Here is a 54,580-nt window from a genome sequence, read left to right as displayed (position 1 = left end):
CCGGGGCGAAGCCCCGGGACTTCGACTGCGGGCGCGTCGTGGTTGCTCGCGCAGTTCCCCGCGCCCCTGACGAGGCGCACCGTCACACCGGCTGGCCGACCGGGCGCACCAACACCTGGTTCACGTCCGTGCCTTCGGGCTGTGCCAGCACCCACGCGATGCACTCGGCGATCGCGTCGGCCGTGAGTGCGGGCCCGGCCGGCCGGGCCCCGCTGGGGTGGCCGTCCCAGAACGGCGTCTCGACCCGCCCGGGCGCGATCAGGCTCACCCCGACCCCGTCCGCGGTGACCTGCATCCGGGTGTTCTCGGCCAGCGCGTGCACGGCCCACTTGGTGACGGAGTACATGTTGCCGGGTGTGTTCTTCACCCCGGCCACGCTGCCGAGGAGCACGATCCGGCCGCGGCTCTCCCGCAGCGCGGGCAGGGCGGCGTGCACCAGCAGGGCGGGGCCGAGGACGTTGGTGAGGACCATGTCGCGCCAGCCCTCGGGGTCGCCGTCGGCGATGCTGTCGTGTGTGGAGAAGCCGGCGTTGGCGACGGCGTGGTCGAGCCGGCCGAACCGCTCGACCGTGCCCGCCACGGCCGCGGCGACGGCCGCCGGGTCGGTGGCGTCGCCGGGCAGGGTGAGCAACTGTCCGGGCGCGGCGGCCTGTTCGGCGAGGGCGGCGAGCCTGTCGGCGCTGCGGCCGGTGGCGGCGACGCGGTGGCCCGCCTTGAGCAGCCGGTGCACGGTGGCGGCCCCGATGCCGGTGGAGCCGCCGGTGATCAGTGTGACGGGACTGTGGGCGCGGTCGTGGTCGGGCACTGGACGTCTCCCCGTGGTGTCGGCGGATATGTCGGGCACCGCGCGATTCTCCCGCAACCCGGGCCTCAGCGCGCCGCGTTGTTGCGGAACCGCGGGCCGTAGAAGACCGGCCGGCCGAGGTCGGTGTACTCGGCCAGCAGTTTGTACTCCTCGGGGTAGAGGACGTCCAGGCGTTCCACGGTCTCTGCCGGGATCTGCCGGCGCATGATGGTGAAGCAGGACAGGACGCGCATGTCGTTCATGCGCTCCACCGCCGCGCCGAGCGACGGCCAGGAGGTCTCCTCGGGGCCGTTCCAGGCCAGGTCCAGGGCGGTCATCATCGCGGTGCAGGCGGCGTCGAAGGCGTCCAGCTCCTTGCGGGCGGCCGGGGCGTCCGGGTCTGCCGCCAGCACGGCGGCGTAGCCGTCGGACGGCACGGCGAGGGTGTTGATGACCACGGGCCAGGGGATCTCCTGGCCCTGGAAGAAGGCCGGTTCGGTCTCCCGGGTGAACGGGATGCCGGGCTCGGGCGGCAGATAGCGCCGCTGGTGGCGGAGTTCGGCGAAGCGCGCGTAGTGCGAGCCCTCGTGCTGGTAGGCGCCGCCCGCCTCGACGGTGGCGGAGTGCGCGCCCTCGCCCTGGTCGGTGATGAGGTCGAGCGTATCCAGGAACTGCTCGACGGGGTCGGCGGCTTCGGCGTCCCGGCCGAAGACCGGGTAGCCCAGGTTGCCGCCGACTTGGTTGGCCGGGCCCCCGGCCCGTACCGCGCGGCGCACGGCGTCCGCGTTGGCGGCGAGGGCCTCGCGCAGGGCGTCGTAGAAGTGGCCGATGGTGGGGTAGGCCGGGCGCCGTTCCCGTTCGGTGAGCAGGAAGGCGGGGGCCTCGATGCGCATGAAGTCGGCCAGGTGGCGCGGGGAGAGCGGGGCGAGGACCGCCGTGAGGTCCGGCATCACGCCGCCCGGCAGCCCGGCGGCCGGCCAGTCGGGGGCCAGGCCGCCGATGGCGGGCGAACCACCCAGTGCCGCCAGCATGTTGGCGGCGGCGGCCATGTGGACCATCTCCTCCATCAGCACGCTGCGGATGATGTTGTAGGAGGGGTAGTTCTGCACTTCGAGCGAGTACATCGCGGCGGAGTACAGCGGCATGGTGGCGTGCTCCAGTGCGATCGCGGTCTGCAGGGCGCCGCGGATCCAGTCCAGGTCGCGCATGCCGGTGGGCGTCGTGCGGATCGGCGGACCCGGCCGCCCCGCGGCGGCCGGCGGGGTGACGGCCGTGACGACGGAGCGCGGGCTCACCGGCGGGCCTCCGCGGCGGCCGGCGCGTCCGCGGTCACGCGGGGCAGCAGCATGTCCTGGAAGTAGTCCTGGAAGGATTCCTCCAGTTCGGGGTGGTGGTAGAACTCCGGCCCCACTTCCTCGAAGATCACGTCGCCCAGGCCGCTGAGCGTGTCGAACATCATCGACACGATCGTCCCGGTCTCCCGCCCGAGGTAGTGCGCCACCAGGGCGACGGCGCCGCCGTGCACCCCGTAGGAGCCGGTGGAGGTCCAGATGCCGGTGGCGGGGTTGCCGATCCACATCCTGCGGCCCACCGGCACGTTGAACCCCTCGGCGCGCAGCCCGCGGGCGACGGCCGCGACGCAGGTGACGGGGGAGTCGTCCAGGACGCCCGCGCGGGCGAGCACGCCGACGCCGGAGCAGTTGGCGGCGACGACCCTGCCCGCCTCGTGGTGCCTGCGGATCGCGCCCAGCACCCGCTCGTCGGAGGTGAGTTCGCCGGAGCCGACGCCGCCGGGCACGTAGAGGACGTCGAAGAGCTCGTCCTCCTTCAGGGTCGAGTCGGCGATCACCTGGGTGCCCATCTGCATCGTGACGACGCCGGGGTTCAGCCCCACCAGCCGCACGTCCAGCTCCCGCGGCTGCACCTCCCGCTGCCACGGCGCGATGCCGCCGGAGGTCACCATGGCGGCGCCCTTGAAGATCTCCAGCGGGGTGATCGTGTCCTGCTCGCTGCACTTCTCATAGCCCAGTACCGCAATGGAATCGACGGTGCCGGTCGCTCCGGTCTGCACGGTGGCTCCCCCCTCGGACTCGCTGACGCAGCAGAGTGAATCAGCGGGGCGGCCGGGGCGGCAAATAAGGGAACCTGTGCGGGACATAAGCAGCACGGTGCGGAGATCCGGAATTCAACTTCGCATGATTCGCATGCAGTGCTGCACATTCCATGGACGGTTGCCGCACGGTTCATTATGGGGGGTGCCGGAAGAACTATTTGGAGGTCGATTCCCGCCGGGTATAGCGTCGGTCATGTCGGCCCGCGGAGCGAGGGGTTGGGGACGGTTTCGCCGGGGCGGGTGAAGAGAGCACGCAACAGGGGGGAACCGTGACCGAGCTCGCCGACGACCATGTGCCCGTGGCCGTGCGGGGCAATCCCGTCGTACGCATCGACCCGGGGCCGGGCGACTTCGCCGCGCTCCGGGACGCGGTGCGCAGGGGCAACCGGGTGGGGAACGAACAGCACGACGCCGACGCGCACCTCGACGAGGTGATCCCCAAGCCGTGGGGGCTGGAGTACCGGGTCTTCGCCGACGACTTCCTCGACGTGTGGCACCTGACGATCGAGGCGGGGCACGCCACGTCGCTGCACGTCCACCCGCGCAAACTCACCTATCTGCTCTGCCTCGCGGGGCAGGGCGTGACCAGGACCCTGTCCGGCGAGCACCCGGTGGGCGCCGGGACGGTGCTGCGGATCGGCGGCGGGGCGTTCCACTCCACCGTCTCCCTGGGCCCCGGGCCCCTCGCGCTGGTCGAGGTCGAGGCGCCGCGCAACAAGTTCGACCTCATCCGGCTGCGCGACGGCTACCGGCGGGAGAACACCGCGTACGAGTCCGAGCACCGGAAACTCGACGAACTCCCGGTCCGCCCGGTGCCGTATCTGCCCGAGGCGAGGATGCGGGACCGCTCGCCCTGCGCGGAATTCCGCTTCGACATCCGTGCCGGGATGGACATCTTCTACCGGCGGCGCCGGGAGGACCTCTTCCACATTCCGCTCGGGCCCACCGGAGTGGTCACCGGCGAACTGGACATCCTCGCACCGGCGCAGGGCGACATCCGGCGGCCGGCCGTCGACGAGTACTACCTCAGCCTTTCCATCGCCTGAAAAGAAAAGAAAGGAACGCCATGAACCGTCGCGCAGTGATCATCACCGGTCCGGGATTCCAGGACCACGACGTCGTCTACACCTACTACCGGCTGCTGGAAGAGGGCTGGCAGGCGGACGTCGCCACGAAGGACGGCGGCGAGGTCACCGGAAAGTACGGCATTCCGCTGCCCATGGACAAGACGGCCAAGCCGCTCGTCTCCTTCGACCAGCTGGACGTCGCCGCCTACGACGCCGTCATCCTCACCGGCGGTCACGAGGCCCCGGACCGGGTGCGCCAGGACGCGCGGGTGCTGGACTTCGTGCGCGGGATGGACGCCGCCGGAAAGGTCGTCGCGGGGCTCTGCCACGGCCCGTGGATCATGGTCAGCGCGGGGGTGCTCAAGGGCCGCACCGCGTGCGCCTACGTGGGCCTGCGGGACGACGTGATCAACGCGGGGGCGCACGTCGTCGACAGTGACGTGACCGTCGACGGGCACATCGTCACCTGCTCCTACTACGGCTACGTCGGCCGGTTCATGCAGGCCGTCTTCGAGACCGTCCGGACGCGGACGGGCGACCGGGAGCCGGTGGCCGCCTGAGCGTGCGGGCGGGCCACCCGAGCGCGGGGACGGGCGAGCCGTTCCGTCCCGAGAACCCCCGCCCGTCCCCGCGCACCCGGCCCTGCCCGGTCCCGGCCGAGGGAGGAACTTTCGATGCTCATACTCGACTTCGACGGCGTCGTCTGTGACGCTTTCGAGGAATGCGCGGTCGTCACCCGCCACGCCGGGGCCGATCCCCGGGCGACCGCCGCCGCACCGCCCGCCGAGCTGGCCGCCGCGCTCCCCCCGGCCTTCCTCGACCGGTTCCGCACCGTACGGAAGCACTCCCGGCTGCTGGAGCACTTCATGGTGGCGAACGACCCGCGCAGCGAATCCGTCCGCACCCAGGCCGAGTTCGACGCGCTGTACGCCGCACTGCCCGCGGACCGGTGCACCCGGCAGGCCGCGGGCGCCGCCGCGCTGCGTGCCGAACTCCGCCGCCGGCACCGCGGCCAGTGGCTGGCCATGCACCGGCTCTACCCCGGCATCCGCACCCTGATGGAACGGCACGAGCGGCGGACCAGCATCGTCACCGCGAAGGACGAGGCGTCCGTGTGGGAGATCCTCGCCCACCACGGCCTCGACCGGACGGTGGCGTCCGTCGTCGGCGAGTGCGCCGACAAGCGCACCGCGGTCCTGGAGCTCGTCGAGGGCGACGGACTGCGGCCCGAGCACGCCACGTTCGTCGACGACAACCTGCGCAACGCCCTCCAGGTGCGGGACACCGGCGCCCGCACGCTGTGGGCCTACTGGGGCTACCACACCGACGACCACGTACGCACAGCACTGCAGCGCCGCATGCGCCGGGTGTACCTGCCGGAACTGGCCCGGCTGACGGCCTGACCCACGACCGAAGAGAGGACTCGTCATGACGGTGAAAGTACGATTCGCCCTGACCAGCCACGGAGAGCTGGGCGACACCGGCCGGAGAACCGGCTTCTACGTACCCGAAGTCGCCCACCCAGCCCGGGTGTTCAGGGCTGCAGGCTGCGAGATCGGCTTCGTCTCGGTCCTGGGCGGGAACCCGCCGCAGGACGGCGTCAAGCCCGGCGACACCGTCGTCGCGGACTTCCTCCGGGACCACCGGGAGGCCCTGGCCGCCACGCCCGCAGCCGGGCAGGTGGCCGCCGAGGACGTGGACATCCTCTTCTACGCCGGCGGGCACGGCACCATGTGGGACTTCCCCGACGCCACCGCCCTGGCCGGACTGGCGGCCGGGGTGTACGAGCGCGGGGGAGTGGTGGCCGCCGTCTGCCACGGCCCGGCCGGGCTGGTGAACGTGCGCCTCTCCGACGGCAGTCACCTCGTCGAGGGCAAGCAGGTCTCGTCCTTCACCGACGCGGAGGAGGCCGCCGTCGGCCTCACCGGCGTCGTGCCCTTCCTGCTGGAGAGCACGCTCGTGCGGCGCGGCGCGAAGTTCACCAAGGCGGCCGACTTCACCGAGCACGCCGTGGCCGACGGCCGCCTCGTGACCGGGCAGAACCCGGCCTCCGCGCACCGCGTGGCCCAACTGGCCCTGGAGGCGCTGCGGCACTGACCGCGGCAGCAGGCGACACCGCAGCGACGAAGCACCGGCTTCCCGGGGAGGAGCTGGTGCTTCCGCACGATCCGGCGGCCCGGGGTCCGCAAAGACCGGTGCCGTCACCGGTGCCGTACTGCAACGGCTCGGCAACGCCGAGCGTCCGAGCGAATGAACAGCGAACACACAGATGATGGTGCAAACGGGGGGAAGCCACCATGCAGGAACTGCGGTTGAGCTGGTTGCGCACATTCGTCTCCGTCTACCGGCGCGGCTCGTTCACCCGCGCGGCGCGGGAGCTGGGACTCTCCCAGCCCGCGGTCACCCAGCAGATCCGGGGTCTGGAGAAGAAGCTCGGCAGACCGCTGTTCGAGCGGCTCCCGGAAGGGGTCCGCCCCACGGAGACTGCAGAAACGCTCATGCGCGACGTCCAGGCGCCCATCGACGCCCTGGGCGCGGTCGTCGACCGACTCGTGGCCTGCCCGAAGTCGATGAGCAGCAGACCCGTCCGCCTCGGCGGCCCCAACGAACTCCTCACCACCCGCGTCCTGCCCGCCCTCGGCGAACTCGTCCAGCAGGGCCTGCAGTTGCGGCTCGGCTTCGGACCCTCCGAAGAGCTGCTGCAGGAACTCGCGGACGGCCGCTACGACCTGGTGCTCACCACCAGGCGGCCGCGCGCCCGGGCCTTCTCCGCCCACCCGCTCTTCGACGAGGAGTACGTGCTGCTCGCCTCGCGCCGGCTGCGCGACGAGATCCCCGTGGACCGGCTGCCGGAGGAGGGCCCCGCGGTCCTGGAGAAGTACCCCGTCGTCGCCTACGCCGAGTCCCTGCCCTACCTGCGCTGCTACTGGCGCAGCGTCTTCGAGGACGTCCCCGGGACCGTGCCCGCCGTGGTGGTGCCCGACCTGCGCGGCGTGCTGGCGGCCGTACGCGCCTCGGCCGGCATCTCCGTCCTGCCGACGTACTTGTGCAGGGAGGAGCTTGTGCGCGGTGAAGTGGTGCCGCTGCTGGAGCCGGAGGTGCCGCCGATCAATACGGTGTACCTGACCACTCGGGCCGGGGGGTTGCCGCAGCCGCATGTGCAGCTGGTGCACGGGGTGTTGCTGCTGCAGGCGCAGATGTGGGGCTAGCGCCCCGCTGGGTGCGCAGATTTTCGGCTGCGGGTCGGTTTGGGTTGCTCGCGCAGTTCCCCGCGCCCCTTTGGGGCACGGGGTGCGGGGAACAGGATTACTTGGCGGCCGGCCGCGCCGCCGCCACCAGGCCCAGTGCCACGACGGCGCCCACGGCCAGCACCACCCCCGAGGCGTGCAGCGTGGCCTGCGTGCCCAGCACCGCGACACCCAGCGCGGCACCCGCCTGCCGGCAGGCGTTGAGCGCACCCTGGCCCGTTGCCGCCAACTCGGTCGGAGCCGCGGCCGACATGTCCGCGGTGGCACCGGGGATCGCCAGCGTGGAGCCGAAGGCCAGCAGCACCTGCGCCACGGTGATCAGTGCGAAGGGCGAGTTCTGCGAGCAGAACGCGAGCACCGCACCCGACGCCGCGTCCAGTGCCAGCCCCGCGTACAGCACGTGCCGGGCACCCCAGCGCGCCACGATCCGGCCGGTGAAGTACGGCATGAAGCACATCGGCAGCGTCATCGGCAGGAACGACAACCCGGTGTGCAGCGGGGACAGCCCGCGCTCGTTCACCAGCCACTGGGTCAGCGCGAACAGCAGCCCGTAGAAGAGGAACGAGGCCATTCCGCCTGCGATCAGGTCCGCCCGTACCCGCGGCAGCCGCGTCAGCGCGGGCGGCAGGGCGGGCGACTCGGCACGCCGTTCGGCCACGGCCAGCAGGACGAACGCCCCGGCCGCCACCGCCAGTGCGACGAGCGGCAACGGCCGTCCCCAGCCGTCCGTGTTGGCGGCGATCAGCCCGTAGGTCAGCGTGCCCAGCGCGAGGACCGACAGCAGCATCCCGGTGCGGTCGGCGCGGGCGGAGGACTCGGGCCGGTGCCCGCTCAGCCCCCGGGCCGCCAGCAGGGCGAGCAGCGCGATCGGCGGGTTCACCAGGAACACCAGCCGCCAGCCGCCCGCATCCACCAGTGCACCGCCCAGCACCGGCCCCGCGATCAGGCCGATGCTGCTGAGCGCCGCCCACGAACCCACCGCGCGCATCCGCTCCTTGGGCTCCGGGAAGAGCCGGGCCAGCAGGGCCAGCGAGGCGGGCACCAGCCCGGCGGCCGTCACCCCCAGCAGCGCCCGGCCCCCGATGAGCGAGCCGATGTCCGGCGCGGCGGCACACGCCAGCGACACCGCACCGAAGGCCACCAGCGCCGACCGGTACACGCGCCGCGGCCCGAACCGGTCCGCGATCACCCCAGCGACCAGCAGCAGACCCGCGAAGACCACGGTGTAGGCGTCGGCGGCCCACGGCAGGGCGGAGGCCGGAGTACCCAGGTCGTCCCGGACGTCCGGCAGCGCCACGTTCAGGATCGAAGTGTCGAGCAGCACCAGGAAGTTGCCCGCGACCACTCCCGCGAAGAGCAGCCCCGGCCTGCTGCTGCGAGGGGCCGCCCGATCCCCTGCGCCGGGCGGGACGGTACGCGCGGCAGGCGTCTGCGCCGCTCTGTCATTCGTAGTGGACATGCGCACAGGGTCGCGGTGCGGAAGGCATCGGGCCAGACCGGCTCTCCGATGGCCCCATCGGACTTCCCGATGGCACCCCGGAACGGCAGACTGAAGCCATGGATTCGCGCTACCTCAGGGCCTTCGTCTCGGTCGTCGACTCCGGCGGTATCTCGGCCGCCGCCGAACGGCTCGGCTGTGCCCAGTCCACCCTCAGCGTCCAACTGCGCCGCCTGGAGCAGGAGCTGGACGCCGAGGTGCTGCACCGCGGCCCCACGGGCACCACGCTCAGCGAGGCCGGCCGGCTGCTCCTGCCGTACGCGCGCGAGGCGCTGGCCCTGGACGAGCGCATGCGGCGCGCGGTCGGCGGCCGGGTGCCCCGGCTGCGGATCGGGGCGCTGGAGTCCCTCGCCGCCGCATGGCTTCCGGACATCCTCGCTGCCTTCGAACGCGGCGCGGCCGGCCCGGGCACGGGTGCCGAGGTGACGCTGCGGGTGGCGGGCCGGGGCCCGCTCCAGGAGGAACTGGCGGGCGGCGAACTCGATCTGGTCTTCCTGTTCGACAACGGGACGGGCGCGGTGGGCCCGTCCTCGGTCGTCGGCCACGACCGCACGGTGGCGGTCGCGGGCCCCGGGCATCCGCTGGCCGGAGTGTCGGAGCTGTCCGCGGAGAAGCTGCTGGACGAGCAGTTCCTGATCGCGGAGGCGGGCTGCACCTCGCAGATGCTCGTCGACCGCTTCGGCCGCGACCTGGCCCCGCACCTGCGGCTCGGCATGGTCACCGGCTCGCTGGCCGCACTGCGCCGGCTCGCCGCGCACGGGTGCGGGCTGGCACTGCTGCCGAGCCTTGCGGTCCAGCAGGACCTGGACGCGGGCGAGCTGGTCGAACTGGACGTGCGCGACGGCCTCGCCCCGGTCAGCATCGAGGCCCGCTGGCGCACGGGCCTGGGCACGGCGGAGCGGCCGGTGCAGGCACTGGTGGAACTGGCACGGCGGAACCGGCCGTGGGTGCCGGAGATGGCTCATACGGCGTGAGGCCTAGCGCCCCGAAGGGGCGCGGGGAACTGCGCGACAAGCCACGACGCGCCCGCAGTCGAGGTCCCCGGGGCTTCGCCCCGGACCCCTGGGGCAGTGCGTCGGCAGCAGGCCGTCGGTGGCTGATCGCGCAGTTCCCCGCGCCCCTTCGGGGCGCAGTGGCCTCCGGCCATTACACGGCCAATGCCCGCCCGATTCCCGCTTATTTGCCGCCCCGTCGGCCCCCTGCTTCACTCGGTGCTGCCGAAATCCGAGGGATCAGGGGGCGTGCAGCACATGATCACCGTGACCGCGAAGCAACAGGTCAAACCCGGCCGCGAAGAGGAACTCGACGCACTGATGGCCGCACTGCGCAACGACATCCTGGCCAACGAACCGGGCTGCTTGCGCTTCGACTACGTCCGCGACCAGGACACCCCGCTGCGCCGCCTCGTCATCGAGGAGTACCGCGACGAGGCGGCCCTGGAGTTCCATCGCGGCACCACCTACCTGCGGGAGTTCCTGCCCAGGCTGCTGCCGTGCCTGGAGGAGTTCCCCGAGGTGACCACGTACCGCACGGTGGCACCGGTGCCGGACTCGGTGCCGGACGGTCTGTTCCACGTCGGCATGGTGGTCCCGGACCTGGAGAAGGCGGTGGCGCTCCACTCCGACGTCCTCGGCGTCGAGTTCACCGAGCCGCACGTCTTCCGCATCCCGCTGCTGGAGGACCCGGACCCGCACCCCGCCGAGCTGACCGCGGTGTTCTCCCGCACGGGAGCCCCGTACTACGAGCTCATCCAGGCCGCAGGGGACGGCATCATCTCCGCCGAACACTGCGGCAGGATCCTCTACTACGGGGTGTGGGAGCCGGACATGGCGGCGCGGCTGGAGCAGTTGGAGCGGCAGGGCGTGGGGATCGACGCGTACTTCCGCCCGGCCCCGGGAGAAACTCCGTTCGCGGTCATCACCGCGCCGGACCTGCTGGGGGCGCGGATCGAGTACGTGGGCCTGGCGGACCGGGCACCGATCGAGGAGTGGGTGCGGACGGGGCGGTACCCGGAGTGAACGGCGCGCTCAGCCTGTGCCGTTGACCAGCAGGACCACGCCGTCGGTGCCCGCGTGCCGGTCCTCGGCGATCTCGCGGTACTCGGGCGAGTCGGCCCAGCGGGCGAACGCGTCCCGGTCGGGGAAGGCCACGACGATCACCTTGTCGCGGTTCCACTCGCCCTCGACCACTTCCACCCGCTCGTCCGCGGCCAGCAACCGGCCGCCGTACCGGTTGAGTACGGGCATGAAGGCGGCCACGTAGCGCTCGTAGCGGGGGCGGTCGTGGATCGATATCTGGGCTATCGCGTAGACAGTCATGGGGTGGTTTCTACCCGTCCCCGCACAGGTCGTCGAGATGGGCGCGCAGCACACCGGCGCAGGTCTGCACGTCGAGAACGTCCGGGTGCAGCACAGCGCTGAGGCCGAGGCCGTCCAGGAGGGAGGCCAGGCGCTCGGTCTCGAACGCCAGGTCGCGGCCGGGGCGCAGGGTTCCGGTCTCGTCGAGCCGGGTCAGGACGCGGTGGGTGAGCCGTCGGGTGTCCGTGGCGGTCCGGCGGGAGAGGGCGGCGAAGGCGGGGTCGGTGCGGGCCGCGGCGTTGAAGTCGAGGAAGACGGTGACTTCGGCGCGGCGGCGCCCGTCGAGGGGGAGCAACTCGGCCAGGAAGTCCGCGGCGAGGCGGAGTCGGTCCTCGCGGGGGTGGTCGCCCAGGTTCCCGATGCGCTCGATGTGCTGCTGGAGCCGCTCGTCGAGGCGGTCGAGCATCGCCTGCATGGCGAAGTCCATCAGTTCTTGCTGGTTGGCGAAGTAGTGCCGCACGGACCCGATGTTGAGCCCGGCCTCGTCGGCCACGGCGCGCAGCGAGGCCCGTTGGAGGCCGTCCCGTACGACGACGCGGAAGAGGGCGTCGACGACGTCGCGGCGGCGGGCGTCGGGGTCCACGAGCTTGGGCATGCTCTCTTTTTATCACGGCCGTGATAACTTCCTTGGTATCACGACCGTGATAAAAAAATGCCCGGGAGGACGTCCGTGCAGAGGTACCTCGACTTCATGCTCATCAGGTTCGGCGTGCTGGCCGGCGGCATCGTCGTGCTGGCCCTGGTGATCTTCGCCGTGGCGCTGTCGCTGAAGCGGAGGGGCAGGCTCGACGAGGCGCGCCGGTATGCGGAGCCGGCGGCACGGGCGGTGCTGCGGGCGGCAGCGCGGCGACGGGACGCCCGACGGTGATCGTCATCGCCATCACCATGGAACCGTCCTCATTCCTCCATGAGTTGATCGTGGACCGTCTGATCAAAGGCATGATCGTGGTGGCCGCCCTGGCCGTTCTCGCACTGGGGACGGCAGTGATCCGATGGTGGGTGGGCCGCAGACGACGGTGATGGCGGGGGTGGGCAGATGAAGCGGGGGCGTTTTCCTGCGGCGTACTGGTGGGTGTGGGCCGGCAGTCTGGTCAACTACGCGGGCTCCTTCGTGGTCCCGTTCTTCGCCTACTACCTCACCGGCCGGCAGGGGTTCGGCCCCGCACAGGTCGGCCTGGTCGCCACCCTCTACGGGGCCGGCGGCGTGGCCTCGACCGTGGCGGCCGGAGTCGCCGCCGACCGCTTCGGCCGGCGCCCGACCCTGCTGGTGGCACAACTGGCGGCCGCGGCCGCGACGTTGGCGGTCGGCTTCGCGGACGGGCTGCCCCTGATCGCGGTGCTCGCCTTCGTCCTGGGCTTTACGGCCTTCGGGGCGGCGCCGGTGCTGTCTGCGCTCGTCGCCGATGTGGTGCCGGAGCAGGACCGGAAGCGCGCGTACGCCCTCCACTACTGGGCCGTGAACCTCGGCTTCGCCGCGGCCCCGGTCCTGGCGGGCCTGCTGGCCGGGCACGACTACCGGTGGCTGTTCGCCGGGGACGCGCTGACGACGGCGCTGTGCGCGGTCCTGATCGCCTGGCGCGTCCCGGAGGTACGGGCCACCAACGCCGAGGAGAAGGAGGCCGCTTCCGGACCGGGCCTGCTGCACGCCGTCCGTGACCGCGCACTGATCACCCTCCTGCTGACCGTCTTCGGCATCGTCGTGGTCTACACCCAGTACCAGGTGACCCAGCCCATCGCCATGCGGGAGGCCGGGCTGTCGCCCGCGGTGTACGGGCTGGTGAGCGCCGTCAACGGGGCGGTCATCGTGGTGTTCCAGCCGCTGGTGGCACGGCTGGCCGAGCGCTGCGACGACAGTCGCCTGCTGGCGGCCGGCGCGTTGCTGCTCGGCGTGGGCATGGCGTCGACCGCGTTCGCGCACAGCGCCGCGGGGTTCGCCGCGTGCGTCGCCGTGTGGACGCTGGGCGAGGCGATCGCGATGCCGACGAGCAACGCCGTCGTCGCGCGGCTCGCCCCGCCGGGTCTTCAGGGCCGGTACCAGGGGCTGTACGCAATGACCTGGGCCCTGGCCGCAGTTGCCGCCCCGCTGGCGGGCGGCTGGACCTTCGGCTGCTTCGGGGGCGCGCCGGTGTGGGCGGGATGCCTGGTGCTGGGCACGCTGGCGGCGGGCGGTGCGGTGGTGTTGGGGCGCGGTGCGGAGCGTCCCGTTCCGACAGCAGAAACCCTCACTCTGGGCGCTCGAAACTGAGGGTTTCTGCTGTCGGAAGGTCTTGCTGGGCGCCGGTCCGGTACGTGTGGGCCTGCGGCCTCGTCGGTCCGTAGGTGGTGCGGGGAACCGCGCGATCAGCCACGATGAGCCCGCAGTTGACACCCTGCACGTCCCGCGGAGCGCTTGGCCGTCACTGGCCCCGCCAGATGTTGTCGAAGGCCGCCTGCTCGATGTCCCGTCGCTGCCGGGCGGCTTCCAGTTCCAGCAGGGCGTCGTTGACCGCGGCCAGTACGGTCGCGGTCACGTCGTCGGCCGGGACCGGGATGTCCTCCGGCCCCTCGTCGCGGATCCCGACAGCCGTGGCGAGCGCGGTGAGGACGGGTTCGTCCGCGGCCCAACGGTCCTCCGCCAGGCGGCGGTCGAGCGAGTCGGTCAGGGTCGCCCGGCCGGCACCGAAGGGCTTCCAGTGTGGGCGCTGCCGCGTGAGCTGCCCGTCCGCCTCCAGGGCGGCCGTATAGGCCGCGGCGAGCCCGCGGCCTCTGCGCCACAGCCAGTCGTCGACGGACTCGTACGGCGCCTCGCGGGTGAGCGCCGCCGCGGCCTCGTCCAGCAGGCGGTCGGCCGTGACCGCCGCGCGGCCGGGCACGATCCGGTCGTCGTCCAGCGTGACGGCCTCCGCGGCCAGGAGGTCGATCAACTCCGCTCCCGCGAGCGCGAGCGACAGCCGGCCCTGTTCCACGGGGTGGCCTGGGGTCGTGCCCATGGCGATGATGGCCAGGTCCCGGGGAGTGGTCATGGGAGCTCCACGTGCCGTGATCGGCGGGTACGTCCGTACTACGAGCCTAAAGAGTACGGACGGCGCCTGCACCCCGTACCCACGCGTCGGCCTTGACGGCCGCCACGAACAACGACCAGGCCCCGGCCGGGACCGCTAGCGCGGGGCCTGCCGGGGCCGTCTTGCTGTCGCGTATGGGGACTGTGCCGGGGAGGGCGTCGGATATCTCCAGGCAGCTACCGCCGGCTCCGTCGCTGTGTGCGCTCTTGCGCCAAGCTGCTCGGACGGTCGCTTCCCGAAGCCCTACTTCCACGCAGCTTCCGCCTTCGCCGTCGCTGTACGTGCTCTTGCGCCACGTTTGCCAGGTGCTCATCTTGCGTAGTCCTCTGCTGCTGAACGGATCAGGGTTAGGGACGCCTCCGGGGACAACGCAGCGGCCCTGACGTGATCGTAAGTCAGCTCGCAGTGCGTGACTGCAGCCGGATCATCCAGGAGATTGCCCGTCTTCGGCCCCTCGTGGTAGGCCACGGGAGGTGCGTCCTCGAAGGTCATGAGCGTGAGCATCCCCGAGAGGGCCGGGGCGCCCGCTCCGAAGGGCAGCACCTGAAGGATGATGCGGCGCCTCTGCACCAGTTCCACAAGGTGACGGAGCTGTTCGTGCATGACGGCGGCTCCGCCCACCACACGCCTGAGGACGCTCTCGTCGAGAACTGCCCAGAAGGCGGGCTTGGTCGGATGGTCCAGAAGGCGCCCACGGTCGAGTCGCGCGGCGACCTTGTTCTCGATCCATTCTTCGGGTGCTACGGGACGACTGGCCAGGCAGACGGCCCGGGCGTAGGCCGCCGTCTGAAGCAGACCCGGGACGAACATCGTTGCGAACTCCCGGATGGTGACGGCGATGCCTTCGAGGTATACCGCCTCCGCGAAGTAGCCGACATAGGGCGAGCTTTCGACCAGCTTCTTGCACAGGCGGCCGAGCAAGCCGTCCGTTCCGAGCACGATGTCCATCTGCTCGGCCAGATACAGCTGCGGCTTGCGGATCGCCGTCTCGAACTGGCCGATGTACGCAGCGGAGCAGAAGATGCGGCTCCCCAACTGCTGCTGGGTGAGCCCTGCCGCTTCCCGGAGCCGCTTCAACTCGGTGCCGAAGAACTCCCAGCCGGTTTTCGGGTTGCCGTACCGTACACCGGCCATGGCTCAACTCCCCCTGGACCACAGGTCTGTTGTCAAGCCATGCTAGCGCCGATCGGCCACTCCGCGTGCCCCCGTGCTCACTCCCCGACGTCACGCCCCCGCAAATCCTCCAGCGTCTCCCGGCGCACCAGGAGCCGGGCCCGGCCGTCCGCGACCGCGACCACCGGCGGTCGGCCCACCAGGTTGTAGGCCGAGGCCATTGACACGTGATACGCACCCGACGCCGGGACCGCCAGGACGTCCCCGGGCCGGATGTCGCCCGGGAGCGGGACGTCCTCGGCGAGGACGTCGCCGGCCTCGCAGTGGCGGCCGACCACGGTCATGGTGCGGACCGGCACCGGTGAGGTGCGTCCCACCAGGCGGACCGTGTAGCGGACGCCGTAGAGGGCCGGGCGGGGGTTGTCGCTCATGCCGCCGTCGACGGCGACGAAGGTGTGGCTGCCCGTGGTCTTGACGGCCAGGACGCGGTAGAGGGCGACACCCGCCGGGCCCGCGATCCAGCGGCCGGGCTCGACCGTGAGGCGGGGGACCGGAAGGTCGGCGTGGGCGCAGCGGAGGGAGAGCTCGGCCGTCACCCGTTCGGCGTATGCGCGCGGGTCGATGGCGTGGTCGCCGTCGCGGTAGGCGATGGCGAAGCCGCCGCCGAGGTCGAGTTCGGGGAAGGTCACGCCGTGCACGTCGCGCAGGCGTTCCAGCAGGGTCACCAGGCGGCGCACGGCCGTGACGTACGGGTTCACGGAGGCGATCTGGGAGCCCAGGTGGCAGTGCAGGCCGACCAGTTCGAGGCGGGGCTGGCCCAGGATCCGGGCCACCGCCTCCTCCGCCTCGCCGCCGGCGACGGGCAGGCCGAACTTCTGGCCCTCCATCCCGGTCTGCACGGCCACGTGCGCACCGGCCGTCACGCCCGGCACCACGCGGACCAGCACGCGCTGCCGTGCGCCCGCGGGCACCAGGGAGGCGATGCGGGCGATCTCGCAGGTGCTGTCGATGACGATGCGGCCCACGCCCAGGCGCAGGGCGGTGCGCAGGTCGTCGGGGCTCTTGGCGTTGCCGTGCAGGATGATGCGCTCGGCGGGGAAGCCCGCGTGGGCGGCGAGTTCGAGCTCGCCGGCCGAGCAGACGTCCAGGTGGAGGCCCTCCTCGGCGATCCAGCGGATCATGGCGCGGGTGAGGAAGGCCTTGCCGGCGTAGGCGACGTCGGCGTCGGGCAGGGCCGCCTTCCAGGCGCGGGCGCGGGCCCGGATCTCGCCCTCGTCGATGACGTAGGCGGGGGTGCCGAAGCGGTCGGCGAGTTCGGCGAGCGGGACGCCTCCGACGGCCGGGACGCCGCCCGGGAACGGCTCGGCGAAGGACGCGGGCCAGAGGGGAGCGGTGGGGGGAGGGGACGGGTGCGGCAGCCGGGGTGCGGCGGCGGAGGCAAGGGGAAGGGACACGAAGGGCCTCCTTCGGGTGGTGCGGCGGGCAGTGGTGCGGTGCGGGGGCCGGACGGCGGAGGTCAGGCGGGGGTGACCGGAAGGAGCTCGGGGCCCTCGGGGAGGGACGTCACGGCGGGGGCCGTCAGCTGCGGGTCCACGGAGACCAGGGCGACGCCGAGGGGCTCGGCCAGGGCCCGTACCGCGGGGAGGGAGAGGCGCACGGAGTCCGCTCCGGGGCCCAGACAGTCGAGGAGCCGCCGCCCGGAGGTGAAGGCGACGGCCGTGCGGGAGCCGAGGGGGGTGCGGAAGACGCGGAGCGCGTAGCCGCCGCGGCAGCGCCGTACGGGCACGTACAGGGGCTCGGTGGCGCGCGGGGCGGTCACGGGATGGGAGGGTTCCCCGTCGTCGGCGCGGGAGGAGTCGCCCGTGATGTCGCTGATGACGGCGGCGACTGCGGCCGCCTCGGAGGGGGTACGGCTGAGATGCATGACGGTCCTCGGGAGGAGTGGGAGCTGCGTCGCTCACGCTATGCCCGGACCTGTGCCGGACGAGCGCCTCCTTGACAGCCTGTTGACCCTGCCCGGTGCACCCTTGACGGCTCGTTGACGTGGGCCTGTGAATGGGCCTGTGCCGAACGCCGACGATCGCCGCCGCCTGTCCAGTCTGGGGCGGACCACGGCATTCCGCATGCCGGACCGGGGGCTGTCCTGCACCACCGGCGACAGCACGGCAACGCAGCAGAACGCAGGAGCAACGCAGCAACAACGCAGCAGTGATCAGGAGGAACAGTGACGGCAACGAAACCCGCCGACGAGAACGGGGCCGCGAGCGGATTCCGGGCCGCACGGGATTTCCTGCTCGCCCACCGCGAGGACTACAAGGCGGCGTACGACGGCTTTGCCTGGCCGAGGCCCGAGATGTTCAACTGGGCGCTCGACTGGTTCGACCGCATCGCCGAGGGCAACGACCGCACCGCCCTGTGGATCGTGGAGGAGGACGGCAGCGAGGAGCGCCACTCCTTCGACGCCCTGCGCCGCCGCTCGGACCAGGTGGCCAACTGGCTGCGCGGCCACGGGGTACGGGCCGGCGACCGCGTCCTCGTCATGCTCGGCAACCAGGCCGAGCTGTGGGAGACGGCCCTGGCCGCCATGAAGCTGCGCGCCGTCGTCATCCCGGCCACCCCGTTGCTGGGCCCCGCCGACCTCGCCGACCGCATCGCGCGCGGCCGCGCGCGGCACGTGGTCGTCCGGTCCGGGGACACCGCCAAGTTCACGGACGTGCCGGGCGATTACACGCGTATCTGCGTCGGAGACACCCCGCCCGGAGGACCGTGGCTCGCCTACGAGGACTCCCGCACCGCCCCCGCCGGCTTCACCCCCGACGGGCCCACCCGGGCTGGCGACCCCCTGCTCCTCTACTTCACCTCCGGTACTACCGATCGCCCCAAGCTCGTCGAGCACACCCATGTGTCCTACCCCGTCGGCCACTTGACCACCATGTACTGGATCGGCCTGCGGCCCGGCGACGTCCACCTCAACATCTCCTCGCCGGGCTGGGCCAAGCACGCCTGGTCCAACCTCTTCGCCCCCTGGAACGCCGAAGCCACCGTCTTCGTGCACCACTACACCCGCTTCGACGCCGCGCGTCTCATGGCCGAGATGGACCGCTGCGGCGTCACCACCTTCTGCGCCCCGCCCACCGTGTGGCGCATGCTCATCCAGGCCGACCTCGGCGCGCTGCGCACCCCGCCCCGCGAGGCCGTCTCCGCGGGCGAGCCGCTCAACCCCGAGGTCATCGAGGCGGTGCGGCGCTCGTGGGGAGTGACCATCCGCGACGGCTTCGGCCAGACCGAGACCACGGTCCAGGTCGCCAACCCGCCCGGCCAGCTGCTCAAGACGGGCTCCATGGGCCGGCCCAGCCCCGGATTCACCGTCGTCCTGCTCGACCCGCACACGGGGGAGCCCGCCGACGAGGGCGAGATCGCCGTCGACCTCTCGGCCCTGCCGGTCGGTGTGATGACCGGGTACGCGGGCGACCCCGAGCGCACGGCCGAGGCGATGGAGGGCGGTTACTACCGCACCGGGGACATCGGGGCGCGGGACGCGGACGGGTACATCCGCTATGTCGGGCGCCGTGACGACGTGTTCAAGTCGAGCGACTACAAGATCTCCCCCTTCGAGCTCGAAAGTGCCCTCCTCGAACACGAGGCGGTGGCCGAGGCCGCGGTCGTCCCCGCGCCCGATCCCGTGCGGCTGTCCGTGCCCAAGGCCTACGTCGTCCTCGCCGAGGGATGGGAGCCCGGACCGGAGACGGCCGCGGCCCTCTTCTCCCACTCGCGCGCCGTGCTCGCCCCCTACAAGCGCATCCGCCGCCTGGAGTTCGCGGAGCTGCCCAAGACCGTGTCCGGCAAGATCCGCCGCATCGAGCTGCGCGAGCGCACCGCGCAGGGCGACGGGACGGCCGAGTACCGGGAGGAGGACCACCGGTGAGCGCTCTCCCGCTCTCCTATGCGGCGGGCCCCACCGACACCCCGCTGTTGGAGGAGACCATCGGCGCCAATCTGGCCCGCACGGTCGCGGCCTTCGGGGACCGCGAAGCGCTCGTCGACGTCCCGAGCGGACGCCGCTGGACGTACGCGGAGTTCGGCCGGGCGGTCGAGGAGGTCGCGCTCGGGCTGCTCGCCAAGGGGGTGGCCAAGGGCGACCGGGTGGGCATCTGGGCGGTCAACTGCCCGGAGTGGGTGCTGGTCCAGTACGCCACCGCCCGCATCGGCGCCGTCATGGTCAACGTCAACCCCGCCTACCGGGTGCACGAACTGGACTACGTGCTGCGCCAGGCGGGCATCTCGCTGCTCGTCTCCTCCGTCGAGCACCGCACCAGCGACTACCGGCGCATGGTTGAGCAGGTGCGTTCCGGCTGTCCGGCCCTGCGCGACGTCGTCTACATCGACGACCCGACCTGGACCGGGCTCGTCGAGCTCGGCCGGAGCACCGACCCGGCCCGGCTCGCCGTGCGCGAGGCGGGCATCCGCTGCGAGGACCCGGTCAACATCCAGTACACCTCGGGTACCACCGGCTTCGCGAAGGGGGCCACGCTCTCCCATCGCAACATCCTCAACAACGGCCATTCCGTGGGGGAGGCCCTCGGCTACACCGCGGCGGACCGCATCGCGCTGCCCGTGCCCTTCTACCACTGCTTCGGCATGGTCATGGGGAACCTGGCGGCCACCTCGCATGGCGCCTGCATCGTCGTGACGGCTCCGTCCTTCGACGCCACTGCTGCGCTGCACGCCGTCGAGCGCGAGCGCTGCACGGCACTGTACGGGGTCCCGACGATGTTCATCGCCGAGCTCGCCCTGCCCGACTTCGCCACGTACGACCTGTCGTCGCTGCGCACGGGCATCATGGCCGGATCGCCCTGCCCGGCAGAGGTGATGAGGCGGGTGGTGGCGGAGATGCACATGGCCGAAGTCGCCATCTGCTACGGCATGACGGAGACCTCGCCGGTCTCCACCCAGACGGGCCGGGACGACGACCTGGAGCGGCGCACCGGGACGGTGGGGCGGGTGCTGCCGCACGTCGAGGTGAAGGTCGTCGACGCCGCGACGGGCGAGATCGTGCCGCGCGGGGAGCCGGGGGAGCTGTGCACCCGGGGGTACTCGGTGATGCTCGGCTACTGGAACGACCCGGAGCGCACGGCCGAGGCGATCGACGGCGAAGGCTGGATGCACACCGGCGACCTGGCGGTGATGGACGAGGAGGGCTTCGTCCGGATCGTCGGCCGCATCAAGGACATGATCATCAGGGGCGGGGAGAACGTCTATCCGCGGGAGATCGAGGAGTTCCTCCACACCCACCCGAAGATCGCCGACGTACAGGTCGTCGGGGTGCCGGACGAGAAGTACGGCGAGGAGATCATGGCCTGCGTGATCCTGCGGAACCCGGCGGAAACGCTCAGCCGCGAGGAGCTCGCACGCTTCTGCAGGGGGAGGCTGGCGCACTACAAGGTGCCGCGGTACGTGCGGATCCTGGAGACGTTCCCGATGACGGTGAGCGGCAAGGTACGCAAGGTGGAACTGAGGGAGCAGGCGGCCGCGTTGGCGCCGTAAGCACGGCGCCCCGTCAGGGGCGCGGGGAACTGCGCGATCAGCCCCCACCGGCGTGCAGCCGACGCACTACCGAGGTATCCGGGGCGAAGCCCCGGATACCTCGGCTGCGGGTGCGTCGTGGCTCGTCGCGCAGTTCCCCCCGCCCCTTCGGGGCGCGGCTCAGCCGCGCCCCGGCCGCTTCACCAGTTCGTCCGCCCAGTCGTTCAACGGCTGCGGCGTCCCGGCGAGGTCCAGGACGAAGAGCGGCACGCACAGGTCGTCGGCGCGGCACCGGGCGTCCGGCGCGTACCCGGCCAGGGAGAAGCAGACGGAGGCCGCGGAGTCCAGGAGGCCGTGCAGCCACAGGCATTCGACGTCGCGCAGTGTGGTGGGGAGGGTCGTCGGGTCGACCCGGGCGACGAGGCCGGTGGCGCGCAGGTCCACTCCCGCCACGGCGGGGGCCGGGCAGCTGCCGGGACGGCGCACGTCGGTGAAGCCGAGCCAGCGCAGGTACCGTTCGGCCGCCATGATCGCATCGCGTTCGGTGCGGATGGCGACGGGCCGGAAGGCGGGGCGCACCGCGGCCCGCTGTCCGGGCTGCCCGTGCGCGGGATCGTCCGGTGCGGCGGCTTCGCCCGCCGGCACCGGCAGCCGCATCACGGCGCCGCACGAGCAGCCGAACTCCGGCCGCGGCCACTGGCCTTCGCGGTCGCAGGCGGTGCAGCGCACCGACACCCAGGAGTCCCGCCAGGTGCGGTGCCCGAGTAACTCGGGTGCCGCGTCCGGCAGGACGGGGAGGGTGAGGGGAGCGCCGCAGGCGCAGGGGAAGGTGGGAGGGGTGAAGGAGTGCTCCCGGTGGCACGTGGGGCAGTGCACCGGCACGCTCTTGGCCATCTTCGGCTCCAGCGGGGTATGGAGGGCGGGGTATGGGACCCCATCGTCCACGATGCGGAGCGCTCGGGGGAGCGATTCGGTAAGCCGTGGTTCCGCCGGAGGCGCGGATCTTCGGGTGCGGGCTGTTTGTGGTTGCTCGCGCCCACGCGGCGGAGCCGCACAATGAACCGCCCCGCGCCCCTTACGGGGCGCTCTCGAACTCCTGTACCGAGTCGATGTTCTGGCCGTGCGGAGTGTTGGATTCCCGTTCGATCATGATTTCGACGAGTGCCGGACGGGACGTCGCCACCGCCTCCTTGCGGGCCCACTCGATCGCCGGGCGGATGCCGGCCGGGTCGGTGACGCGACGGCCGGAACAGCTGTAAGCCTCCATGATCTTGACGTTGTCGGTGCCCGTCTCGTCGTAGTGGATGTCGACCTGGTAGTTCATCCCGTAGCCGGCGGAGGCCTGGCGGATCAGGCCCAGATAGGTGTTGTTGAGCATGATCAGGACGAGCGGCACGTCGTACTGCGCCGCCACGGCCAGCTCCTCCACCGTGTACTGGAAGCCGTAGTCGCCGACGATGCCGACGACCTCGGTACTGCCGCGGCCCATGCCCTCCAGGGCCTTCTTGACGCCGATGGCGGCGGGCAGCTCCCAGCCGAGCGGCCCGGCCTGGCCGCACACCTGGTAGTGGCGGGGCAGATGGGCCTTCTGGTGCTGGCCGCCCCAGATCTGGTAGAGACCGATGGCGGTGACGAAGTAGGTGTCCTCGCCGAAGACTTCGTTGATCTCCTTGTACACGCGGGGTGCCTTGACGGGGACGTCGTCGAAGTCCTCGCGGCGGGTGAGGGTGCGTTTGAGCTCGCGGCAGCGTGCCGTCCAGGCGGCGGTGCGGGGCCGGGCGCCGCGGGCCCGGGCCGCGTCGAGCAGGGCGGCGAGGAAGAGCCGCGCGTCGGAGACGATGCCCAGGTCCGGCGCGATGACCCGGCCGAGCTGGGTGGGTTCGACGTCGACGTGCACGAAGGTCCGGTCGCCCCGGTAGACGGCGGTGTCCGCCCCGGTGTGCCGGTCGCCGAAGCGGGCGCCCACGGCGAGGACGAAGTCGGCCTCCAGGAACGAGGCGTTGGCGTAGCGCTGCGAGGTCTGGATGCCCGTGGTGCCCAGGTGCAGCTCGTGGTCGTCCTCGATGACGCCCTTGCCCATCAGGGTCACCTGGAAGGGCACCCGGAGGTGTTCGACCAGCGCCCGCAGTTCCGCCGTCGCGTCGGCCAGGATCACCCCGCCGCCCGCCAGGACCAGCGGCCGCTCGGCGGCGAGCAGCAGGTCCAACGCGGCCTCGACGCACGGGGGATGAGGCGCGACAGGCGCGACGGGCAGCCGGGTGTCGAGGGCGGGGTCGTACGCGATCTCGCGCTTCGCGACGTCGACCGGGATGTCGATGAGCACCGGCCCCGGCCGCCCGGTGCGCGCGACCCGGAACGCCTCGCGGAAGATCCACGGGATCTGTGCCGCCTCCTTGACCTGTACGGCCCACTTGGTGACGGGCCGGGCGACGCCGACGATGTCGACGGCCTGGAAGGCCTCTTGGTGCAGTTTGGCGGAGACGGCCTGGCCGGTGATGCACACCATCGGGATCGAGTCGGCGAAGGCGGTGTAGAGGCCGGTGACGAGGTTGGTGCCGCCGGGGCCGGAGGTGGCGATGGCGACGCCGGGCCTGCCGTTGGTGCGGGCCCAGCCGTCGGCCATGTGCGCGGCGCCCTCCTCGTGGCGGACGATCAGGTGGTCGATGCCGCCGAGTTGCTGCATCGCCTGGTAGAGGGGGAGGACGGCGGCGCCGGGGCAGCCGAAGGCGATGTCGACGCCCTCGTCCTTGAGGATGTGCACGGCGGCGTGCATGGCGGGCATGGTGGGCACGTCTACTCCTCGGGTGAGATGCCGGAGAGCCGTTCCACCCCGCGCAGCAGTGCGGAGTGGTCCAGGGCGCCGTCCCCCTGCGCGCGGAGTGCGGCGACGAGTTCCGCGACCACGCCGCCGACGGGGAGGGCGGCGCCGGCCTCGCGGGCGGCGGCGGTGACGATGCCCATGTCCTTGTGGTGCAGGTCGATCCGGAATCCCGGGGCGTAGGTGCGGTCGGTGAAGTTGCGCCGCTTGCGCGTCAGGACCGTCGAGCCGGCGAGTCCGCCCGCGAGGACGTCGAGGGCGGCGTCGAGGTCCACGCCGGACTTCCGGAGGAAGACGACGGCCTCGGCGCAGGCCTGGAGGTTCACGGCGACGATCAGCTGGTTGGCGGCCTTGACGGTCTGGCCGGAACCGGGGGCGCTGCCGCAGTGGACGACGGTGGTGCCGAGCGCCGCGAACAGCGGTGCGGCGGCGCGGAAGTCGGCCGCCGGGCCGCCGGCCATGACGGAGAGCGAGCCCTCGACGGCTCCGGCCTCCCCGCCGGAGACGGGAGCGTCGAGGAAGCGGACGCCCTTGGCGGCGCAGGCGGTTGCGAGGCGGGCGGCGGTGCCGGGGGAGACGGTGGACATGTCGAGGAGGAGGGTGCCGGGGGCGGCGTGGGCCAGGATCTCCTCGGCGACGGCCGTGACGTCCGGGTCGGCCGGGAGCATGGTCACGACGACGTCCGCGCCGCGGACCGCGTCGGCGACGGAGGCGGCCGGGGTGCCGCCCGCGGCGGCGAGGCGGTCGAGCTTGTGCGGTTCGAGGGTGTACCCCGTGACCGGGTGGCCGGCCTTGAGGAGGTTCTCGGCCATGGGGGAGCCCATGATGCCGAGGCCTATCCAGGCGATGCGCATGGTGTTCCTTCCATCGGTTGTGGTGTCCGTTGGCCGTGGCGTCCGGTCAGTGCAGCCAGCCGAATGCGTCCGCGCTCGGCCGGCCGCCCGCCAGGTACTCCAGCCCGATCCACCCCTCGTAGCCCGCGTCCCGCACCCGCTGCACGAGCTTCCCCAGGGGGAGCGAGCCCGTGCCGGGTGCTCCTCTCCCCGGCACGTCGGCGATCTGGACGTGACCGGCGCTCGCCGCGTGGCGGTCGACGGCCGCCTCGACGTCAGCCCCGCCCATCGCCACGTGATACAGGTCCAGCAGGACCTTCGTATTGCCCAGCCCCGTCGCGGCGTTCACCGCATCCGCCACGTCCGCAGCACGGTCCACGGTGGTCACCGGATACTGCGGCGACTCGGCCGCGTTCAGCGCTTCGACGAGCAGCACAGCCCCGATCCGGTCGGCGGCGCGGGCCGCGAAGGCCAGGTTCTCCAGGGCGAGTTCGTCCTGTCCGGTGGCGGATGCGACGCGATTCCCGTACAGCGCGTTGAGCGCCCCGCATCCGACCGATTCCGCGAAGGCCGCGGCCACTTCGACGTTCGCGCGGAACCGCTCCGACTCCGCACCCGGGAGCGAGAGCGCACCCCGGTCCGGGCCGGGCAGCCGGCCCGCGTAGAAGTTCAGTCCCACGAGCTGTGTACCGGCGTCCTTCAGCGCACGGCGCAGGGCGGCGAGTTCCGACGGCTCCGGCACCGGCTCCTCCGGCCAGGGCCACCACAGCTCCACCGCGTCGAATCCGGCGGCTGCCGCCGCCGCAGGCCGCTCCAGCAGCGGGAGTTCGGTGAAGAGGATCGACAGATTCACATCGAAGCCGTGCACAGTCCCTGCACTCCTTCCGCAATATGGAAGTTGACTTCTGTAATGCGAAAGACTCCTCCCGGTCGTCCGGAGCTGTCAAGGCCCGCCGCAACGCAGTAGGTTGACGGCGTGCGATTGCGAGCGGAGTTCACGACCGAGCCCTTCGACCTCGACGAGCCCCCGCCCCACGCGGTGGCCGCCCGCGAGGCCGTGCAAGGTTCCGGGCTCGACGCGGTGGACGTCGGCCCGTTCGGCAACACGGTCGAGGGCGGGGCCGACGCCGTGCTCGCCGCCCTGGGCGAGGTGCTGCGCAGCTCGCTCGCCGCCGGGGCCACCCGTGTGTCGTTGCAGGTCAACGTCCTTGGCGAAGCAGGGGGACAGGAACCGTGAGCGACGAACACCCCTTCCGGGCCGCGGTCGAGCCGCTCGTGGACGCTCTGGGCGGGCAGCTGCTGGAGCCGGAGGCGGCCGGCGCCGACGACGTGGTGCTCTCCTGGGAGGGCCGCCCGGTCGTCGCCGTGCGCCTCCCGCACCTCGCGGACTCGCTCGACCGGATCCTGTCCGACCTGGAGCGCCGCCACGGCATGCCCCTGGCGCAACTCGGCCGCAAGGAGAAGCAGTCGGTCGTCCGCAACCTGGAGGCGCGCGGCGCCTTCACCCTGCGGCACGGCGTCGAGACGGTGGCCGCGGCACTCGGCGTGAGTCGCTTCACCGTTTACAACTATCTGAACAGGGATCTGAACAGGGAGTAGGCAAAGCCCGTCCCAGGTATCTCAACAAACTGTTGACGCGGTCATCGCCCGGGCGTTAGCTGTGCGCAGCGAATCGCGCCACGGAGGTTGCCGTGACACCGAGTTCGACACCGTCCACGCTCGGCCGTTTCAACGCGGCCGACGACGCCACCGCCCTCGCCGCCCTGCGCACCGTCTGTGCAAGTGACGCGTGGGGCAAGGAAATCCTCGCGGGGCGCCCCTATCCCGATGCCGCGGCCCTGTTCGCGGCGAGTGACGCCGCCGTCGCCCGCCTCGGCACCGCCGGCCTCGCCGAGGCGCTCGCCGGGCATCCGCCCATCGGCCGGCCGAAGCCCGGCGACCCCGACTCCTCCCGCGAACAACGCGGCATGGCGGGCGCCCCGGCCGGACTCCGCGCCGAGTTGCTCGCCCTGAACCTCGCCTACCAGGAGAAGTTCGGGCACGTCTTCCTGATCTGTGCCACCGGCCGCAGCGCCGAGGAGATGCGGGACGCCGTCCGTCACAGGATCGACAACCCGCCGCAACACGAGCGCGAGATCGTGCGGGAGGAACTCGCGAAGATCAACCGCCTGCGGCTCGCCCGCCTGGCCGGCCCGGAAGGAGCGACCGTCTCCACACACATCCTGGACACCGCCGCGGGCCGCCCGGCCGCGGGTGTCGCGGTCGCCCTCTCGGTACGCGACGGCCGCGACACCGGCTGGCAGCCCCTCGGCACGTCGGCGACCGACCCCGACGGGCGCTGCAAGGACCTCCCCGCCCTCCCCGCAGCCGCGGCCCACGCCCGCCTGGTCTTCACGACGGAGCCCTGCGGCGCCGGCTTCTTCCCCGAAGTGGCCGTCGCCTTCGCCGTCGCCCCCGGCGAGCACTACCACGTCCCGCTGCTGCTCAGCCCGTTCGGCTTTTCCGTCTACCGAGGGAGCTAGCCCATGCCTGCGATGCTCGGCCAGAACCAGTACGGCAAGGCGGAGAGCCGCGTCGTGCGGATCACCCGCGACGGGCCCGTCCACCACATCAAGGACCTCAACGTCTCGGTCGCGCTCTCCGGCGACCTGACCGCGACCCACCTCACCGGATCCAACACCGACGTCCTGACCACCGACGCCACCAAGAACACCGTCTTCGCCTTCGCCAAGGAACACGGCATCGCCTCCGCCGAGCAGTTCTGCATGCGCCTCGCCCGGCACTTCGTCACCAGCCAGGACCCGATCACCACCGCCCGGATCCGCATCGAGGAGTACGCGTGGGAGCGGATCGCGCCCTCCGACGCCCGTGAGGCGCGGCACTCCTTCGTGCGGGCGAACCGGGAGACGCGCACCGCGCAGATCGCCTACGACGGCGAGCGGTGGCAGATCATCTCCGGGCTCAGCGGTCTCACCGTCCTCAACTCCACCGACTCCGAGTTCCACGGCTATGTGAAGGACCGCTACACCACGCTCAAGGAGACCCGCGACCGGATCCTCGCCACCGAGGTCAACGCCCGCTGGCGGCACGGCGCGACGGACGACGCGGGCCTCGACGGTGCCGACTGGGACGACTCCTACGCGCGGACGCGCGACCACCTCCTGCACGCCTTCGCCGAGACGTACTCGCTCTCGCTCCAGCAGACCCTCTACGCGATGGGGGCGCGGGTCGTCGACCGGTGCCCGGAGATCGACGAGATCCGGCTCTCCCTCCCCAACAAGCACCACTTCCTGGCGGACTTGGAGCCGTTCGGGCTCAAGAACGACAACGAGGTGTTCTTCGTCGCGGATCGCCCTTACGGGCTTATCGAGGCGACGGTGCTGAGGGACGGTGCCGAGTCCGCCATAGCGGTGGACCTCACCAATCTGTGAGTGCGGGCCGCATGTGGCTGGTCGCGCAGTTCCCCGCGCCCCTGACGGGGCGCGATTCCCCTGAAAGGATTCACTGTGCGCATCGTCATCGAGAACTGCGCCGTCGCGACCGTGGACGCCCACGACACCGAGTACGCCTCGGGCCACGTCGTCGTCGCGGGCAACCGGATCGAGTCCGTCGGCCCCGGGGCCGCGCCCGCCGGGCTCGACGGAGTCGTCCGGCGCGTCGACGGCACCGGGCACCTGGTCACGCCCGGCCTGGTCAACACCCATCACCACTTCTACCAGTGGCTCACGCGCGGCCTCGCCCAGGACGCCATCCTCTTCGACTGGCTCGTCGCCCTCTATCCCGTGTGGGCCCGCATCGACGAGGAGATGCTCTACGCGGCGGCGCGCGGCTCCCTGGCCATGATGGTCCGCGGCGGTGTCACCCTGGCCGCGGACCACCACTACGTCTTCCCCCGCGGCGCCGGTGACCTGCTCGGCGCCGAGATCCGCGCGGCCCGCGAACTGGGCGTGCGCTTCAGCCCCACCCGCGGCTCGATGGACCGCGGGCAGTCGCAGGGCGGGCTGCCCCCGGACTTCGCCGTCGAGACCACCGAGGCCGCGCTGGCTGCCACCGAGGAGGCGATCGACACCCATCACGACCCGTCCCCCGACTCCATGCTGCGCGTCGGGGTCGCGCCCTGCTCGCCGTTCTCCGTCTCGACCGAACTGCTGCGGGAGGCGGCCGTGCTCGGCCGCCGCAAGGGGGTCCGGCTGCACACCCACGGCTCGGAGTCGGTGGAGGAGGAGCAGTTCTGCAAGGAACTGTTCGGCATGGGACCGACCGAGTACCTGGAATCGACCGGTTGGCTCGGCAAGGACGTGTGGATGGCCCACTGCGTCCACATGAACGCCGCCGACATCGCGGCCTTCGCCCGCACCGGCACGGGCGTGGCGCACTGCCCGTCCTCCAACGCCCGCCTCGCGGCCGGGACCGCGCCCGTCCCCGCCCTGCTCGCCGCCGGCGTCCCGGTCGGGCTCGGCGTGGACGGCACGGCCTCCAACGAGTCCGGGGAACTGCACACCGAACTGCGCAACACCCTGCTCGTCAACCGACTGGCAGGCGGATCACGAGCACTGACGGTGCGTCAGGCACTGCGCATGGGTACGTACGGCGGTGCCCGGGTGCTGGGCCGGGCCGCGGAGACCGGGTCGCTGGAGGCGGGCAAGCTCGCGGACCTGGTGCTGTGGAAGCTGGACGGGCTCGGCCACTCCACCATCGCCGACCCCGTCGCCGCCCTGGTGCTGGGTGCCCCCGCGCCCGTCACCCTCTCCCTCGTCAACGGCCGTGCGGTCGTGGAGAACGGGCGGCTGACCACCGCCGACGAGGACGACATCGCCCGCGAGGCCCGCGCCCAGGCCCGGCGCCTCGCGCGGATCGCCGCCGGCTGAGCCGGGCGCCCGGCGTCCCCACCCCCCACCGACAGGAGGAACTGCCGTGGCCGCTGTGTCCAGTGGCGTCCACCCCGTGGACCGGCTGCCGGGGCCCGGCAGACTGCTCGCCAGTGGCCTGCAGCACGTCGCCGCCAGCTACGCGGGGGTGGTGGCGCCGCCGCTGGTGATCGGCGCCGCCGTCGGGCTCCGCCCGGCCGAGCTCACGTTCCTGGTGGGCGCGAGCCTCTTCACGGCCGGGCTGGCCACGCTGCTCCAGACGATCGGCTTCTGGAAGGTCGGGGCGAGGCTGCCGTTCGTGAACGGCGTCTCGTTCGCCGGTGTCGCGCCGATGCTGGCGATCGCCGACGGCCAGGCGGACCGGAGCACTGCGCTGCCCGTCATCTACGGGGGCGTCATCGTGGCCGGCGTGCTGGGCTTCGTGCTGGCTCCGTACTTCTGCAGACTCGTCCGCTTCTTCCCTCCGGTCGTCAGCGGGTCCGTCATCACGCTGATCGGCATGTCGCTCCTTCCGGTCGCCTTCGAATGGATCCAGAACGGGCATCCCGAGCGTCCGGCGTCGATGACCGATCTCGCCCTGGCGGGAACGACGTTGGTGATCGTGCTGGCACTGCGGCGGCTGTTGCGGGGTTTCCTGCAGCAGATCGCGATCCTGCTGGGCATGGTGGCCGGAACCCTGATCGCGGTACCGGCCGGTGCCGTCGACACGACAGCCGTGAGGGAAGCGGCGGTGGTGGGCTTCCCCGCCCCCTTCCACTTCGGGCACCCACAGTTCACGCTGCCGGCGATCGTCTCGATGTGCGTGCTGATGCTGGTGTCCATGACGGAGAGCACGGCCGACATGCTCGCCCTCGGCGAGGTCGTCGAACGCCCCGCGGACGAGAAGGTGATCGCGGCCGGCCTGCGGGCGGACACCCTCGGCACGGCGCTGAGCCCCTTCTTCAACGGCTTTGCGAACAGCGCGTTCGCGCAGAACATCGGCCTCGTCGCCATCACCCGCGTACGCAGCCGGTACACCGTCGCCGCGTGCGGGGTCCTCTTCGTCCTCCTCGGGCTGAGCCCGGTCGCCGCGTCGCTGATCGCGGTGGTGCCGCGGCCGGTGCTGGGCGGCGCGGCCATCGTGCTGTTCGGCTCGGTGGCGGCGAGCGGGGTGGGGGTGCTGGCGCGGGCCGGACTCGAGAAGGGGGAGGGCCTGCTGGTGGCGGCGGTGTCGCTCGGGGTGGGCCTGATTCCGGTGGTGTCCCGGGACTTCTACGGCGCCAGTGCGATCCCTGCGACCCTGAGGACCATCCTGAATTCGGGTGTGAGCGCGGGATGCCTCACGGCGGTGGTGCTGAATGCGGTGCTCAACCGGCATACGGATCGTCGCCCTTGACGCGGTCGGCGGAGGGCCCGGCGGGGCAGGCCCCGGCCTCCCGGCGGTGCAGGAACGCCGGGAGGCGCTGCCCGGTGCGCCGTCTGTGGTTGCTCGCGCAGTTCCCCGCGCCTGCCCCTTACGGGGCGCGGCAGCCTCATAATCTTGGGCAAATCTGCGCAAAATGAGCACCGTGACCCACCCACCTGAAGGCCACAAGCCCCGTTTCGCCTTCCCCAGTGCCCTCACCGTGCTCGCCGTCGTCACCGTCGCCGTCTGGGCGTTGGCCTTCGTCGTCCCCTCCGGCATCTACCGGCGCAACCCCGCGGGTCATCCGGTCCAGGGCAGTTACCACCACGAGGCCGCCCCCGGCGGCTTCCTCCACCGCCTCGGCGACCTCTTCCTCGCCCCCGTCAACGGGCTCTACGGAGTACGGGACCCGGTCACCGGCCGGATCGCGCCCGACGCCACCGGCACGCTCTACGGCAGCGCGGGCGTCTTTCTTTTCGTCCTCGCGATCGGCGCGTTCATCACCGTCGTCTTCGCCACCGGGGCCCTGGACCGCGGCATCGAGCGGCTCGCCCACCGGCTGCGCCACCGCGGGGCGCTGCTGATCGCCGGGATCATGACCGTCTTCTCCCTCCTCGGCACCGTCGAGGGCTTCGCCGAGGAGACGCTGGGCTTCTACGGGCTGGTCGTGCCCCTGATGCTCGCGCTCGGCTACGACCGCATGGTCGCGACCGGCACGATCATCCTCGGGGCGGGCGTCGGCGTGCTCGCCTCCACCGTCAACCCCTTCGCCACGGGCGTCGCCTCCTCGGCCGCCGGGATCTCGCTCGGCGACGGCATCGGGCTGCGCTTCGCGATGTGGCTCGTCCTGACGGGCGTCACCATCGGCCACGTCATCCGCTACGCGCACCGGGTACGGGCCGACCCGGGCCGCTCGCTGGTCGGCTTCCTGCCCGGCGACCGGGAGTTGGCCGCCGAGGCGATGGAGCCGCCGGAGCTGACGGGGCTGCAGAAGGCCGTGCTCGTGACGGTCGCCCTGGTCTTCGCCTTCATGATCTTCTCGGTGATCCCCTGGTCCACGGCTCTCACCGGCAAGGCCGAGGCCGCCCCCTACGGCTGGGAACTCGGCTGGTCCTTCGCGCAGTTGGCGGCGCTGTTCATCGTTGCGGCCGTGCTCGTCGGGCTCGTCGCCCGCCTCGGCGAGCAGCGGCTGAGCGCCGCGGTCGTCCAGGGCGCGGCCGACTTCATCGCACCGGCCCTGGTGATCGTCCTGGCGCGCGGCGTCACCGTCATCATGACCAACGCCAAGATCATCGACACGGTGCTGCACTCCATGGAGGGCATCGTCTCGGGCACCCCCGCCGTGGCCTTCGGCATCCTGATCTACCTGGTGAACCTGCCGCTGGCCTTCCTCATCCCCTCCACCTCCGGCCACGCCACGCTGGCGATGCCGATTCTCGCTCCGCTCGCGGAGTTCGCCGGCGTGGCGCGGCCGGTGGTGGTGACGGCTTGGCAGTCGGCCAGTGGGTGGATGAACCTGTGGGTACCGACCACTGCCGTGGTGGTGGGCGGGGTGTCCCTGGCCAAGGTGGGCTACGACCGATATCTGCGGTTCATTTGGCCGCTGTTGCTCATTCTGGCTGTGCTCATCTGCGGGTTCGTCGCGCTGGGCGCGGTCGTGAGCTAGGCGGTTTCGTTTGGATCGGTTGGTCGCCGGTCCGCCGCCCTTTCCGCCCTTTCCCGGTGAAAGGGCGGAAAGGGCGGAAGGCCGAGGTGAACCTACGGCGTGCGCAAGGCCCCGCTCGTCCACGCGGCGCGCAGCGCCTTCTTGTCCACCTTGCCCACCTTGGTCGTCGGCAGCCGATCCATCAGCACCGTCTCCCGTGGCGTGTACAGCTCGCCCAACTCGGCGGTCACCGCCGCGCCGACCGCCTCCGGGTCGACGTCAGCGCCCTCGGCCGTGGCCAGGAAGATCTGCACGGCCTCCCCGTACTCCTCGTCCGGCATTCCCACCGCCGCCGCATTGCGCACACCGGGCAGCGTGAGGAGGAAGTCCTCCAGCACCCTCGAGTACACGTTGTCGCTGGTGCTGCCGGTGACGATGATGTCCTTGGCCCGGTCGACGAGGTAGAGGTACCCCTCGGCGTCGAGGTACCCCAGGTCCCCGGTGCGCAGCCAGCCGTCGTGCAGTGCCGCCGCGGTGCGCTCCGGGTCCTCGAAGTAGCCCAGCATCACCGTCTCGCCGCGGACGCACACCTCGCCGACCTGCCCGACGGGCAGTGCCGCTGTGCTCTCCTCACCACGGATCTCGATCTCGGCATCCCTTATGGCGCGACCGCAGCTGCGCCAGAGCTCGGGGCGCCGGGCTGCCTCCGAGGCGAGTTCCTCTGCACCGAAGGCGCTGATTCCGAGCGCCTCCGACTGCCCGTAGCCCTGGCTGAGCACGGGCCCGAACACCTCGACCGTCTGCTGCAGCCGGCTGGGCGACGTGGCCGCGCCGCCGACGACGATCCCCCGCAGCGCGGGCAGGGCGCCCGGCTTGCACTCCGGGTGGTCGAGCACCGCGTAGAGCATGGGCGGTACGAACATCGTCGCGGTGATGCGCTCCTCGCGCAGCACCGCCAACGCCGCGCCCGCTTCGAATTCGGGCAGCACGACGAGGGTGGACCCCGTCACCAGAGCCTGGAGCGAGGTGAGGTGACCGCTGCCGTGCGTGAGCAGCGTGGCGACGAGCACCCTGTCCGTGCCCTCGTCCATGGTCGGGAAGAGCGTGGAGCCGGAGTCCTGCCGGGCGTCATCCACCAGGTCCAGCAGCATGTTGTAGAGCCGGTGGCTGTGCGCGGCCAGCTTGGGCCGGCCCAGGGTGCCGCCGGTGTAGAGGACGGTGACGGTCTCGTCCGCTCCCGGAGCGGGCACGCCCTCCGGGCGCACGTCCGGGCACTCGGCAGCCAGGGCCAGCAGGTCCGTGCACTGCTGCTCACAGGGCCCGAGGCTGAGCAATACGGGGGCGTGGATGCTGCGGCCGGCCGCGTCGGCGGCCCGTTGCGCGAAGGTCGGGTCGGTGACCACGACGCGCGCCCGGGACTGCTCGACCAGCGCGGCGAGTTCGCCGGGCCCTGGCTCGGGCGGCAGGAACACGACGCGACAGCCGATGAGATGGACGGCGAGTTGCACGAGCACGGAGTCCACGCGGTTGGCCAGAAACAGCCCCACTCCGTCGCCGGGCGCGAGCCCCTGCCGGCGCAGCGCATGACCCAGCCTGAACAGCTGCCGCCGAGCCTCCCGCCTGGTCAGTCGCTGCGCCCCCTGGACGAGCGCCTCGGCTTCGTCGTCCAGGTTCCAATGCTCCAGAATGCGGTCGATGTATATCCGCGGCCCGGATGTTTCCTGTGCATTAACGATCACCAACACATCCAAACATGCCGTTCGGAGGCAGTGGCAGCACGGGGTCATCTGCGAGGCGACCTTTGAGACATGAACGGCGCCTCGCCGACGGACACTGTGCCCCGCGCGACAGCACGGCCCGGGTGTACGGGGTGCGGCCCCTTACTCCAGCAGCTCGTACGCCGGCAGCGTCAGGAACTCCGCGTAGTCCTCGTCCAACGCCACCTTCAGCAGCAGGTCGTGGGCCTCCTGCCAGCGGCCCGGCTCGTCGATCGCCGTCAGTTCCGCCGCGGCGAGGCGGCGGACCAGCTCCGCGGTGACCTTCTCGCCCGTGTCCAGCACGACCCCGGCATTCACCCACTGCCAGATCTGGGAGCGCGAGATCTCCGCAGTGGCCGCGTCCTCCATGAGGTGGAAGATGGCGACGGCGCCGTGGCCGCGCAGCCAGGACTCGATGTAACGGATGCCGACCTGGACGGCGTTGAGCAGACCGGCGTGCGTCGGCCTGGCGGTCAGCGAGTCCACGGCGATCAGCTGATCCGCCGTCACCTGGACGTCCTCGCGCAGCCGGTCCTTCTGGTGCGGACGGTCGCCGAGGACGGCGTCGAAGGAGGCCCGGGCCACCGGGACCAGGTCGGGGTGGGCGACCCAGGAGCCGTCGAAGCCGTCGGCCGCCTCCCGGTTCTTGTCGGCCCTGACCTTCTCCAGGGCGATCTCGTTGACCTCGGGATCCTTGCGCGAGGGGATGAAGGCCGCCATGCCGCCGACGGCGTGCGCGCCGCGCTTGTGGCAGGTGCGGACGAGGAGTTCGGTGTACGCGCGCATGAACGGCGCGGTCATGGTGACGGCGTTGCGGTCCGGCAGGACGAACCTCTCCCCGCCGTCGCGGAAGTTCTTCACGATCGAGAAGAGGTAGTCCCAGCGGCCCGCGTTGAGGCCCGAGGCGTGGTCGCGCAGCTCGTGGAGGATCTCCTCCATCTCGTAGGCCGCGGTGATCGTCTCGATGAGGACGGTGGCGCGGACCGTGCCGTGCGGCAGGCCCGTCCAGTCCTGGGCGAAGACGAACACGTCGTTCCACAGCCGGGCTTCGAGGTGCGACTCGGTCTTGGGGAGGTAGAAGTAGGGGCCCTTGCCCAGCTCCAGCAGGCGCCGGGCGTTGTGGAAGAAGTAGAGGCCGAAGTCGACGAGGGCGCCGGGCACGGGCCGGCCGTCGACGGTCAGGTGGCGCTCGTCCAGGTGCCAGCCGCGCGGGCGCATCACGACGGTGGCGAGCTCCTCGGCGGGCCGGAGGGCGTAGGACTTGCCCTCGGGCGTGGTGAAGTCGATGCGGCGCTCGTAGGCGTCGATCAGGTTGAGCTGGCCCAGGACCACGTTCTGCCAGGTGGGGGCGGAGGCGTCCTCGAAGTCGGCGAGCCACACGCGGGCACCGGAGTTGAGGGCGTTGACGGTCATCCTGCGGTCGTCGGCCGGCCCGGTGATCTCCACGCGCCGGTCCTCCAGGGCGGCGGGTGCCGGGGCCACGCGCCAGGTGGGGTCCTCGCGGATGCGGGCGGTCTCGGGGAGGAAGTCCAGCCGGCCGGTGCGGGCGATCTCCGCGCGGCGCGCGGCCCGTCGGCCGAGCAGCTCGTCGCGGCGCCCGGTGAAGCGACGGTGCAGGCCGGCGACGAAGGCGAGCGCCGCATCGGTCAGCACCTCCTCCTGACGCTCCACGGGCGGCCCTTGGACGACGGCCGGTGCGGAGGATGCTGCTGCGGACATGGCGGTCAACTCCTTCAACTGGCGGGAGGCAGCGGGAGGTTCCCCGGGATGGCACGCGATGCCGTGCCGATCTTTGGACAGTAGTTTCCTCATGGTGGAAGTTCAATGCCGCCTGCCGTGAGCCGCGCCAGATCCTCGGGGGTGTCGAGGTCGTCCGGCGCGGCCACGTCACCGCACTCGACCAGCACGACGTCCGCGGCATGCGCCCGCAGATACGCCCGCGCCCCCTGGTCGCCGCGGGCCGCAGCCGCCACGCCCGCCCAGTGCTCCCGCGCGAACAGCACCGGGTGCCCCCGCTCGCCCTCGTAGGCCGCCGCCGCCAGGCCCGCCCCGGCGCTGTGCGCGGCCAGCACTCGCGCCACCGCCTCCGGGCCGATGCCGGGCTGGTCCACCAGCATCACCAGGACGGCGCCGGTGCCCGGCACGGCGGCGAGCGACTCCAGACCCGCCCGCAGCGAGGAACCCATGCCCGCCGCCCAGCCGGGGTGCTCCACGAGGACCGTCCCCGGCGCGAGCGGACGGATCCGCTCGCGCACCTCCGCGGCCCCCGCGCCCAGCACGGCGTGCACCGGGGAACAGCCGCCCGCGCGCAGCACCTCCAGGGCGTGCCCGGCCAGCAGACCGCCTCGGTACCTCAGTAGGGCTTTGGGCCGGCCGCCCAGGCGCCGTCCGCCGCCGGCCGCCAGCAGCAGACCGGCGACCGAAGGCCCGTGTGCAGGAGGGTTCTTGGAGTTGCTCATGGTTCCTGCATACCCCACGGCCGGGCGCCTGTGCGCCGGACGCCAGTTCGTCACCCGCACGGGAACGCGCGGCCTGAATTTCGCTGTGCGTGTGGCGCGTCGCACAGAAAGTGGCGTTAACTGATCCGCGCGGACGGGCCGTGGGAGGGGGAGAGTCGTGACGGAAGGCGCCGTAGTGGTGGAAGAGGAGCGAACGGGTCATTCCGGCCGTAATCCGGACCCCAGAGCGGCCGTGCTGTGCGCCGCCGTCTCCCGGCTGCGCAAGGCCCTTGCCGGGCACCCCGCCGCTTTACCCGACCGGGAGGCCGCCGACGACGAACTGGCCGCGCTGGACGCGATGGCGCGGGCGGGCGAGCCGGATGTTTCGCGGTTGCGGAGTGCCCTGTTGCTGGTGGCCGGTGCGGTCGGCTCGGTGAGCGCGCTTGCCGGGGCGCTCGGCGAGGTTCGTGCGGCGGTGGACAGTTTCGACGAGACGTCTGTGGTGCCTCAGCCCCGCGAGGGGGCCTAGCGCCCCGAAGGGGCGCGGGGAACTGCGCGAGCAACCACGACGCGCCTGCAGCCGAGGTCCCCGGGGCTGCGCCCCGGACCCCTGGGGTGGTGCGTCGGCTGCGGGCCGGTGGGGGCTGGCCGCGCAGTTCCTCCCCCAGCTACCGCTGGGAGGTGCCCCCAGCGCCCCTGACGGGGCGCCTGGTCGCGCCCACGCGGCGGAGCCGCACATCGACACAGCCCCGCGCCCCTTACGGCGCGCAGAGTTCCGTCGACAACTCTGCCGCCGCCCGCTTCAGCAACGGCACTATCCTCTCCGTCGCCGCATCCGTCACCCGCCCCGCCGGGCCCGAGACGGAGACGGCCGCCGCCGTCGGGGAGTCCGGCACCGGTACCGCCAGGCAACGTACCCCGATCTCCTGCTCGTTGTCGTCCACCGCGAAACCCGTCTCGCGCACCAGCGCCAGCGCCGTCAGGAAGGCCTCGGGCGTGGTGATCGTCTTCTCGGTCGCGGCCGGCATCCCCGTGCGCTTCAGCAGGGCGCGCACCTCGTCATCCGAACACTGCGCGAGCAGCGCCTTGCCGACGCCCGTGGTGTGCGGCAGCACCCGCCGGCCGACCTCGGTGAACATCCGCACCGAGTGCCGCGAGGGCACCTGGGCGACGTAGACGACCTCGTCCCCGTCCAGCAGCGCCATGTTGGCCGTCTCGCCCGTCTCCTCGACCAGCCGCGCGAGGTGCGGGCGGGCCCAGGTGCCGAGCAGCCGGGAGGAGCTCTCGCCGAGGCGGATCAGCCGGGGGCCCAGCGCGTAGCGGCGGTTGGGCTGCTGGCGCACGTAGCCGCAGGCGACGAGGGTGCGCATCAGGCGGTGGATGGTGGGCAGCGGAAGCCCGCTGCTCGTGGAGAGTTCGCTCAGCCCGACTTCGCCGCCCGCGTCGGCCATCCGCTCCAACAGGTCGAAGGCGCGCTCCAGCGACTGGACGCCGCCGGTCGGCGAGGCGGTTCGGGACTCGGCGGGCGAGGGCACGGTGCGGTCCTTCCGTGACGGCAGTGGGAGCAGCCTACCGGTGTACGGAAGGGGTCTTGACGGGGTCGGGCCACCGCAGAAGACTGCGGGCCACCCGCGTATCAACACTATGTTGAAGCGCGGGCCCGGTCGGCGGATCGAGGAGGGGGCGTCATGCCCGCGGTGGAGCTGTTGCTGCGCTCGACGAGAGTGGTCACCCCGGACGGCACCCGCCCCGCGTCCGTCGCCGTCGCGGACGGGCGGATCGCCGCCGTGCTGCCGTACACGGCCGAACTCCCGCCCGGGGCAGTCCGCGAGGACCTCGGCGACGACGTCCTGCTGCCCGGCCTCGTCGACACCCACGTGCACGTCAACGACCCCGGCCGCACCGAGTGGGAGGGTTTTCGCAGCGCCACCCGCGCCGCGGCCGCCGGGGGCGTCACCACGCTCGTGGACATGCCCCTCAACAGTCTGCCGCCCACCACCACCGTGGCGCACCTGCGCGTCAAGCAGGCCGTGGCGGAGCAGGCGGTGCACGTCGACGTCGGCTTCTGGGGCGGGGCCGTGCCCGGCAACACCGGCGACCTGCAACCCCTGCACGCCGCCGGGGTCTTCGGCTTCAAGTGCTTCCTCTCGCCCTCCGGCGTCGAGGAGTTCCCGCCGCTCGGCCGCAGCCAACTGGAGGCCGCAGCCGCCCGGATCGCCGAGTTCGGCGGACTGCTGATCGTGCACGCCGAGGACCCGGACCGGCTCTCCGCCGCACCGCAGCGCGGCGGCCCGCGCTACGCCGACTTCCTCGCCTCCCGTCCGCGGTCCGCCGAGAACGCCGCCGTGACCGCCGTCGTCGACGTGGCCCGGCGCTTCGGCACGCGCGTGCACGTCCTGCACCTGTCCTCCGCGGACGCCCTGCCCGTCATCGCCGCCGCCAAGGCCGAGGGCCTGCCCGTCAGCGCCGAGACCTGCCCGCACTTCCTGACCCTGACCGCGGAGGAAGTGCCCGACGGGGCCACGGAGTTCAAGTGCTGCCCACCCATCCGGGAGGCGGCCAACCAGGACGCGCTGTGGGCGGGGCTCGCCGCCGGGACCGTCGACTGCGTCGTCTCCGACCACTCGCCCTGCACCACCGTCCTCAAGTTCCCCGACTTCGGCGCCGCGTGGGGTGGCATCTCCTCCCTCCAGCTCGGGCTGCCCGCCGTCTGGACCGCGGCCCGGCGGCGCGGGCACACCCTCGACGACGTGGCCCGCTGGATGTCCGCCGCCCCGGCCGCCCTCGCCGGACTGGCCCGCAAGGGCGCCGTCGAGGCGGGCCGCGACGCCGACTTCGCCGTCCTCGCCCCCGACGGGACCTTCACCGTCGACCCGGCCGCACTCCACCACCGCAACCAGGTCACCGCCTACGCGGGCCGCACCCTGCACGGCGTCGTGCGGTCCACCTGGCTGCGCGGCCGGAAGATCGCCGACCACGGCACCCCCACCGAGCCCACCGGCCGACTCCTGGAGAGGCAGCACACGGACAGATGAGCGACACAAGTGACATAGCCGAAACCGCCGGCGTCCCGCCGCAGTTCACCGGACCCGCCCGTCCCTACCCCGGTGGCGACCCCTACGCCGACTACCGCACCGCCCCTTTCGCCTTCGACGTCCTCCCCGACCTCGCCGACCGGCAGCTGGGCGGCGCCGTGACCGCCGCCAACGACGAGTTCTTCGCCGACCGCGAGAACCTGCTCGCCCCCGGGCCCGCCCGCTTCGACCCCGAACTCTTCGGCCACAAGGGCAAGATCATGGACGGCTGGGAGACCCGCCGCCGCCGGGGCACCGCCGCCGTCCCGCACCCGGCCGCCGACGACCACGACTGGGCGCTCGTCCGCCTCGGGGTGCCCGGCGTCGTCCACGGCATCGTCGTCGACACCGCCCACTTCCGCGGCAACCACCCGGAATCCGTCGCCGTCGAGGCCACGATGCTGCCGGGCACCCCCTCCCCGGAGGAGCTGCTGGCCCCCGACGTGCCGTGGGCGACCCTCGTGCCGCGCACCCCCGTGGGCGGCCACGCCGCCAACGGCTTCGCCGTCGCCGTCCGCGAGCGCTTCACCCACCTGCGGCTCGCCCAGTACCCCGACGGCGGCATCGCCCGGCTGCGGGTGCACGGCGAGCCGGCCCCCGACCTCGCCTGGCTGGGCGCGCTCGGCACCTTCGACCTCGCCGCACTCGAGAACGGCGGCCACGTCGAGGACTCCTCCGACCGCTTCTTCTCCTCCGCCCTCAACTCCATCCATCCGGGCCGCTCCCTGCGGATGGACGGTGGCTGGGAGACCCGCCGCCGCCGCGACTCCGGCCACGACTGGGTGCGGTACCGGCTCACCGGCCAGGCGACCCTGCGCGCCGTCGAGATCGACACCGGCTGCTACAAGGGCAACGCCCCCGGCTGGGCCGACCTCCACGCCCTGGACGCCACCACCGGCGCCGACCCCGCCGACCGCACCGCCGGCTGGACCCCCTTGCTGCCCCGCACCCGCCTCCAGCCCGACACCGTCCACCGCTTCCTGCTCGACGGCGCCCCGACGGCCACGCACGTCCGCATCGACATCCATCCCGACGGGGGCGTCGCCCGGCTGCGCGTGCACGGCTCCCTGACGGGGGAGGGGCTCAAGCGGAAGCCAGGGGCCGGCTCATGAACAGGGCCGTCTCGCCCTCGGAGACGGTGCCGGTGTAGAGCGTGGTGTCCAGCCCGGCGAACGTGAACCCCATCTTCCGGTAGGCCCGGACCGCCGGGGCGTTGACGCTGGTGACCTCCAACCAGGCGGTGCGGGCGCCCAGTTCGCGGCCGCGGGCGAGGGCCCGGTCCATCAGGCCGCGGCCGATGCCCCGGCCGCGGTGGGCGGGGGAGACCCGCAGGTCGGCGATGTGGAGACGGCGGTTCCAGTCCTGGTACGCCACGGTGATCGCGCCACACAGCTCGGCGCCGTCGTACGCGGCCACGACCTCCGCGCCGTCCTCGCGCTCCTCGCCCTCGTCCGGATACTCCTTGAGCAGCGGCGGGTCCACCGGCGTCTCGCGCAGGGCGAACCCGTCGGCGTGGGCGGTCACTTCGAGGACGGCGCCGGTGACGAAGGAGTTGTCGAGGGCGTCGACGGCGGCCAGCGCCTCGGTGTCGTCAGCAGAAATTGCACGGTATATCGGCATGGGCACCTGTCTATCACCACGGCCACCCCGCGGCGGACACCCCGTCCAGGCTGTCCCAGAACATCAACTCGTAGGCCTGAAGCAGCCGTCCGTGCCGGCGGGCCAGCAGCTCCGAGAACGTGCCGTCCTCCAGCCCCGACTGCACCGCCGCGAGCGCCAGCGCCTCGCCCTCCGGGTCGGGCCCGGCGAAGAGGTCGAAGAAGCCGCAGGCCGCGTCGTCGAAGCCGTAGTGGGCGCGCAGGGCCCGGCTCATCGTGGCGCAGTAGCCGCCCCACGCGGCGAAGTTGGCGGTGAGCGCGACCACGACGTCGGCCGGCTCGGCGCCCAGGGCCAGCGAGGCCACGTACGCCGGGTAGGCCTGGCAGCCGGCCTGCGGCTCGTAGGCCCGTACCGCCTTGTCGTCCAGGCCGCAGGCGGCCGTCAGCGCACCCAGGCGGTCCAGCGCGGCGGTCTCGCCCCCGGCGAGGTGCGTGAAGAAGCCCGCGACGGCCGGGCGGTCCGCGGACCGGGCCGCGAGGTGCGCGAAGCTGCGCCGGTCACCCGTGATGATGTGATGCTGTTCCAGCGCGAAGGCGGAGACCGCCTCCCGGGGCGCGGTGCCCGCGGCGATCCGCGGGACGAGCCGGTTCGCCGCGGTGTCCGGTGCCAGCTCCTGCACCGCCTGCGCGAGGACTTCCTGGGCTGTACGGGCCATGGCGCCAGGTTAGGGCGCGCCCGGTCACTTCGCCCCGGCAAGCCAGAAGATGAGGAAGAAGAAGGCGACGATGAAGTGGACGGCGACGAGGTAGATGAACACCCGGATCGTCATCCCCATGGGTGCCCGGTCCTCTTCCACGTACTGCTTGACGTTGTCGCTCACGGCATTCCCCTCCGGGTCGGTGCGGTGTCGCCCAGGCACAGCCCGGCGGCGCCGCTCTGCATCAGCGTGTGCATGAACAGCAGGTCCACCCCGCCCTGCCCGACGGCGGCGATGCGGTGCGGGGTGAGGGAGTCGAAGTGGGCGGCGTCGCCGGGGCCGAGCTCGTGCACGGTCTCGCCGAGCGTCAGCCGCATCCGGCCCCGGGTGACGTAGAGCCATTCCTCGCCCGGGTGCACCCGGACCAGCTGCTCCTGGCTGCCCCGGCCCTGCGGCACGTGCAGCCGCAGGGCCTGCATCGCCCGCCCGGAACCCCCGGCCCGCCAGTACGTCCAGCCGCCGGCCTGCTGCGCCTCCATGCGGTCGGCCCGTACGATCGGATCGGACTCGGGCGGCACCTCGCCCAGCAGGTCGGAGACGGTCGTGCCGTACGTCCGCGCGAGTGCGAGGAGCATCGGCAGCGACGGCGTCCGGTGACCGGTCTCCAGCCGGGAGAGGTGCGCGGGCGAGAGCCCGGCCCGGGCGGCCGCGGCCTCCAGCGTCAGCCCGCTGCGGGTGCGCAGGGCGCGCAGCTGCGGGGCGACGAGGGGGAGCGGTTCGGGCGGCTGGCTCATGCCTCCGGTATATCCCCGCTTTACCTCCCGGACAAAAACTTTTGCCTTGGAGGCAAAGATTCCTTCGTGTACGCGTCACACCTGGTGAACATCAGGAAAACATCAAGATCACGCCATTGACATGGCACGGTCACCGGCCGCCATGCTGTCGGACATGACAACCCCCCATCGCTTCGCCCGCATCGGCGCGCTCGCGGCCCTGTCCTCCGTCCTGCTGCTCGGCACGCCCGCCGTCGCCGCCCCGCACACCGTCGCCGTGGCCGCGGTCGCGAGCGTGCAGTCCGCCGACGTGCAGTCCGTCGGCGACGTCTGCTACTCGCAGCTGCCGTCGCAGGCCCACGACACCCTGAACCTCATCGACCAGGGCGGCCCCTTCCCGTACCCGCGGGACGGGATCGTCTTCTCCAACCGCGAGGGCGCGCTCCCGCAGCAGGCCAGCGGCTACTACCACGAGTACACGGTCATCACCCCGGGCGCCCCGACCCGCGGCACCAAGCGCATCATCACCGGACAGGGCGACCACGAGGACTACTACACCGCGGACCACTACGCGAGCTTCGCCCAGGTCGACTGGACCTGCTGAGCAACCCGCCCTGCGGGAGGGCCCGTCACCGTTCCACGGTGGCGGGCCCCGCCTTTTCCCGGTTCCCCGGCAGGGGGCGCGCGCCGGCACGGCCGCGCGACGCCCGCTGCGGCGGGCGGGGGCGGGCGCGCTCCCCTTTTCGCGCCTTCACGCGACCCATGCCGCCCGTCCGGGGCCGATTGTCGGTGCCTCCCGTTAACGTTTCGGTAGAGCGGCGTTCCGGGGAGGGGGCGTGGTGTCCATGGCATCGACGATCGTGCACGAAGTTCCGCAGCGGAGGCGGTGGTCGACCGCCTGACGCCCGTCCCGGCCCATGAGCCCCGCCTGTCGACAACACACGCCATGTACACCGAGAAGGGCGGCGAACTGCCGTGTACCGCTGGGAGATCACCCGAGCCGCACTCGCGCAGCGAGTCCTCGCCGTCGTCCGCGGCGACAGCTACGACCAGGCCGCGGTCACGGCGGGCACCCTGATCTCCGCGGGGGTCACCAGCCTGGAGATATCCCTCACCACGCCCTTCGCGCTGGAGGCCGTCACCACACTGGCCCGGGAGGTCGGCGACGAGGGCCTGATCGGCGCCGGCGCGGTGCTGGACGCGGCCTCGGCCCGGATGGCCATCGACGCGGGCGCCTGCTTCCTCTCCTCGCCCATCCTCGACCACGAGGTCATCAGCACCGGCCACCGCTACGGCATCCCGGTCTTCCCCGGCGTCGCGACGCCGACGGAGATCGTCCGGGCGCTGGAGATGGGGGCCGACGCGGTCAAGCTCTTCCCGTCGCCCTCGCCGCACCCGGACTGGGTCAAGGACCTCCGGGCCGAACTGCCGCAGGCGGCACTGGTGGTGAGCGGCGGGGGAGTTTCGGTCGACAGCGCGCCGGAGTGGATCGCCGCAGGAGCGGTGGCCTGCGCCCTGGGTGCGGACCTGGCCGAGGGCGACCGCGACTCGGTGGCCAAGCGCGTGGGCGAACTGCTGGGGAGGCTGGCGGAGGTGGATCCGTACGGCGAGCTGTGACGGTGGCCGCGCCTCGTAAGGGGTGCGGGGCGGTTGCCTCACCCGCCGCCGACCGATATGTCCGAACAACCGAACGTCCGGACTTCCCGTCAACAGGCGGCCCGGCTACGCTCCCTCCGTGGCGAAGCAACCCCTCCAATTCACCCTCGACCGCACCAGCCCCGTCCCCCTCTACTTCCAGCTGTCCCAACAGCTGGAAGCCGCCATCGAGCAGGGCGTGCTCGCCCCCGGCAGTCTCCTCGGCAACGAGATCGAGCTGGCCGGGCGCCTCGGCCTGTCCCGGCCCACGGTCCGCCAGGCCATCCAGTCGCTGGTGGACAAGGGCCTGCTCGTACGCCGCCGAGGCGTGGGCACCCAGGTCGTGCACAGCCAGGTCAAGCGCCCGCTGGAGCTGAGCAGCCTCTACGACGACCTGGAGGCGGCGGGCCAGAAGCCCGCCACCCGCGTGCTGCGCCAGGGTGTCGAGCCCGCAACGGCGCAGGTCGCCGCGGCCCTCGGCGTGCCGGAGGGCGCCGAGGTCCACTACGTCGAGCGGCTGCGCCTGGCCCACGGCGAGCCCATGGCCCACCTGCGCAACCACCTCCCCGTCGGCCTGCTCGACCTCGGCGCGGACACGCTCGCGGAGACCGGCCTTTACCGCCTCATGCGCACCGCAGGCATCACCCTGCACAGCGCCCGCCAGACGATCGGCGCCCGCGCCGCCACGGCCGAGGAGGCCCGGCTACTCGCCGAGCCCGAGGGCGCCCCGCTGCTGACGATGGAGCGGACCACCTTCGACGACACGGGCCGCGCGGTGGAGTTCGGCTCCCACCTCTACCGGGCCTCGCGCTACTCCTTCGACTTCCAGCTGCTGGCCCGCCCGTAGCAGGCGGCCAGGCTTGTCCCGTCGTAAGAATGTTCTGACAAAGTCTTGACGCGGTGTGGCGTCCGCCACTAGAACTCCACCCACACGGCACAGCCCGGTACGTACCGCCGACGCCCCGGCCGACAGCGGTGACGGATGGTGACGGATACTTGGGCGGTTGGGCCTGCACGATCGGGGTCCGGCCGCACCGTGACAGACAGTGGGAAGGGCAAGTCCTCGTGGCAAGGGTTCGGACAGGCGTACGCGCGCTGAGCGTGGTGCTGGCAACGGTGCTCGGCGCCACTCTGGCGGGGTGCAGCAGTACGGGCGGCAAGCGCGCGGAGGAGCGGGCCAAGGCGGCCGCCCAGGGGCACGCTGCGGTCGACACGCCCCGGTGGACCTTCGCGATGGTCACCCACTCGGGTGATGGCGACACGTTCTGGGACATCGTCCAGAACGGTGCGAAGCAGGCGGCGGTCAAGGACAACATCAAATTCCTCTACGCCCATGACGTGGAGGGCAACAAACAGGCCCAGGACGTCCAGGCCATGATCGACCAGAAGGTCGACGGCCTGATCGTCACCCTCGCCAAGCCCGACGCGATGAAGGACGTCGTGGCCAAGGCAAAGGCGGCCGGAATCCCGGTGATCACCGTGAACTCGGGCTCCGAGGAGTCCAAGGCCTTCGGTGCGCTCACCCACATCGGCCAGGACGAGACCATCGCGGGCGAGGCCGTCGGCGACGAGCTCAACAAGCGCGGCAAGAAGAAGGCCGTCTGCGTCCTGCACGAACAGGGCAACGTCGGCCACGAGCAGCGCTGCGCCGGCGTGCAGAAGACCTTCAAGGGCGACCTGCAGAACCTCTACGTCGAGGGCACCAACATGCCCAACGTGCAGTCGTCCATCGAGGCCAAGCTCCAGTCCGACAAGGACATCGACGCCGTGGTCACCCTCGGCGCCCCCTTCGCGCCCACCGCGGTCAAGGCCGCCCAGCAGGCCGGCAGCAAGGCCGAGGTCGACACCTTCGACCTCAACGCCAAGGTCGCCGACGCCCTCCAGGACGGCTCCCTCGGCTTCGCCGTGGACCAGCAGCCGTACCTCCAGGGCTACCAGGCGGTCGACCTGCTGTGGCTGTACAAGTACAACGCCGACGTCCTCGGCGGCGGCCGGCCGGTGCTGACCGGCCCGCAGATCATCACCAAGGACGACGCGAAGGCCCTGGCCGACTACACGAAGCGGGGCACCCGATGAGCGCAGCAGCCCCGGCGGAGGCCGACGAACGCCTGGTGCGCCAGAGCTGGCTGCGCCATGTGATGGGCCGCCCCGAACTGGGCGCGGTCGTCGGTGCCGCGGCCGTCTTCCTCTTCTTCTCGTTCGTCGCCGAAAGCTTCCTGCAGGCGTCGAGCCTCTCCACGGTCCTCTACGCCTCGTCGACGATCGGCATCATGGCCGTGCCCGTCGCGCTGCTGATGATCGGCGGCGAGTTCGACCTGTCGACCGGTGTCATGGTCACCAGCTCGGCGCTGATCTCGTCGATGTTCAGCTACCAGATGACGGCCAACGTCTGGGTCGGCGTGGGGGTCTCGCTGCTGGCGACCCTCGCGATCGGCTTCTTCAACGGCTTCATGCTGACCCGTACCAAGCTGCCCAGCTTCATCATCACGCTCGGCACCTTCCTGATGCTCACGGGTCTCAACCTCGGCTTCACCAAGCTCATCAGCGGCACCGTGTCCACCAAGACCATCGGTGACATGGAGGGCTTCGAGTCGGCCCGGGCCGTCTTCGCCTCCCACCTGACCCTCGGCGGCGTGGACCTGCAGGTCACCATCCTGTGGTGGTTCGGCCTGGTGGCCCTGGCCACCTGGGTGCTGCTGCGCACCCGCGTCGGCAACTGGATCTTCGCGGTCGGCGGCGGCTCCGACGCGGCCCGCGCGGTCGGCGTCCCGGTCAACAAGACCAAGATCGGCCTGTACATGGGCGTGGCCTTCTGCGCCTGGATCTCGGGCCAGCACCTGCTGATGTCCTACGACGTCGTGCAGTCCGGCGAGGGCGTGGGCAACGAGTTCCTCTACATCATCGCGGCCGTCATCGGCGGCTGTCTGATGACCGGCGGCTACGGCTCGGCGTTCGGGTCCGCGGTCGGTGCGTTCATCTTCGGCATGACCAGCAAGGGCATCGTCTACGCGCAGTGGAACCCGGACTGGTTCAAGTTCTTCCTGGGCGCCATGCTGCTGCTGGCCACCCTGCTGAACGCATGGGTCCGCAAGCGGGCGGAGGCGAGCAAATGACCGCGCTGGTCAGGCTCACGGACGTGAGCAAGTACTACGGCAACATCCGCGCCCTGGAGGGCGTCTCCCTGGAGGTGCACGCGGGGGAGATCACCTGTGTGCTGGGCGACAACGGCGCGGGCAAGTCCACCCTCATCAAGATCATCGCGGGGCTGCACCAGCACGACGCGGGCACCTTCGAGATCGAGGGCGAGGAGAGCCGCCTCGGCTCCCCGCGCGAGGCGCTGGACCGCGGCATCGCCACGGTCTACCAGGACCTCGCCGTGGTTCCCCTGATGCCGGTGTGGCGGAACTTCTTCCTGGGCTCGGAGCCGACCAAGGGCCGCGGTCCCTTCAAGCGCCTCGACGTCCAGCAGATGCGTGAGACCACCCGCGCGGAGCTGCTGCGCATGGGCATCGACCTGCGCGACGTCGACCAGCCCATCGGCACCCTCTCCGGCGGCGAGCGGCAGTGCGTGGCCATCGCCCGGGCCGTCTACTTCGGCGCGAAGGTCCTGGTGCTGGACGAGCCCACGGCCGCGCTCGGCGTCAAGCAGTCCGGCGTCGTCCTCAAGTACGTCGCGTCCGCCCGGGACGCGGGCCTGGGCGTGGTCCTGATCACGCACAACCCGCACCACGCCTACCTCGTCGGCGACCGCTTCGTGCTGCTCAAGCGCGGCGCGATGGCCGGCAGCCACACCAAGTCCGGGATCGCCCTGGACGAGCTGACCCGCCAGATGGCGGGCGGCAGCGAGCTGGACCAGCTCAGCCACGAGCTGGAGCGGGCCCCGGGCCCCGACGTGATCGGCGGGAAGAAGGTCGACACGGACCCGGCCGGCTGACCGCCGGGCCGGCGCGGCGGGGGCGGGACGGGGCGACCGTCCCGCCCCCGCCGTTGTGCACCGCCCACCCCCGGTGAGGCACAATCGGCGACGACCACACCCACGAGGCCGCGGGCCTCCCGAGACCACCGCAGGGACGACGACTCGTGCGAGCACGCCCCCGAACACCCGCCGGACCGCGCAGCGCGGAGGTGGCGCGATGAGCATGTACCGCGACAGGGTGCACCGGGGTACCGCCAGAGCGACCGTCCTGCGCACCGTGGGCACCCGCGAGCGCCGCTCCCACCTCACCGCCCCCCGCGTCCCCACCGTCGGCATCGACATCGGCGGCACCAAGGTCATGGCCGGCGTGGTGGACGCCGACGGCACGATCCTCGAGAAGATCCGCACCGAGACGCCGGACAAGTCCAAGAGCCCCAAGGTCGTCGAGGACACCATCACCGAACTCGTCCTCGACCTCTCCGACCGGCACGACGTGCACGCCGTCGGCATCGGCGCGGCCGGCTGGGTCGACGCCGACCGCAACCGCGTCCTCTTCGCCCCGCACCTGTCCTGGCGCAACGAGCCGCTGCGCGACCGCCTCGCCGGCCGGCTCGCCGTGCCCGTCATGGTCGACAACGACGCCAACACCGCCGCCTGGGCGGAGTGGCGCTTCGGTGCCGGCCGCGGCGAGGACCACCTCGTCATGATCACGCTCGGTACCGGCATCGGCGGCGCCATCCTCGAGGACGGCCAGGTCAAGCGCGGCAAGTTCGGCGTCGCCGGCGAGTTCGGCCATATGCAGGTCGTCCCCGGCGGACACCGCTGCCCCTGCGGCAACCGCGGCTGCTGGGAGCAGTACAGCTCCGGCAACGCGCTGGTCCGCGAGGCCCGCGAGCTGGCCGCGGCGGAGTCCCCGGTGGCACAGGGCATCATCGACCGCGTCGGCGGCAACGTCCAGGAGATCACCGGCCCGCTGATCACCGAGCTGGCCCGCTCCGGCGACGCCATGTGCGTCGAGCTCCTCCAGGACATCGGCCAGTGGCTGGGCGTCGGCATCGCCAACCTCGCCGCCGCCCTCGACCCCTCCTGCTTCGTCATCGGCGGCGGCGTCAGCGCCGCCGACGACCTCCTCATCGGCCCGGCGCGGGACGCCTTCCGGCGCCACCTCACCGGCCGCGGCTACCGGCCGGAGGCCCGGATCGTCAAGGCCCAGCTCGGCCCCGAGGCCGGCATGGTCGGCGCCGCCGACCTGGCCCGCCTGGTGGCGCGGCGCTTCCGGCGCGCCAACCGGCGCCGGGTCGAACGATACGAGCGTTATGCGAAGGCAGGTCGCGGGTGATCACCATGGAACACACCGGAAACCAGGCGCCCACCGCGCCGGAACAGCCCATAGGCGGCGGCGACGGCGGACGCCCGCCGCGCCGCTGGCTCAAGGCCGTCATCGTCTTCCTGCTCATCGCCGTCCCCGCCGGGTACCTCTACATCTCCGCACTGCAGAGCCGCGGCCCGGCAGGGGAGAAGGAGGAGCAGGCCACCGACGGCCAGCTGGAGGAGGGCTGGCCGTCGCGCCTCCAGCGCCGCATCTACGGGATGTCGGTGCCGTACTACGCGACCGGGGTCGCGCACTACGAGGACAACTCCTGGAAGTCCAGCTCGCTGTACCTCCAGTTCACGACCACGCCCGCCAAGTTCGACAAGTGGCTCAAGAGCGTCGGCACGAATGCGTCCGCCCTCAAGGACGGCGAGATCACCATCGACCAGGACGAGGCGGCCGTCGTCGGCTGGAAGTTCGGCAGCGGCCACCACTGGAAGGGCACGGTCCACCAGCAGGGCGACCGCCCCAAGCCGGAGCTGGAGATCACCGCCAACCTGGACGACCCGAAGCACCCGAAGGTCTACGTCGTCTCGACGACCACCCCCTGACGGCGGGGAACCCCGCACTGCGGACAGCGTGGCGCGGGTGAGCGAGAAGCAGACCCTTCAGCACCGGCTGGACGGCCCCGAGGGCGGGCCCGTCCTCGCCCTCGGCCCCGAGCCGGGCACCACCTGGCACAGGTTGTAGACACCGTCTTCGGGCGTCCACGTCAGTCCAGGGCGGGTGCGTAGTAACAGGTCAGGGCATCGCGGTCCGGGGGAGCCGGCGTAGTCGGTGACAGACGTGTGATGGCCGCGGAAGCTGCGACCTGTTCCGTCTGATGGACGCTGCCGACTGGCATCGTCCGCCCCTGCAGGCCCGCGAGGTGCGGTTGGACCGCGAGACGCTCGCCCTCGGGCACGCGGGCGTGTACTCCGGTTTCCTCCGGCACGCCGTTGCCGTGGCGCGACGGTCTCCTCGGGGGTGACCGACGTGCCGGGCCCCGAACGGCGGTTTGCGATCGCCGGAAGGCGGTGCGAGCATTTTTCCAGGGGCGCAACGGCCGGGCCGAGCTTTGAATGCCGGCGCCATGGGAGGAGGGACGCGCCCTTCGCGCTGCGACACTCCGACAGACGTCACCCGTGAAGCGGCAGCGCAGCGAATAAGACCGGACCTGCTCAGCCGGGGTTCCGGGCTGACGGGTAGAACACCCGCGGTCGGCTCACCTGGCAGACGGCCTGAACCCCGCCACAGCCGCATGACCGTGTCGGTGGTCCGCCGTGGGGCGGTCGGCAGAGCGGAAGGAGTCTGCCCATGCGGATCGTCGTGGACTTGAATCGCTGCCAGGGATACGCACAGTGCGTGTATCTGGCGCACGAGGTCTTCAGGTTGAACGGTCAGGAGGCGCTCACCTATGAGCCGAACCCTGATGACCAGCGGCGCCTGCAGGTCGAGCGAGCCGCTGCGGCGTGCCCGGTGCAGGCGATCGTGATCGACCGCCTGGACGGCGAGGAGCGGGGCCAGACGCCATGACCTTGCGGGCAACGGTCGCGGAGCTGGTGCGCGAGTTCCGGGCCAGCGGCCGGATCGTCATCGTGGGTGCTTCTCTGGCCGGGCTGCGGGCCGCGGAGACTCTGCGCGAGGAGGGCTTCACCGGTTCTCTGACCATCATCGGGGACGAGCCGTACGAGCCGTACGACCGTCCGCCGCTGTCCAAGCAGGTGCTCAAGGGCTGGGTGCCGGCCGACCACACCAAGCTGCCCCGCATGCGGGAAGTGGATGCCGACTGGCGACTCGGGGTGGCTGCCATCGGGCTGGATCGGGCCGCCAAGCAGGTGCGCCTGGCCGACGGTGCGCAGGTCCCGTACGACCGGTTGCTGATCGCCACGGGCACCCGCGCGCGGCAGTGGCCCAACCCGGCCGAGGCCGCCCTGCACGGGGTCCACACGATCCGCTCGCGCGATGATGCCGCGCAGCTGCAGAAGGAGCTGGCCGAGCCGCCGTCGCGGGTGTTGGTCATCGGCGCCGGGTTCATCGGCTCGGAAGTGGCCTCTGTCTGCCGGGAACTGGACATCCCGGTGACCGTCGTCGAGCGGGGTTCGGCGCCGCTGGTCGGCGCGCTCGGCGGGGTGATCGGGGAGATCGCCGCGCAGCTGCAGCGCGATCACGGCGTGGACCTGCGCTGCGGGCTGGGCGTGTCGTCGCTGGAGGGCGACTCCGGCGGGCACGTGCGGCGTGCTCAGCTTTCGGACGGTTCGACCGTCGACGCCGATGTGGTGGTGACTTCGCTGGGGTCGATACGCAACGTGGAATGGTTGGAGGGCTCCGGATTGGCGGCCGGTTTCTGGGGCGTCGGATGCGACGCCGGCGGACGGGCCTTCGACATCAACGGCGTGGTCACCGACAGCATCTTCGTGGCAGGGGATGTGGCACGTGCGCCGCATGTGCTCTACGAGTATCAGTTCCTGGCGATGGAGCACTGGGACAACGCGGTGCTCGGCGCGGAGGCCGCGGCCCACAACATGGTGAACCTCGAACCCGACTACCGCCCGCATCTGCTGCTGCCCGGCTTCTGGTCCGGTCAGTTCGGCGTGAACATCAAGTCCGTCGGCGTGCCGCCTTTCGGCGACGAGATCGTCTTCACCCAGGGATCCGTCGAGGAACGCCACTTCGCCGCCGCCTACGGTCACCGGGGCCGCATCGTCGCGGCCGTCACCTTCGATCACGGCAAGTGGCTGGAATACTACGGGAAGTTGATCGAGCGGTCCGGTCCGTTCCCGCCTCCGCCGCCGGGCTGGGACCAGCCGCCCGACATGAAGCCGATGCCGGCCGAGTTCCCGGACCCGAGGGTCCCGACGGCGATCCCCGACGTCGTCCTGACCGGACACGCCCCGAGCGAGCGTACGGCCGAGTTCCGGCCGCGACATCGCTGACCCGACCGCCGACCGGGCGGACGAGCGGACAGCACCGACAGGAAGAAGGAGGGGAGCCTCGTGGTCGAGGAAACCCCCTGGCAGCAGGCCCTGCGCTACGCCAACCGCGCCAACCCGTACCCGTTCTACGAGGAACTGCGCAAGACACCGGTGGCGCGGCAACCGGACGGCACCTATGTCGTCAGCACCTACCGGGAGATCGTCACGCTGCTCCACGACCCCCGGGTCAGTTCGGACCCGAGGAAGTGTCCGGTCCCGGTCGCGGCCCGTACGGAGGACTCGGGGGAACCGGCGGCTGAGCCGATCAGAGAGGCGCTGACCGAGCCGAACATCATCACCTGCGATCCACCCGAGCACGACCGGGACCGCCGGACGATGATGCCGCACTTCGTCGGCCCGCCCCAGGCGCCTCACCTGATCTCCGACTTGGAACCCGACATCCGCCGCCTCGTGGACGGCCTCCTGGACGGCATGAGGGGCAAGACCCGGATCGACGCCGTCGACGACTTCGCCTACCCCCTGCCGGTGACGGTGATCTGCAAGGTCCTGGGCGTGCCACTGGAGGACGAGCCACGCTTCCACCACTGGATCGAAACGGCCCTGGACGCCCTGGACTTCGGCCCCGAAGCCGCCTCCGAAGAGATCCGGAGCCGACTGGCCGGGGCCCGGCAGGCCGTGCAGGACTTCGGACAGTTCGCAGCCGAGCTGCTCGACCGGTACGCCGACCAGCCCGGTCCGGGCATGCTCTCCGCCTTGGTCAACGAGGACGGCCCGGAAGGACGGATGTCCAAGGGCGTCCTCGCGAGCAACGCCCTGCTCCTGATCTTCGCGGGACACGAAACCACGGTCAACCTGATCGCCCACAGCGTCCTCACCCTGCTGCGCCACCCCGACGCGCTGGAGCAGCTGCGCCGCAGGCCGGAGTTGATCGTGCCCGCGGTGGAGGAACTGTTGCGCTTCGAGTCGTCGGTGCAGTTCTGGCACACCCGCTCCGCCCTGGAAGACATCGACATCGCCGGCACCACCATCCCCAAGGGAGCACCGATCTTCCTGGCGTACGGCTCGGCGAACCGCGACCCGGAACGGTTCACCGACCCCGATGAACTCGATCTCGAGCGCCGCGACAACCAGCACCTCGGCTTCAGCCAGGGCATCCACTTCTGCTTCGGCGCGCCGCTCGCCCGACTCGAGGTCCAGGTCGCGGTCGGCGAGTTCGTCCGCCGGGTGGAGAGCCCCCGGCTCGTCGAGGACCCGCCGCCGTACCGGCACAACCAGATCTTCCGCGGACCGCGGCACGTCCTGGTCGACATCGACGGTATCCGCGACTGAGCGCGTGCGTGTGACGGATCGCAATGCGGGTTTTTCAACTGGTCGGGTGGCGGCATTCGCCGGAGCTGCGCGAGGTGCCGGTTCCCGAGCCCGGACCGGGGCAGGTGCTGGTGAAGGTCGCGGGTGCCGGTGCGTGCCACTCCGATCTGCACATCATGGAGGCACCCGGGCCACCACCCGGGCTCGTCACCGAACTGCCCTTCACCCTCGGCCACGAGAACGCGGGACGGGTGGAACGGCCGGGAGCGGGCGTCACCGGGTTCACGCCCGGGGACCCTTTGGAACGCGCCGCCGAGGCGTACCAACTCCTGCACGACGGCAAGATCCAAGGACGTGCCGTCATCACCCCCCACGCATGAGTACCGACGCCAACGCGACCGACACGCACATGACGTCGATTTCCACGAGCAGATGCCGACGGTCTTCCCGGTCCGAGGCGAGACGCTGCGAACGGCGTCGGCCGACGAGGATGAGCAGCGTGAGGTTCCGTGAAGTCAGGTCCCCTGCGCCGTGGTACCGGAGGTTCCCCCGCGTCGGCTTGGGCACCTGGACACGGGGACGTGTGAGCCCAGAGAAAGCCGTGTCACCTGTGATCTACCGCGCCGCTTGCTCATTGGCTTTGCGAGGAGCGTGCCCGAGCGTCCCGGTGGCTGGAAACCCTCCCGCCCTCTGTCCGCCGTGACGGGCTCTTTGGCAGCATCGGCTCTTCGGTCCCGCACTGCTGGGCGAGTCGAGGAGCGCCGACGGCCATGCCTGCCTACAACCTTGCCATGCAGGAGCTTT

Annotated in this window: 60 protein-coding genes and 1 pseudogene (1 of these 61 only partly in view); 38 read left to right on the top strand and 23 right to left on the bottom strand. The window is 71.8% G+C overall.

All coding sequences use genetic code 11. The features are described from left to right. Positions 1-82: 82 nt before the first annotated feature. The 3 genes from ACMATS_RS09465 to ACMATS_RS09455 all read right to left on the bottom strand — a co-directional run bounded on the left by ACMATS_RS09465 (position 83) and on the right by ACMATS_RS09455 (position 2,855). Entirely contained in the window at positions 83-805 is a 723-nt protein-coding gene (locus tag ACMATS_RS09465; RefSeq protein ID WP_414167648.1) for an SDR family oxidoreductase, read from the bottom strand. A 65-nt stretch (positions 806-870) separates the two neighbouring features. Next, entirely contained in the window at positions 871-2,079 is a 1,209-nt protein-coding gene (locus ACMATS_RS09460) for a ferritin-like domain-containing protein (RefSeq protein ID WP_414167647.1), read from the bottom strand. Further along, entirely contained in the window at positions 2,076-2,855 is a 780-nt protein-coding gene (locus tag ACMATS_RS09455; protein WP_414167646.1) for a DJ-1/PfpI family protein, read from the bottom strand. Before ACMATS_RS09455 ends, ACMATS_RS09460 begins: the two co-directional genes overlap by 4 nt. Before the next feature lie 311 nt (positions 2,856-3,166). Between ACMATS_RS09455 and ACMATS_RS09450 the strand changes: the two genes are divergently transcribed. The 5 genes from ACMATS_RS09450 to ACMATS_RS09430 all read left to right on the top strand — a co-directional run bounded on the left by ACMATS_RS09450 (position 3,167) and on the right by ACMATS_RS09430 (position 7,173). Further along, on the top strand, positions 3,167-3,943 hold the full coding sequence (locus tag ACMATS_RS09450) for a cupin domain-containing protein (RefSeq protein ID WP_414167645.1): 777 nt from the start codon (positions 3,167-3,169) through the stop codon (positions 3,941-3,943). A gap of 20 nt (positions 3,944-3,963) precedes the next feature. Further along, the gene (locus ACMATS_RS09445) at positions 3,964-4,524 is read left to right on the top strand and encodes a type 1 glutamine amidotransferase domain-containing protein (RefSeq protein ID WP_390778180.1); all 561 of its coding nucleotides are present in this window, start codon (positions 3,964-3,966) and stop codon (positions 4,522-4,524) included. A gap of 114 nt (positions 4,525-4,638) precedes the next feature. Continuing rightward, positions 4,639-5,367, top strand: coding sequence for an HAD family hydrolase (locus ACMATS_RS09440; RefSeq protein WP_390778179.1), 729 nt, complete (start codon positions 4,639-4,641; stop codon positions 5,365-5,367). Between the two features lie 25 nt (positions 5,368-5,392). Next, on the top strand, positions 5,393-6,061 hold the full coding sequence (locus ACMATS_RS09435) for a type 1 glutamine amidotransferase domain-containing protein (protein WP_414167644.1): 669 nt from the start codon (positions 5,393-5,395) through the stop codon (positions 6,059-6,061). Positions 6,062-6,261: 200 nt separating this feature from the next. Then, positions 6,262-7,173 carry a LysR family transcriptional regulator gene (locus ACMATS_RS09430; protein WP_414167643.1) on the top strand — a complete coding sequence of 304 codons (912 nt, stop codon included), beginning with the start codon at positions 6,262-6,264 and terminating at the stop codon, positions 7,171-7,173. Positions 7,174-7,270: 97 nt separating this feature from the next. On the opposite strand, the gene ACMATS_RS09425 is transcribed toward ACMATS_RS09430, so the two are convergent. Continuing rightward, the gene (locus tag ACMATS_RS09425) at positions 7,271-8,671 is read right to left on the bottom strand and encodes an MFS transporter (protein WP_414167642.1); all 1,401 of its coding nucleotides are present in this window, start codon (positions 8,669-8,671) and stop codon (positions 7,271-7,273) included. A 98-nt stretch (positions 8,672-8,769) separates the two neighbouring features. On the opposite strand from ACMATS_RS09425, the gene ACMATS_RS09420 reads away from it, so the two are divergent. Together ACMATS_RS09420 and ACMATS_RS09415 are read left to right on the top strand one after the other, a co-directional pair. Beyond that, positions 8,770-9,684 carry a LysR family transcriptional regulator gene (locus tag ACMATS_RS09420; RefSeq protein WP_414167641.1) on the top strand — a complete coding sequence of 305 codons (915 nt, stop codon included), beginning with the start codon at positions 8,770-8,772 and terminating at the stop codon, positions 9,682-9,684. Positions 9,685-9,960: 276 nt separating this feature from the next. Continuing rightward, positions 9,961-10,728: an antibiotic biosynthesis monooxygenase gene (locus tag ACMATS_RS09415; RefSeq protein WP_414170687.1), complete on the top strand. Its 768-nt coding sequence runs from the start codon at positions 9,961-9,963 to the stop codon at positions 10,726-10,728. 9 nt (positions 10,729-10,737) lie between these two features. Here ACMATS_RS09415 and ACMATS_RS09410 read toward each other — a convergent pair whose 3' ends face one another. After that, complete coding sequence (locus ACMATS_RS09410; protein WP_414167640.1) at positions 10,738-11,028, bottom strand: DUF1330 domain-containing protein; 291 nt, start codon at positions 11,026-11,028, stop codon at positions 10,738-10,740. Between the two features lie 10 nt (positions 11,029-11,038). Next, the gene (locus tag ACMATS_RS09405) at positions 11,039-11,662 is read right to left on the bottom strand and encodes a TetR/AcrR family transcriptional regulator (RefSeq protein ID WP_414167639.1); all 624 of its coding nucleotides are present in this window, start codon (positions 11,660-11,662) and stop codon (positions 11,039-11,041) included. 75 nt (positions 11,663-11,737) lie between these two features. Here ACMATS_RS09405 and ACMATS_RS09400 point away from each other — a divergent pair, with 75 nt between their 5' ends. Genes ACMATS_RS09400 through ACMATS_RS09390 form a run of 3 tightly spaced genes read left to right on the top strand, consistent with a single transcriptional unit; the run spans position 11,738 to position 13,312 of the window. Continuing rightward, positions 11,738-11,935: a hypothetical protein gene (locus ACMATS_RS09400; protein ID WP_414167638.1), complete on the top strand. Its 198-nt coding sequence runs from the start codon at positions 11,738-11,740 to the stop codon at positions 11,933-11,935. Further along, entirely contained in the window at positions 11,932-12,087 is a 156-nt protein-coding gene (locus ACMATS_RS09395) for a hypothetical protein (RefSeq protein WP_414167637.1), read from the top strand. Before ACMATS_RS09400 ends, ACMATS_RS09395 begins: the two co-directional genes overlap by 4 nt. Positions 12,088-12,103: 16 nt before the next feature. Beyond that, positions 12,104-13,312 carry an MDR family MFS transporter gene (locus tag ACMATS_RS09390; protein WP_414167636.1) on the top strand — a complete coding sequence of 403 codons (1,209 nt, stop codon included), beginning with the start codon at positions 12,104-12,106 and terminating at the stop codon, positions 13,310-13,312. A 151-nt stretch (positions 13,313-13,463) separates the two neighbouring features. Here the strand turns inward: ACMATS_RS09390 and ACMATS_RS09385 are convergent, their stop codons facing one another. The 5 genes from ACMATS_RS09385 to ACMATS_RS09365 form a co-directional block, all read right to left on the bottom strand. Beyond that, on the bottom strand, positions 13,464-14,069 hold the full coding sequence (locus ACMATS_RS09385; RefSeq protein WP_414167635.1) for a GPP34 family phosphoprotein: 606 nt from the start codon (positions 14,067-14,069) through the stop codon (positions 13,464-13,466). 46 nt (positions 14,070-14,115) lie between these two features. Then, complete coding sequence (locus ACMATS_RS09380) at positions 14,116-14,421, bottom strand: DUF397 domain-containing protein (protein ID WP_414167634.1); 306 nt, start codon at positions 14,419-14,421, stop codon at positions 14,116-14,118. Then, on the bottom strand, positions 14,418-15,242 hold the full coding sequence (locus ACMATS_RS09375) for a helix-turn-helix domain-containing protein (RefSeq protein WP_336414896.1): 825 nt from the start codon (positions 15,240-15,242) through the stop codon (positions 14,418-14,420). Before ACMATS_RS09375 ends, ACMATS_RS09380 begins: the two co-directional genes overlap by 4 nt. Before the next feature lie 77 nt (positions 15,243-15,319). Beyond that, positions 15,320-16,675, bottom strand: a complete 1,356-nt coding sequence (lysA, locus tag ACMATS_RS09370; protein WP_414167633.1) for a diaminopimelate decarboxylase — start codon at positions 16,673-16,675, stop codon at positions 15,320-15,322. A 62-nt stretch (positions 16,676-16,737) separates the two neighbouring features. Then, on the bottom strand, positions 16,738-17,145 hold the full coding sequence (locus ACMATS_RS09365; RefSeq protein ID WP_390778166.1) for an SAV_915 family protein: 408 nt from the start codon (positions 17,143-17,145) through the stop codon (positions 16,738-16,740). 139 nt (positions 17,146-17,284) lie between these two features. Here ACMATS_RS09365 and ACMATS_RS09360 point away from each other — a divergent pair, with 139 nt between their 5' ends. From ACMATS_RS09360 to ACMATS_RS09350, 3 genes are read left to right on the top strand one after another with little or no spacing between them, the layout of a single operon-like run. Beyond that, positions 17,285-17,449: a hypothetical protein gene (locus ACMATS_RS09360; protein ID WP_414167632.1), complete on the top strand. Its 165-nt coding sequence runs from the start codon at positions 17,285-17,287 to the stop codon at positions 17,447-17,449. After that, positions 17,446-19,146 (top strand): AMP-binding protein, encoded by a 1,701-nt coding sequence (locus tag ACMATS_RS09355; protein WP_414167631.1) that lies wholly within the window; start codon positions 17,446-17,448, stop codon positions 19,144-19,146. Before ACMATS_RS09360 ends, ACMATS_RS09355 begins: the two co-directional genes overlap by 4 nt. After that, the gene (locus ACMATS_RS09350; protein WP_414167630.1) at positions 19,143-20,765 is read left to right on the top strand and encodes an AMP-binding protein; all 1,623 of its coding nucleotides are present in this window, start codon (positions 19,143-19,145) and stop codon (positions 20,763-20,765) included. The genes ACMATS_RS09355 and ACMATS_RS09350 overlap by 4 nt, the downstream gene beginning before the upstream one ends. Before the next feature lie 159 nt (positions 20,766-20,924). Here the strand turns inward: ACMATS_RS09350 and ACMATS_RS09345 are convergent, their stop codons facing one another. The 4 genes from ACMATS_RS09345 to ACMATS_RS09330 all read right to left on the bottom strand — a co-directional run bounded on the left by ACMATS_RS09345 (position 20,925) and on the right by ACMATS_RS09330 (position 25,263). Then, positions 20,925-21,638: a hypothetical protein gene (locus ACMATS_RS09345; RefSeq protein WP_390778163.1), complete on the bottom strand. Its 714-nt coding sequence runs from the start codon at positions 21,636-21,638 to the stop codon at positions 20,925-20,927. A gap of 181 nt (positions 21,639-21,819) precedes the next feature. Beyond that, positions 21,820-23,526, bottom strand: coding sequence for a glyoxylate carboligase (gene gcl, locus ACMATS_RS09340; protein WP_414170686.1), 1,707 nt, complete (start codon positions 23,524-23,526; stop codon positions 21,820-21,822). Positions 23,527-23,537: 11 nt separating this feature from the next. Continuing rightward, positions 23,538-24,416: a 2-hydroxy-3-oxopropionate reductase gene (locus ACMATS_RS09335; protein WP_414167629.1), complete on the bottom strand. Its 879-nt coding sequence runs from the start codon at positions 24,414-24,416 to the stop codon at positions 23,538-23,540. A gap of 46 nt (positions 24,417-24,462) precedes the next feature. Beyond that, positions 24,463-25,263, bottom strand: coding sequence for a TIM barrel protein (locus ACMATS_RS09330; protein ID WP_414167628.1), 801 nt, complete (start codon positions 25,261-25,263; stop codon positions 24,463-24,465). Between the two features lie 108 nt (positions 25,264-25,371). On the opposite strand from ACMATS_RS09330, the gene ACMATS_RS09325 reads away from it, so the two are divergent. The 7 genes from ACMATS_RS09325 (at position 25,372) to ACMATS_RS09295 (ending at position 32,313) form a co-directional block, all read left to right on the top strand. Next, positions 25,372-25,632: a hypothetical protein gene (locus ACMATS_RS09325; protein ID WP_390778160.1), complete on the top strand. Its 261-nt coding sequence runs from the start codon at positions 25,372-25,374 to the stop codon at positions 25,630-25,632. Next, positions 25,629-25,994, top strand: coding sequence for a helix-turn-helix domain-containing protein (locus ACMATS_RS09320; RefSeq protein WP_414167627.1), 366 nt, complete (start codon positions 25,629-25,631; stop codon positions 25,992-25,994). Before ACMATS_RS09325 ends, ACMATS_RS09320 begins: the two co-directional genes overlap by 4 nt. A gap of 92 nt (positions 25,995-26,086) precedes the next feature. Then, positions 26,087-26,917: a 2-oxo-4-hydroxy-4-carboxy-5-ureidoimidazoline decarboxylase gene (gene uraD, locus ACMATS_RS09315; protein WP_414167626.1), complete on the top strand. Its 831-nt coding sequence runs from the start codon at positions 26,087-26,089 to the stop codon at positions 26,915-26,917. A 3-nt stretch (positions 26,918-26,920) separates the two neighbouring features. After that, positions 26,921-27,826: a factor-independent urate hydroxylase gene (gene pucL / locus ACMATS_RS09310; protein WP_414167625.1), complete on the top strand. Its 906-nt coding sequence runs from the start codon at positions 26,921-26,923 to the stop codon at positions 27,824-27,826. Between the two features lie 75 nt (positions 27,827-27,901). Further along, entirely contained in the window at positions 27,902-29,263 is a 1,362-nt protein-coding gene (locus ACMATS_RS09305; protein ID WP_414167624.1) for an 8-oxoguanine deaminase, read from the top strand. A gap of 46 nt (positions 29,264-29,309) precedes the next feature. Next, entirely contained in the window at positions 29,310-30,638 is a 1,329-nt protein-coding gene (locus ACMATS_RS09300) for a nucleobase:cation symporter-2 family protein (protein ID WP_414167623.1), read from the top strand. A 172-nt stretch (positions 30,639-30,810) separates the two neighbouring features. After that, the gene (locus ACMATS_RS09295) at positions 30,811-32,313 is read left to right on the top strand and encodes a YfcC family protein (RefSeq protein WP_414167622.1); all 1,503 of its coding nucleotides are present in this window, start codon (positions 30,811-30,813) and stop codon (positions 32,311-32,313) included. A gap of 92 nt (positions 32,314-32,405) precedes the next feature. Here the strand turns inward: ACMATS_RS09295 and ACMATS_RS09290 are convergent, their stop codons facing one another. The 3 genes from ACMATS_RS09290 to ACMATS_RS09280 all read right to left on the bottom strand — a co-directional run bounded on the left by ACMATS_RS09290 (position 32,406) and on the right by ACMATS_RS09280 (position 36,508). Beyond that, positions 32,406-34,031: a class I adenylate-forming enzyme family protein gene (locus ACMATS_RS09290; RefSeq protein WP_414167621.1), complete on the bottom strand. Its 1,626-nt coding sequence runs from the start codon at positions 34,029-34,031 to the stop codon at positions 32,406-32,408. A 141-nt stretch (positions 34,032-34,172) separates the two neighbouring features. Then, complete coding sequence (aceB, locus tag ACMATS_RS09285; protein WP_414167620.1) at positions 34,173-35,768, bottom strand: malate synthase A; 1,596 nt, start codon at positions 35,766-35,768, stop codon at positions 34,173-34,175. 89 nt (positions 35,769-35,857) lie between these two features. Further along, positions 35,858-36,508: a nucleotidyltransferase family protein gene (locus tag ACMATS_RS09280; RefSeq protein WP_414167619.1), complete on the bottom strand. Its 651-nt coding sequence runs from the start codon at positions 36,506-36,508 to the stop codon at positions 35,858-35,860. Between the two features lie 157 nt (positions 36,509-36,665). Between ACMATS_RS09280 and ACMATS_RS09275 the strand changes: the two genes are divergently transcribed. Continuing rightward, on the top strand, positions 36,666-37,016 hold the full coding sequence (locus ACMATS_RS09275) for a DUF5955 family protein (protein ID WP_414167618.1): 351 nt from the start codon (positions 36,666-36,668) through the stop codon (positions 37,014-37,016). 229 nt (positions 37,017-37,245) lie between these two features. Here ACMATS_RS09275 and ACMATS_RS09270 read toward each other — a convergent pair whose 3' ends face one another. Beyond that, positions 37,246-38,022 carry an IclR family transcriptional regulator gene (locus ACMATS_RS09270; RefSeq protein WP_414167617.1) on the bottom strand — a complete coding sequence of 259 codons (777 nt, stop codon included), beginning with the start codon at positions 38,020-38,022 and terminating at the stop codon, positions 37,246-37,248. 153 nt (positions 38,023-38,175) lie between these two features. On the opposite strand from ACMATS_RS09270, the gene allB reads away from it, so the two are divergent. Beyond that, positions 38,176-39,522, top strand: a complete 1,347-nt coding sequence (allB, locus tag ACMATS_RS09265; RefSeq protein WP_414167616.1) for an allantoinase AllB — start codon at positions 38,176-38,178, stop codon at positions 39,520-39,522. Beyond that, positions 39,519-40,673 carry an allantoicase gene (gene alc / locus ACMATS_RS09260; RefSeq protein WP_414167615.1) on the top strand — a complete coding sequence of 385 codons (1,155 nt, stop codon included), beginning with the start codon at positions 39,519-39,521 and terminating at the stop codon, positions 40,671-40,673. Before allB ends, alc begins: the two co-directional genes overlap by 4 nt. On the opposite strand, the gene ACMATS_RS09255 is transcribed toward alc, so the two are convergent. Genes ACMATS_RS09255 through ACMATS_RS09240 form a run of 4 tightly spaced genes read right to left on the bottom strand, consistent with a single transcriptional unit; the run spans position 40,645 to position 42,651 of the window. Further along, the gene (locus tag ACMATS_RS09255; protein ID WP_390778142.1) at positions 40,645-41,181 is read right to left on the bottom strand and encodes a GNAT family N-acetyltransferase; all 537 of its coding nucleotides are present in this window, start codon (positions 41,179-41,181) and stop codon (positions 40,645-40,647) included. The two genes, alc and ACMATS_RS09255, sit on opposite strands and share 29 nt — an antisense overlap. 13 nt (positions 41,182-41,194) lie before the next feature. Next, a complete protein-coding gene (locus ACMATS_RS09250) occupies positions 41,195-41,875 on the bottom strand; it encodes a transcriptional regulator (protein WP_390778141.1) in 681 nt (226 codons plus the stop codon). Positions 41,876-41,899: 24 nt separating this feature from the next. Continuing rightward, entirely contained in the window at positions 41,900-42,040 is a 141-nt protein-coding gene (locus tag ACMATS_RS09245; protein WP_336414867.1) for a DUF6126 family protein, read from the bottom strand. Beyond that, positions 42,037-42,651, bottom strand: coding sequence for a helix-turn-helix domain-containing protein (locus ACMATS_RS09240; RefSeq protein ID WP_390778140.1), 615 nt, complete (start codon positions 42,649-42,651; stop codon positions 42,037-42,039). Before ACMATS_RS09240 ends, ACMATS_RS09245 begins: the two co-directional genes overlap by 4 nt. A gap of 154 nt (positions 42,652-42,805) precedes the next feature. On the opposite strand from ACMATS_RS09240, the gene ACMATS_RS09235 reads away from it, so the two are divergent. The 15 genes and pseudogenes from ACMATS_RS09235 to ACMATS_RS09165 form a co-directional block, all read left to right on the top strand. Beyond that, positions 42,806-43,234: a ribonuclease domain-containing protein gene (locus ACMATS_RS09235; protein WP_414167614.1), complete on the top strand. Its 429-nt coding sequence runs from the start codon at positions 42,806-42,808 to the stop codon at positions 43,232-43,234. Between the two features lie 371 nt (positions 43,235-43,605). Next, the gene (locus tag ACMATS_RS09230) at positions 43,606-44,247 is read left to right on the top strand and encodes a bifunctional 4-hydroxy-2-oxoglutarate aldolase/2-dehydro-3-deoxy-phosphogluconate aldolase (protein ID WP_390778138.1); all 642 of its coding nucleotides are present in this window, start codon (positions 43,606-43,608) and stop codon (positions 44,245-44,247) included. Between the two features lie 118 nt (positions 44,248-44,365). Continuing rightward, the gene (locus ACMATS_RS09225) at positions 44,366-45,112 is read left to right on the top strand and encodes a GntR family transcriptional regulator (protein WP_390778137.1); all 747 of its coding nucleotides are present in this window, start codon (positions 44,366-44,368) and stop codon (positions 45,110-45,112) included. A gap of 218 nt (positions 45,113-45,330) precedes the next feature. Then, positions 45,331-46,341 (top strand): sugar ABC transporter substrate-binding protein, encoded by a 1,011-nt coding sequence (locus ACMATS_RS09220; protein WP_390778136.1) that lies wholly within the window; start codon positions 45,331-45,333, stop codon positions 46,339-46,341. Then, entirely contained in the window at positions 46,338-47,378 is a 1,041-nt protein-coding gene (locus ACMATS_RS09215; protein WP_390778135.1) for an ABC transporter permease, read from the top strand. The genes ACMATS_RS09220 and ACMATS_RS09215 overlap by 4 nt, the downstream gene beginning before the upstream one ends. Continuing rightward, the gene (locus tag ACMATS_RS09210; RefSeq protein WP_390778134.1) at positions 47,375-48,199 is read left to right on the top strand and encodes an ATP-binding cassette domain-containing protein; all 825 of its coding nucleotides are present in this window, start codon (positions 47,375-47,377) and stop codon (positions 48,197-48,199) included. Before ACMATS_RS09215 ends, ACMATS_RS09210 begins: the two co-directional genes overlap by 4 nt. Before the next feature lie 199 nt (positions 48,200-48,398). Continuing rightward, on the top strand, positions 48,399-49,520 hold the full coding sequence (locus ACMATS_RS09205; RefSeq protein ID WP_336414859.1) for an ROK family glucokinase: 1,122 nt from the start codon (positions 48,399-48,401) through the stop codon (positions 49,518-49,520). A gap of 5 nt (positions 49,521-49,525) precedes the next feature. Further along, complete coding sequence (locus ACMATS_RS09200; protein ID WP_414167613.1) at positions 49,526-50,104, top strand: hypothetical protein; 579 nt, start codon at positions 49,526-49,528, stop codon at positions 50,102-50,104. Between the two features lie 37 nt (positions 50,105-50,141). Further along, entirely contained in the window at positions 50,142-50,243 is a 102-nt protein-coding gene (locus ACMATS_RS09195; protein WP_414167612.1) for a 3-oxoadipate enol-lactone hydrolase, read from the top strand. Between the two features lie 115 nt (positions 50,244-50,358). Further along, positions 50,359-50,508: pseudogene (locus ACMATS_RS09190) on the top strand (4-hydroxy-2-oxovalerate aldolase); the annotation flags it as partial. 341 nt (positions 50,509-50,849) lie between these two features. Then, positions 50,850-51,068, top strand: a complete 219-nt coding sequence (locus tag ACMATS_RS09185) for a ferredoxin (protein WP_414167611.1) — start codon at positions 50,850-50,852, stop codon at positions 51,066-51,068. Beyond that, positions 51,065-52,468 carry an NAD(P)/FAD-dependent oxidoreductase gene (locus ACMATS_RS09180; protein WP_414167610.1) on the top strand — a complete coding sequence of 468 codons (1,404 nt, stop codon included), beginning with the start codon at positions 51,065-51,067 and terminating at the stop codon, positions 52,466-52,468. Before ACMATS_RS09185 ends, ACMATS_RS09180 begins: the two co-directional genes overlap by 4 nt. Before the next feature lie 60 nt (positions 52,469-52,528). Then, positions 52,529-53,797 carry a cytochrome P450 gene (locus ACMATS_RS09175; RefSeq protein ID WP_414167609.1) on the top strand — a complete coding sequence of 423 codons (1,269 nt, stop codon included), beginning with the start codon at positions 52,529-52,531 and terminating at the stop codon, positions 53,795-53,797. A 23-nt stretch (positions 53,798-53,820) separates the two neighbouring features. After that, positions 53,821-54,156: an alcohol dehydrogenase catalytic domain-containing protein gene (locus ACMATS_RS09170; protein WP_414167608.1), complete on the top strand. Its 336-nt coding sequence runs from the start codon at positions 53,821-53,823 to the stop codon at positions 54,154-54,156. Between the two features lie 390 nt (positions 54,157-54,546). Then, positions 54,547-54,580, top strand: partial view of a hypothetical protein gene (locus ACMATS_RS09165; RefSeq protein ID WP_414167607.1) — the start only. The gene runs 617 nt beyond the window's last position; the window shows 34 of its 651 coding nt (coding positions 1-34); the start codon lies at positions 54,547-54,549; its stop codon lies off the right edge, out of view.

This window comes from Streptoverticillium reticulum (genome assembly GCF_047456005.1).
Lineage (GTDB): Bacteria > Actinomycetota > Actinomycetes > Streptomycetales > Streptomycetaceae > Streptomyces > Streptomyces reticulum.
This window is presented reverse-complemented; position numbering and strand designations above follow the sequence as displayed.

What these genes read in the sequence shown, in the direction of transcription:
- ACMATS_RS09430 (WP_414167643.1), top strand. Translation starts at nt 6,262, where the DNA reads ATGCAGGAACTGCGGTTGAGCTGGTTGCGCACATTCGTCTCCGTCTAC.
- gcl (WP_414170686.1), bottom strand. Translation starts at nt 23,526, where the DNA reads ATGCCCGCCATGCACGCCGCCGTGCACATCCTCAAGGACGAGGGCGTC.
- ACMATS_RS09405 (WP_414167639.1), bottom strand. Translation starts at nt 11,662, where the DNA reads ATGCCCAAGCTCGTGGACCCCGACGCCCGCCGCCGCGACGTCGTCGAC.
- ACMATS_RS09410 (WP_414167640.1), bottom strand. Translation starts at nt 11,028, where the DNA reads ATGACTGTCTACGCGATAGCCCAGATATCGATCCACGACCGCCCCCGC.
- ACMATS_RS09380 (WP_414167634.1), bottom strand. Translation starts at nt 14,421, where the DNA reads ATGAGCACCTGGCAAACGTGGCGCAAGAGCACGTACAGCGACGGCGAA.
- ACMATS_RS09205 (WP_336414859.1), top strand. Translation starts at nt 48,399, where the DNA reads ATGAGCATGTACCGCGACAGGGTGCACCGGGGTACCGCCAGAGCGACC.
- aceB (WP_414167620.1), bottom strand. Translation starts at nt 35,768, where the DNA reads ATGTCCGCAGCAGCATCCTCCGCACCGGCCGTCGTCCAAGGGCCGCCC.
- ACMATS_RS09180 (WP_414167610.1), top strand. Translation starts at nt 51,065, where the DNA reads ATGACCTTGCGGGCAACGGTCGCGGAGCTGGTGCGCGAGTTCCGGGCC.
- ACMATS_RS09445 (WP_390778180.1), top strand. Translation starts at nt 3,964, where the DNA reads ATGAACCGTCGCGCAGTGATCATCACCGGTCCGGGATTCCAGGACCAC.
- ACMATS_RS09280 (WP_414167619.1), bottom strand. Translation starts at nt 36,508, where the DNA reads ATGAGCAACTCCAAGAACCCTCCTGCACACGGGCCTTCGGTCGCCGGT.
- ACMATS_RS09170 (WP_414167608.1), top strand. Translation starts at nt 53,821, where the DNA reads ATGCGGGTTTTTCAACTGGTCGGGTGGCGGCATTCGCCGGAGCTGCGC.
- ACMATS_RS09240 (WP_390778140.1), bottom strand. Translation starts at nt 42,651, where the DNA reads ATGAGCCAGCCGCCCGAACCGCTCCCCCTCGTCGCCCCGCAGCTGCGC.
- ACMATS_RS09210 (WP_390778134.1), top strand. Translation starts at nt 47,375, where the DNA reads ATGACCGCGCTGGTCAGGCTCACGGACGTGAGCAAGTACTACGGCAAC.
- pucL (WP_414167625.1), top strand. Translation starts at nt 26,921, where the DNA reads ATGCCTGCGATGCTCGGCCAGAACCAGTACGGCAAGGCGGAGAGCCGC.
- ACMATS_RS09420 (WP_414167641.1), top strand. Translation starts at nt 8,770, where the DNA reads ATGGATTCGCGCTACCTCAGGGCCTTCGTCTCGGTCGTCGACTCCGGC.
- ACMATS_RS09235 (WP_414167614.1), top strand. Translation starts at nt 42,806, where the DNA reads ATGACAACCCCCCATCGCTTCGCCCGCATCGGCGCGCTCGCGGCCCTG.
- ACMATS_RS09250 (WP_390778141.1), bottom strand. Translation starts at nt 41,875, where the DNA reads ATGGCCCGTACAGCCCAGGAAGTCCTCGCGCAGGCGGTGCAGGAGCTG.
- ACMATS_RS09415 (WP_414170687.1), top strand. Translation starts at nt 9,961, where the DNA reads ATGATCACCGTGACCGCGAAGCAACAGGTCAAACCCGGCCGCGAAGAG.
- ACMATS_RS09365 (WP_390778166.1), bottom strand. Translation starts at nt 17,145, where the DNA reads ATGCATCTCAGCCGTACCCCCTCCGAGGCGGCCGCAGTCGCCGCCGTC.
- ACMATS_RS09390 (WP_414167636.1), top strand. Translation starts at nt 12,104, where the DNA reads ATGAAGCGGGGGCGTTTTCCTGCGGCGTACTGGTGGGTGTGGGCCGGC.
- ACMATS_RS09375 (WP_336414896.1), bottom strand. Translation starts at nt 15,242, where the DNA reads ATGGCCGGTGTACGGTACGGCAACCCGAAAACCGGCTGGGAGTTCTTC.
- ACMATS_RS09200 (WP_414167613.1), top strand. Translation starts at nt 49,526, where the DNA reads ATGGAACACACCGGAAACCAGGCGCCCACCGCGCCGGAACAGCCCATA.
- ACMATS_RS09335 (WP_414167629.1), bottom strand. Translation starts at nt 24,416, where the DNA reads ATGCGCATCGCCTGGATAGGCCTCGGCATCATGGGCTCCCCCATGGCC.
- ACMATS_RS09255 (WP_390778142.1), bottom strand. Translation starts at nt 41,181, where the DNA reads ATGCCGATATACCGTGCAATTTCTGCTGACGACACCGAGGCGCTGGCC.
- ACMATS_RS09435 (WP_414167644.1), top strand. Translation starts at nt 5,393, where the DNA reads ATGACGGTGAAAGTACGATTCGCCCTGACCAGCCACGGAGAGCTGGGC.
- ACMATS_RS09215 (WP_390778135.1), top strand. Translation starts at nt 46,338, where the DNA reads ATGAGCGCAGCAGCCCCGGCGGAGGCCGACGAACGCCTGGTGCGCCAG.
- ACMATS_RS09385 (WP_414167635.1), bottom strand. Translation starts at nt 14,069, where the DNA reads ATGACCACTCCCCGGGACCTGGCCATCATCGCCATGGGCACGACCCCA.
- ACMATS_RS09425 (WP_414167642.1), bottom strand. Translation starts at nt 8,671, where the DNA reads ATGTCCACTACGAATGACAGAGCGGCGCAGACGCCTGCCGCGCGTACC.
- alc (WP_414167615.1), top strand. Translation starts at nt 39,519, where the DNA reads ATGAGCGACACAAGTGACATAGCCGAAACCGCCGGCGTCCCGCCGCAG.
- ACMATS_RS09440 (WP_390778179.1), top strand. Translation starts at nt 4,639, where the DNA reads ATGCTCATACTCGACTTCGACGGCGTCGTCTGTGACGCTTTCGAGGAA.
- ACMATS_RS09345 (WP_390778163.1), bottom strand. Translation starts at nt 21,638, where the DNA reads ATGGCCAAGAGCGTGCCGGTGCACTGCCCCACGTGCCACCGGGAGCAC.
- allB (WP_414167616.1), top strand. Translation starts at nt 38,176, where the DNA reads ATGCCCGCGGTGGAGCTGTTGCTGCGCTCGACGAGAGTGGTCACCCCG.
- ACMATS_RS09185 (WP_414167611.1), top strand. Translation starts at nt 50,850, where the DNA reads ATGCGGATCGTCGTGGACTTGAATCGCTGCCAGGGATACGCACAGTGC.